Below are 56,456 nucleotides of genomic sequence, written 5' to 3' on the forward strand. Positions count from 1 at the left end.
TGCGATATGATGCAGCGACGATCCCGCTCCTGTTACGGGACCTTCTGCACCGGCCCGATGTTGCCCCGGTCGTGGCGCGGTGCTGTGGTGAAACAGGGCCAGAACTTGCGTATGGCCGCCAAACCCCTCGGCTATCCGGAAGAAGGTTATAGCGCTGTCATGGTCACCGCTCAGACGCTGCAGGCCGACCACCTGTTCATAGAACTGCACCATAGCGGCCATATCTGCGCAGCGAATGGCAATCTCGCCCAGCGCGCGGGGGTGAAATCCACGGTCATCAGTCATGTCGGCAGCCTAGAACGCTCGGGTTTCGTCATCAAGAACCGGTTGCGTTCCGTCTGGCCGATGGTCAAGGATCATCTGGTGGATTTTCTGTTTTTGCAGCGGTTTGGTCAGGTAGTAGTCCAATCCAGCCGATAAAATACCCTGATCATCTCCGCTCATTGCATGTGCGGTCAGGGCTACGATCGGGACGTGCTGATTGGTTTCAACCTCGCGGCGGCGGATTTCACCTGTGGCCTGTTTACCATCCATTCCGGGCATCGAGATATCCATGAATATCAAATCCGGGTCGAATTCCAGATGGGCGGCGACCGCCTCAAGCCCGTTGCCCGCAAAGCGAAGATCAATGTTCAGATCCTTGACCATCTTGCGAAGGATCAGCTGGTTGGTCTTGTTGTCCTCAGCAGCCAGAACCCGCATGAGCCTTTGATCCTCGGCAATCGGTCTGACCTGCGCAACCGTTGGGTTTTGCGTGTCGGAACCATTCGATATCCAATCCGCTGATCGTCCCAGAGCGGTCAGACGTGCATATAATTCTGAACGAGGGATCGGCTTTTGCAACACTCCGTCAATGAGCTGGCAGGCCGGATGAGCATGAATCACGCCGGGATTGGCCGACATGACCACGACAGAGGTATCCGTCCACCCCCGGCCCTTTATCGTGGCCGCCAAATCCAGCCCGTCCATGTCCGGCAGATCGTGATCGCACAGCACCAGATCTACGGTGTCATCAAGCGTAGCCAGCGCCTCGGTTCCGGTGGTACATTCGGTAACCTTGGCACCCAGACGACCAAGTTGCTTTGACAGGATCGCTCGATTGACAGCCAGATCTTCAACCACGACCACATGGCGCAGACATCCTTCCAGATTCGGGGGGGCGGGTTGCGGACCTTCGACCGTCGGCAGCGTTATCCGAAATCCAAAACAGGACCCCTGGCCCGGCTCGCTTTCGACCCAGATGGCACCGTCCATCAATTTGATCAGTCGTTTGGTGATGGCCAGGCCCAACCCGGTCCCTTCAAACTGTCGGTTTTGTTCATCCTCGACCTGATTGAATTCACCAAAGATATGCGCCGCTTTATCCTCGGCAATACCGATACCGGTATCTTCTATGGCAACATGAATATCACAGGCCTGGGCCTCCGCGCGAGGGACCCCCGTGACGCGGATCAAGACATGCCCTTCCGCCGTGAACTTGACCGCGTTTCCAACCAGATTGGTCAAGACCTGACGCACCCGGCCCGGATCGCCCACGAACAGGGTTGGCAAAAACAGGTCATAGTCGACTAAAAGGCTTAATCCCTTGTCACGAACACTGGGCTGCAGCAGCATCGCCACCTCAAGGATACAGCGTTCGAAATCGAACTGTTCGGGGTGCAAGACCAGCTTATCCGCCTCAATCTTCGAGTAATCCAGAACATCGTTGATGATCACCAGCAAGGCTTCACCGGAATTGCGGATCGTGTTGAGATAGAGCCGTTGTTCTTCATCCAGCGCGGTTTCGGTCATCAACTCGGTCATGCCAACAATACCGTTCATGGGCGTGCGGATTTCATGGCTCATATTGGCCAGGAATGCAGATTTCGCGCGGTTTGCAGCCTCGGCCCGTTCGCGCGCCGCGGTCAGTTCGGCCTGATGCCGGACCGAGGCGGTTATATCAAGCGCAAGGCTGACCACATCGCCACCGCCACCGCGTTGATCAATCAGCTTGATATAGAGCCCGTTCCACAGCTTGACGATTTCTGACGGCGGGTTGGACAACTTCCAACGGGCCAGCATCCTGGCGCGCCAATCATCCTGCGCCTCGTCGACGGTATCAATCAGACCCTCCTGCGTGAGGGTTTCCAGAATTCTGCCATAGCTGATACCGGGCGCTACTTCATCCAGCCCCTCAAACAGGCTGAAATATGAGGCATTTGCCCCGATCAACCGGCTCTCTTCGTCGAAGAATGCAAACCCGTCTGGGAAGGTCTGGATCGAATGCCATAGCCGCCGTTCGGCCACTTCGATCTTAGCATTGGCCAATGTCAGGTCCGATTTAACTTTTTCATTTTCATCGCGCACCGTCTCAACCTCGGCCCGCGTTTCACCAATGCGTTTAGTCAGAGCCATCGCGTGCAGGCCCAATTTCCGGTTGGCCGCTGATAGCTCGGCCTGTTTCATCTCCAGCAGACGTTCAGCGGCAAGCCGTGCGCGTCTTTCCTGTGCCAGTTTGGTTGCAAGACTCATCAAAGGTGATCCCGGTACAATCTGCCCACAGCATCCTGACAGAGCGTGAAAAAGTGTTTAAGCCGTGCCTGTTGCCACAGACCAATGGCAGGCTCAGAGGCCGCAAACGTCCAAAACTGCCTGCCTCGCCGGTACCTGCCTTTTCCTACTCAACGCAAAATCTGCGGTATCTGAATGCGCTACAGGCGCTCAGATCAAAGAAATTGTGTGGGATTACACGACAAACCTGACGCAGCAAAGCCGGTTCAAACGGTGCTTTACCAAGACTGATGCTGGTGGTTGGGGCCACAATCAGCGTTGTGGTCGAATGACCTAACGTCGACCTTCACGCAGCCAACCCGCCAGAAGGAAACCACCGGCCAGCAAAAGCACCAGCCAGGGCGGTAGAACACCAGCCTGTGTTACAGAGCTGGTCTGGTAGGCATCGCGCGGGGTCAGCCCGATCCAGCCCCGCCCCGCCGCAGGCCGCCCAGCGCGGACATTGCGGATCGAAGGCAAACCGTCCTCGACCCGGATCACACCGCCGCGCAATTCGGCCAGAACCGGCTCAAGGATCTGATCAGTAGCAATCGTGCGCTCAAATTCTTTGGGGGCCGCAGGGCCCAACCCAATTACCGCCGAATGTTCACCCTCTTTCAGACGATAGAGGCCAATCTCGGGGCCGAAGATCTGAGCTTCGAACCGCCCTGGAGAAACTTCGTTCAGCGTCACCTCAAGTGTCTCGCCATTGGGCTGCGTGATGGTAACTGTTCCGACGTCATCCCCCAGGGTTTGACGGATGACGCGCATGATTTGACCATTTGCTTCGGCCCACAGAGCCTCTTCCTCAAGCTCGGGTTCTTTCATCATCCAATGTGCCAATCGCCGCAGCAGTTCAAGCTGCGGACCACCGCCGTCGAAGCCACGGCTCCAGAGCCAGGCGTGGTCAGAGGCCAGCATTGCCACGCGCCCCTCTCCGACCCGGTCTAGCACCAGCAGCGGCCGGTCATCGACGCCGGTCATCAGCGTTTCACCTGATCGGAACAGGACATCAACCTGGCGCAACCATGCTCCCCAATGCTCGGAATCGCCCAGATCCGTCGTCACCGGGTGCCGGTGCCCCATATCTGTAACTGTGGGGACAAAGCGTTCTTCGATGACCCGCGCGGTGGGTTGGGCCGGAAGAATCGGCGCCAGCGGCGAGCGGAAGATACTGTCGGCACTGGCAAAATCAGGGCCAGCCGCAATCAGAACCGCACCACCATCATTGATGTAATTGGTGACATTCTCCAGATAGACCGCAGGCAGAATACCGCGCCGCTTATAGCGATCAAAGATGATCAGATCGAAATCGTTGATCTTTTCCAGAAACAGTTCTCGAGTCGGAAAAGCGATCAAAGACAACTCGTCCACAGGCACACCATCCTGCTTTTCAGGCGGTCGCAGGATCGTGAAATGCACCAGATCGACCGAGCTGTCGGATTTCAGAAGGTTCCGCCAGGTCCGTCCACCGGGATGCGGTTCACCCGAAACCAGCAGCACCCGCAGACGGTCGCGCACACCATTCATCTGAATCAGTGCGGTGTTGTTGCGGTCGGTCAACTCTCCTTCGACGCCTGGTACGGTAAACTGGATGACATTCCGCCCGCCATGGGACAGCTTGACCGGTAGCTCGACATCGACACCGATTGGAATGGTGAAATGCTCTGGCGCATTGCCATCAACCGAAATTTCCAAAGGCGCATTCGCAGCCGCAACAGGAACTGCGCCGCTATCCTCAACCCGCAACGTCAGCGTGACCGGTTCTCCGATAATGGCAAAAGCCGGTGCATTGCGGACGATCAGACGGCGGTCCCAGTCGCTGGCCCGCCCAGTCTGCAACAAGTGCATCGGTGCAGGCAGGTCAGGGGCCTGATCAACGTCATGCACGATCCCATCCGAAACCACGAGGATCCCCGCAATGCGCGCACGGGGTTCCTCGGCCAGGACTTTGTTCAGCGCAGCCATGACCTGTGTGCCCTCATCCCCATCGCTGTCAGCCACCCGGATCCGGCGCAGCTCGGTATTGTCGCGCGTGTCGATCTCGGCCGCCAGTTCGGCAGCGGCCTGTGCTGTCTGTTCCGGGCGATCGGACAGGGTCTGGCTGGCGCTTTCATCCTCGATCATCACCACGATGTCGGTCAGCGGAGTGCGATCTTCGACCTGATAAACAGGCCCCGCCATGGCCGCGATCACGACCAGGGCGGCCAACCCGCGCAAGGCCCAGCCAGACAGGCCCCGCCACAGGGCTAGAACAACGCCTGATATGGCAATCGCGGCAACGACCATCAGAACGGGCCACGGAATCAGAGGGTCAAATATAACGGTTCCGGTCATTGTCCCAACCTGTCCAGCAGCGCAGGCACATGGACCTGATCCGATTTGTAATTCCCGGTCAGCACATGCATCACCAGATTGACGCCAAACCGATTGGCCAATTCCCGCTGCCGCTCACCGGCATATCCGCGCCCGACCGGCAACAGGGCCTGCCCGTTTCGGTCGACGGCCCAGGCTCCGGCCCAGTCATTCCCGCCGATCACTACCGGGGTCACATTGTCGTTGAGGTTGCGGAACGGCATGCCGTCGATTTGTTCCGCATCCGGCGGGGCGGCTTCGACCCAAATCTCGGTACCGGCATATCGGCCCGGGAAATCCTGCAGCAAATAGAAGGCCCGCGTCAGAACATGGTCATCTGGAACAGGCTCTAACGAAGGGATATTCAGCGGGGCGGCCAGTTGTTGTAGCTTGCGGCCATTCGGGCTGGCTGCACCGAAACGCGCCACATCCGCGTCGCGTGTGTCGAACAGGATCATGCCGCCCGAGCGCAGATAGGCATTCAGCTTGGCATAGGCTTCGTCCGAGGGTTGTGGCTGTTCCGGCGTGATCGGCCAGTACAGCAGCGGGAAAAACGCCAGCTCGTCCCGTTCCAGATCAACGCCGATGGGCTCTGCCGGTTCGACCGAAGTGCGGAAGAACAAAGTTTGCACCAAGCCACGCATCCCGGCGCCCGCGATATCGTCAACCTGCGCGTTTCCGGTCATGACATGAGCCAGTACCAGCTCTTGCGTTGCCATCAGGGCAAAATCGGTTTCCTCGGGCGTCTGAGCCTGAAGGTCAGGTGCAATCAGCAACGCACCCAGCGCCATCGCCGCGGCCCGGGCCAGCCCAAGTCGCCCCGACAACAGAAGTGACGCAATAACGTCCACCGTCAGCAAGATCAGCGCGAGGCTAAGCAAAATGCCCCCGATCGGCGTTTCGGCGCTGATTTCCTGCCCTTTGATGGGCACATCGGATGGCCAGACAGCGGGCATCAGAACCGAGTCCGCGTCCAGCACATTCAGCGCCAGTTTTTGCTTGCCGCTTTCATACAGGCCCGGCTGCAGGTCCGGCCCGATTGCGCCGGCGGCAAGATCAACCCCATCGACGCCTGCCAGATTATCTGCATCCGACAAGCCTCCAAATCCGTCCATGACCTGCAGCGGTTCCCAGGTCGTGCCCTGCAACTGCGACTCCTCTCGGGATTTCGCAGCCGAGGCGACGGCCAGCCGATCCAGCATCTCGACAAACAGGCCCGAGAGGGGAAGGCTCGACCATTCGGCATCAGCGGTGACATGGAACAGCACCACCTGCCCCAGCCCCAAGGCCTTGCGCGTGACCAGAGGCGTGCCATCCGAGAGCGATGCAATCACCCGATCGGCCAAATTTGGGTCTGGTTGCGCCATGACCTGTGTGGTCACGGAAACATCCGGTGGCACGCGCAACCCGTAGAAGGGTGAGGTTTCGGGGAACGGGGCCAGACCTTTGGCCTCACCCCAGCTCATCGCGCCGCCGACCGAACGGCCACCGCTGCGCAGGCGCACCGGCAGCAAGGTATCCTCGACATCCCGCCCCAGATCGCTGGCGGCCATGCGCGGCCCGGCAAAGCGCAACAGCAGCCCGCCCTGTTCGACCCATTCGGTCACCCCCAGTTGTTCCGCTTCGGCCAATTTCGCCACATCCGCCAGAACAATCACATCCGGATTGGCGGGCAACACATCCATCAGGCCGCCCTCGACAAAATCCGCGGTCGGGACCAAAACCTGTGTCAGATAATGCAGCGGCGACAACAGCTCTAACCCTTCACGGTTCAAACTGCCCGCAAGCAAGGCCACCTCACGCCTGCGCAGGCTGTCATCGGTCAGCGTTACGGCACCCGCCGACCGCTGACCCTGAATCTCGAACCGGGTGATTCTGGCCCGTAGTTCCGAGGGCAGCGCCAGCTCCACCTGAGCAAGCGTTTCGCCTTCAGCAAAGACGATATTGGCGGATTGCAGAACCCGCATTGCGCCCGCCGGATCGCGCCCCTGTGCCAAAATGGTCAGGATGTTTTCCGGACCAGCAGTGGCGCGTTGGGCCGTCAGTTGAATGACACCATCCTGATAGGCGGCGGGCAGAATCGCATAAACAGGCGAGCCTGACTGGTACACGGTTACTTCCCCGCGCGATTGCAACGCAGCCAGAACCGTTTCCCGACCCGCAAATTCCAGACCGTCGCTGAACCAATATGTATCAAAACCACCATCAAGCTGATCCAGCATATCGAGCACCTGATCCATCTGCAGCTGAGTTGGTTGCCAGGGCATCGGAGTCACCCCCGGAAGCCGACCCCGCCACGCTTCGGCGGCCTGAAAGACAGGGGCTTCTGGCTCCGTCAAGTTGAGCAAGGCCACCGTGCGTCCGGCGCGTCCGGCCTCGGTCAGCTGCGTATCAAGCTGGTCCTGAAGCGATGGCCAGCCGCTTGCACCTGCCCAGCTGGCATCCAGCACCAACAACAGCGGCCCCGAACCCACCTGATCCCGCGAGGGATTCAAAACCGGCCCGGCCAGACCGATAATGATCGCCGCCGCCGCCAGCATTCGCAACAGCAGCAGCCACCATGGTGTCCGATCCGAAACACTCTCGTCGTCCTTCAGCCCCAGCAGCAGCGTTACGGCCGGAAACATTCGCCGGATCGGCGCAGGCGGCACAGCGCGCAGGACCAGCCACAGGATGGGCAGGGTCAACAATCCCAGCAACACCCAAGGCGCGGTAAAGCCTATCCCAGCCAAAACCGTCATACTCTGCCCCCGTCCAAAGCGCTATACAGCCATAACAGAGCCGCCTGTGCGCTGTCGCCAGTGTGGTGCAGCCCCAGTTGCCATCCCGTCACCCGACACAAGCGCATCAAGGCATCCTTTCGTTCGGCAAGGCGCGCAAGATACCGGTCACGAAGATCAGAAGCCTTTAGCGTTTCATGCCGGGCCGAGCCGCCCACGCTTTCGAAAATGGTGCGTCCACGATAGGGGAAATTCTCTTCACCGGGATCCAGCACCTGCAGGACCACCCCGCGCACGCCACGATCCGCAGCTTTGGACAGGGCCAGTTCAACCTCTTCCATCGGGCCAAGAAAATCGGAGATGAACACCGCCCGCGCATGGGGGATCATGGCGCGGTGTTCGGGTGGCGCATAGTCGGCTTGATCATCCTCGGACCAGGCCTGCGCAAGCCGGATGATCTGGGCATTGCCGCGCCGGGGCGGCAGGGTTGTGCCCGTCAGGCCCACACGCTCACCACCGCGCGCCAACAGGATCGAGGTTGCCAGCCCCAGCAAGCGCGCGCGATCCGCCTTGGTGGGCAGCGAAGCGTCCGAGGCAAAGCGCATCGACGCGCCCTGATCCACCCACAGCATCACCGATTGGGCAATCTGCCATTCGCGTTCGCGCACAAATTGTTGATCGCCACGGGCCGAGCGGCGGTGGTCGATCATCCGGCGGCTGTCGCCAACCTGTGCCGGGCGGTATTGCCAGAAATCATCGCCCATCCCGGACCGACGGCGCCCGTGGTCACCCAGCAGGACTGTTCCGGCCAGATGCTCTGCCCGCGCCAAAAGGGGCGGCAGCCGGGATGCCTCGGCCTCGGATCTTTCACGAAGGGTCAGCCCGGCATTCACGCCGCAGCCTCGGTTCGGATCAACCCAAGTGCAGTCGAGTCAATCAGATCGGCCAGACTGTCACCGCGCGCCCGTGCCGCAAAGTTCAGCGCCATACGATGGCTGAGGACCGGGCGGGCCATCTCAAGAACATCTTCGGCGTTGGGGGCCAGTCGCCCCTGCAACATGGCGTTGGCACGCACCGTCATCATCAACGCCTGCGCCGCGCGGGGGCCAGGGCCCCAGGCCACGGTTTCGGCCACACGATCGGACACGCCTGCTTCGCCGGGGCGGAATGCGCGGACCAGATCCAAAATCAGTTCGACCACAGACTCGCCGACCGGCATCCGGCGCAACAGAAGTTGCGCCGCCAGCAATTCCTCTTTGGTGAAAATCTGATGAGCGTCGTCTTCTTCGACACCGGTCGTGGCCAGAAGGATATCCCGCTCGGTCTGACGATCCGGGTATTCGACGTCAATCTGCACCAAAAAGCGGTCCAACTGCGCCTCGGGCAGCGGATAGGTGCCTTCTTGTTCAATCGGGTTCTGCGTGGCCAGCACGTGAAACGGCTCATCCAGCGCACGATCCTCGCCCGCAACGGTGACGGTGCGTTCCTGCATCGCTTGCAGCAAAGCCGACTGTGTACGCGGGCTGGCGCGGTTGATCTCATCCGCCATCAGCAATTCACAGAAGATCGGGCCGGGAATGAACCGGAAGTGGCGACTGCCATCCTCGGCCGTATCCAGAACCTCGGACCCCAGAATATCAGCCGGCATCAGATCCGGCGTGAACTGGATACGGTTGCCATGCAGGCCCATCACGGTCGACAAAGTCTCAACCAGCCGGGTCTTGCCCAGCCCGGGCAAGCCGATCAGCAACGCGTGCCCGCCGCATAACAGCGCTGCCAGCGTCAGGTCCACGACCCGCTCTTGCCCGATAAAGCGTCGGGTGATCGAGGCCTTGGCCTCTTGCAGTTTAGTTTCCAGCGCTTCGATCTCGGATACGAGGTCGGCAGGTTCGCTCATGACTTTCCCTTCCGTGGACGAGTATGGTTGAAGTGTATCGCGCGAAAAGGAAATGGCAAAAGTAATGAGCGGACAAATCCCTGTGACACCTTCTCCTGATGGCATTGCGGCATCAGTCAAAGCCGCGAAAACACGGGATTTACCCCCTGTTCACCTGTGGAATCCCCCGTTTTGTGGCGATCTGGACATCAGGATCGCAAAAGATGGTTGTTGGAGTTATTTAGGCTCGCCCATCAACAGGTTCGAGCTTGTGAAGCTTTTTTCCTCAATTCTTAAGAAAGAAGAAGGCAAATATTACCTGGTGACCCCGGTCGAAAAGGTGGGAATCACGGTTGAGGATGTCCCGTTCGTCGCTGTCGACTTTGATGCCACAGGCTCAGGCGCGGCGCAGATTTTGACTTTCAGCACCCATGTGGGTGACACGGCCAAGGCCGGACCGGATCACCCGATCCGTGTTGAGTTTGATCCGAAGACCCAGGAACCCTCGCCCTATATCCTGATCCGCGCAAATCTAGAGGCGCGCATTGACCGCAAAAGCTTTTACCGACTGGTCGAGATCGGCACCGATCATGAAGACTGGTTCGGGGTATGGTCAGGCGGTCAGTTCTTTCCGCTGATCCGCTCAGCCGATCTGGGCTGAGCGCGGCCTGCGATCCTGCGCCAGAACAACGGCGACCGCCACGATGCCCGCGCCCAGCGCGCGGGTTGAATTCCATTCATCCCCCAGCACAATCATGATCAGCATCACGTAAAATGGCGCGATGTTCATATGGAATGAGGCCAGCGCCACGCCCAGCTTGCCAACCGAAGCAACGAACAGGATCTGGCTCAGCCCCAGCGAAATCAGCGCATAGATCCCCAACATCCCGATCTGCTGTCCGTCAATGGCAACCTCGGGGATCACCTCCATGCCCAGCAGCCCAGCGGCAAAGCACAAGATCACGGCCATGGCAAAACCACCGATCAACGTGATCGTCGCGCGCCCGGTCTGGCTGAGTTCGGGAAAATCGCGCGCTGTGGTCATGCTTCCCCAACTGAAAAAGACGACCGACACGACCGCGCATAAGGCCCCAAGGCCCAGCTGCGCCGGGGCGACGGCGCTGGTGGCGATCAGCCCGCCGATAATTGAAACCAGAACGCCCAGGCCAAAATTCCAGCTCAGCCGACGTGTGCCCGCCTTAAGCTCCAGCAGGGTTGCGATTAGTGGCGCGCAAGAGGCGATGATGACGACGGTTACCGGATCGGTCAGCTTTTGCGCCAGGATCAGCAGGAACATCGGGCAGCCAAAGCCAAACGCTCCGACGATCATGGCCCATCCCCATCTGGCCCTTAGAATACGGCTGGGACCGTCCAGCATCAGCCAGATCGGCAGCAGCACCAGAACCGCCAGACCCAGACGTGCCGCAAGCAAGCCCACTGGCGACCAGCTTTGCAACAAGACCTCCGCCGCCGGAAAGCCTGCGGCCCATGCCAGCATCGAGGCAACCGCCAACCCGTTGCCAGACAACGCGGAGTTGCGGTCGGCAGACATAGAAATAGCGGTCCCGCGCACGGGGTCAGGGCTCAGTGCCATGGGTCATACCTCTGGTCAAAGCGGCGCCAGAAATGATTCGCCGCATTGTCCCGAACGTCACTGAATTAAACTGGGTGATCTGGCCGATTTTCGACAATCTGTCGTTTTCAGTCCCTTTCGCTGAAATCACCCGACCGATATGGTCCGGCGAACAGACACGCAAAGGCCATCCATGCCCAAATTCGCTGCAAATATCTCATTGCTCTTTACCGAACTGCCCTATCTCGACAGGTTTCAAGCTGCCGCGCAGGCCGGGTTCAAGGCTGTTGAGGTTCTGTTTCCCTATGATCTGGCTACCAAGGAAACCTGCCGTGCTCTGCTGGCTAACGGGCTCGACCTGGTGCTGATCAACGCGCCACCACCCAACTACACCGGCGGCACTCCCGGATATGCCGCCATTCCGGGCGGTGAGGCGCGGTTCCAGTCCGACATCCGCCGTGTTCTACGCTATGCTCAGGCGCTACGGCCCGAAAAAATCCACATCATGTCCGGATATTCCTCGGGCGCGGATGCTATGGATTGCTTTGTTCAAAACCTGCAATGGGCAGCAGACCACGCGCCCCAACAGCCGTTCACGATCGAACCGCTCAACCCGGTGTCACAGCCTGAATATTTCCTGAACTCTTACGATCTGGCCGCCGAGGTTTTGGATCGCGTGAACCGGCCCAATGTCGGCCTGCAATATGACAGCTTCCACGCCCAGATGATCCATGGCAACGGGCTGCAAGTCTGGAAGGATTACCAAGACCGCATCGTACACGCCCAGATCGGAGCGGCCCCGGATCGCGCAGAGCCCGGTCGAGGTGAGATGAATTTTGCCGAGTTGTTCCGAGCGATTGATGACAGCGGCTACACCGGCTGGGTCAGTGCCGAATATCAGCCCTCGATCCAACGTACCGCCGAGACGCTCGGCTGGATGCACCTTTGATTGTCCGCTCGCACTGGTATTACCCGGAAAAATGGCGCAGATCATTGCCACCTCACACCAAGGATGTCCGGATGATCCCTGCCCGCTATGCCCGCGCCCTGTTCAGCCTGATCATGTCAGGCATGATGTCCTGCATCGTCACCGGTATCGCCACGGCCAAGGCCGTCGGCTTCGGTCCCGCGACGCTGGGCGACTGGATGGGCTCATGGGTTTTCTCCTGGCCCATCGCGTTCACAGTTATCCTACTGCTGGGCCCCAGCGTGCAACGGATGGTCAACCGCATGGTCAGACCACAGGGCTGACCCGCCGCGAAGAGGGCCCGCAGGGCTTGATGAACGGCGGCGCTAGTGCGCCTCGGCCCAATTCGCGCCCTGTCCCGCATCAACGTTGAGTTTCACATCCAGTTTCACTGCTGGGTCCGAAGCCCCCTCCATCACGTCGCGCGCCGCGTCGATCAGCGGGTCAACGGCGTCCTCGGCCACTTCGAACAGCAATTCGTCATGCACTTGCAGCAACATTTTCGCCGGCAACCCATGGATCGCATCCGGCATCCGCACCATGGCGCGTCGGATCACGTCGGCCGCGGTGCCTTGAATCGGAGCGTTGATCGCTGCCCGACGCGAAAATCCCGCATGCGGCCCCTTGGCATTGATTTCGGGCGTATGGATTTTGCGCCCGAATAGGGTCTGCACATAGCCATTCTCTTTGGCAAAGGCGACGGTGTCGTCCATATAGGTCCGAATGCCGGGGAAGCGTTCGAAATAGCGGTCGATGAAGCCCTGCGCCTCGGCCCGTGGAATACGCAGGTTGCGCGCCAGACCAAAACCCGAGATGCCATAGATCACACCGAAGTTGATCGCCTTGGCCTGACGGCGAATATCCGGCGTCATCTCATCCAGCGGCACGTCGAACATTTCGGACGCAGTCATGGCGTGAATGTCCAGCCCATCGGTAAACGCCTGCTTCAAGGCCGGAATATCGGCAATATGCGCCAGAATGCGCAGCTCGATCTGGCTATAATCCAGGCTGACCAGCACATTTCCCGGCTCGGCAATGAACGCCTCGCGGATACGGCGGCCTTCTTCGGTGCGCACAGGGATGTTCTGCAGGTTCGGATCGGTCGAGGCCAAACGACCGGTGTTCGCCCCGGTGATCGAATAGGATGTATGTACCCGGCCCGTATCGGGGTTGATATGGGTCTGCAGCGCGTCCGTATAGGTCGATTTCAGTTTCGATAGCTGCCGCCAATCCAGCACCCGACGCGGCAATTCATGCTCGGTCGCCAGATCCTCAAGGATATCGGCCCCGGTTGAATATTTACCGGTCTTGCCCTTCTTGCCGCCTTCCAGACTCATCTTGTCGAACAGAATCTCGCCCAGCTGAGCGGGCGAGCCGACATTGAAGCTTTCACCAGCCAATTCGTGGATTTCAGCCTCTAACCCGGCCATTTTCTGGGCAAACGCGTTGGACATGCGGCTGAGGACATCGCGGTCAACCTTGATGCCATGCATCTCCATTTCGGCCAGAACCGGCACCAGAGGGCGCTCCAGCGTTTCATAGACGGTCGTTACCTGAACCTGATGCAGCTGAGGTTTGAACAGTCTCCACAGACGCAGCGTTATATCGGCGTCCTCGGCCGCATAGGCGGTCGCTTCATCAATCGGAACCTTGTCGAATGTGATCGCCGATTTGCCGGATCCCAACAGCGGTTTGATCGGAATCGGCGTGTGGTTCAGATAACGCTCGGACAGGGTGTCCATGCCATGCCCATGCTCGCCGCCATGCATCGCATAGGACATCAACATCGTGTCATCAATCGGCGCCACATCCACGCCATAGCGGGTAAAAATCTTGGCATCGTATTTCATGTTTTGCCCGATCTTGAGGATCGACGGGTCCTCTAACATCGGTTTTATCAGTGTTAGAGCCTGTTCAATCGGCATTTGCCCCTCGGCCAGAGCGTCCGAGCCGAACAGATCGTCGGTGGCGCTTTGACGATGGATCAATGGGATATAGCAGGCCTCGCCCGCCTCAATGCAGAGCGAAATGCCGACCAGATCTGCGATCATCTCGTTCAGCCCAGTGGTCTCGGTGTCCACTGCAACCCAGCCACGCTCATATGCCTGGTCTATCCATTTCTGCAAAGCCCCCGCGTCGCGGACGCATTCATACTTCGACGCGTCGAATGGAATGTCTTCAGCCTCGGCCACATCTGCAACGGGCGCAGGCGCGTCTGCAATCACCGGTGCCTCGGCCCCCAGCTTGTCCGCTATGCGCTTGGTGAGGGTGCGGAACTCCATCTCAGCAAGAAAGCCCAGCAGAGTGTCCGGTTCAGGGTCTTGCACCTCAAGATCGTCTAAGGTGAAATCCAGCGGCGTATTCTCATCCAACTGCACCAGTCTTTTCGACAGCTCAATCTGGGCGCGTTTGTCGATCAGGGTCTGGCGGCGTTTGGGTTGTTTGATCTCTTCGGCGCGGTCCAGCAGGGTTTCCAGATCCCCAAATTCATTGATCAAAAGCGCCGCCGTCTTGATCCCAATGCCCGGGGCCCCCGGCACATTGTCCACGCTGTCCCCGGCCAGCGCCTGCACGTCCACCACACGTTCCGGCCCGACGCCGAATTTCTCGAACACACCATCGCGGTCGATGCGCTTGTTCTTCATCGCATCCAGCATTTCGACCCCATCGCCGACCAGCTGCATCAGGTCCTTGTCGGAACTGACGATCGTGACGCGACCACCGGCCTCACGCGCCTGTATGGCAAGGGTGGCAATGATGTCGTCGGCCTCATAGCCCTCAAGCTCTTTGCAGGCGATATTGAAGGCGCGGGTCGCCTCGCGGGTCAGCGGCATCTGAGGGCGCAGATCCTCGGGCATGGCCTCGCGATTGGCCTTGTAAAGGTCATACATATCGTTGCGGAACGTATGAGAGCCCTTGTCAAAGATCACCGCCACATGGGTCGGCGCGTCTGGCCCAGTGTTCCCCTCGACATATTTCTGCAGCATGTTACAGAACCCAGACACGGCCCCAATCGGCAACCCATCGGACTTCCGCGTCAGCGGCGGCAGCGCGTGATAGGCCCTGAAGATAAAGGCCGATCCGTCAATAAGATGAAGGTGACACCCTTTTCCGAAATTGCTCATGCGCGCGCTCCCTGTCGGTCAGGGATGGTTCTGCCACAGGGGCGCACGGGTGACCAGTACAGAAGGTGAACTATCCGCCGAACAGGCCGCCAAATACATCCGAAAAGCTGTTGAGCAGCGCCATGATGACCAGCACACCGAGGAAAGCGAAAAACGCAAAAGCAAAGAACTGAAACAGGATTGCGCCGATGCCGATTGCGATACCCGCAATGGCCGGGCGCAGTTTTTCGTGGCGCAGAATGCCTATGGCCGACAGGATGACGGCCAATCCTCCCAAAAGGGCTATGCCGATCTGCAGAAAGTCGTCCAGATCACGGACCCGGGCCACCGGCTCGGGTTGGTCCAGCCCGGCGGCCGAGCGCAGGGTGGATTTTCCAAGCTCGGCTGCAAGCTCTCCCAAAGACACGCCAGTCGATTGTTGCGGTGCGAATGGCCCGGCCCAGAACAGGAACAGGGCGCCCAACAGGGCCATCGCGGAAACACTAAAACCAATCCATCCGAAGACCGGTTGGTTGGTATTTTGGATACTGGCGTCCATCAACACACTTCCTCCATTGAGCCGGCGCAAAGCTATCGTCAGAACACGACATTAGTTGGGCAAGTTAGACTTTGCCGGATTGGTTTATCAAGCGGGACAAATTGATCGAGTAAGGCAATGGCACCCAAGTGCCGAAGTCTTCATTCGCAGCCCACAGCACCTCACCGGCCCAGACATTGCAGGTTCACAGCGCGTTGAAACGCCCTCTGGCCTTAAAACTGATTTCGGTCGAAAAAACCCGGCACCCCGGAGGCCTGTAGATCGGCCCGCAGACCAGGGCGATTTCGATCGTATCATTGCCCTGCGCCCGATTTCCCGATCCGGTTAGAAGCATTCCGATAGCGGCGGCCAGAAAATAGCCAACAGCTCCAATGATCAGGCAGAGGTCAAACCTGCCCGCGGCTTTGCACATTCAGGCGCTGGCATGGTGCCCCTTCAAGACATACTTGCAGTCGCAATAGGGGCACTCGACCCAGCCGGTGTCTTCGGGGATCTGTAACCAGACACGTGGGTGGCCCAATGCACCTTCGCCGCCATCACAGGCGACACGAGAGGTTTCGACGATCTTGGTTTCCGGCGCTTCGATTGTCACGGCTGGCGATCCTTCACTGGTTGTCGGCCTCGCGGGCATGCATTAGGTGCGTTTATGAGCGATGAGCAAACCGGGGGCAAGAGCCACATGGACAATGCGGCAATCAGGATCGAAGGGCTGCGCAAGACCTATCGCGGCAGCAAGGGCCAGCCTGAAAAGCAGGCGCTGAAGGGCATCGACCTGACAATCCCGCGCGGTTCAGTCTTTGGATTGCTGGGGCCGAACGGGGCTGGGAAATCGACCCTGATCAACATTCTGGCCGGTTTGGTGGTGAAATCTGCAGGCCATGTGTCGATCTGGGGTCATGACCAAGACCGCAACCCGCGCCAATCTCGCGCTGCCATCGGCGTTATGCCGCAAGAGCTGAACCTGGACCCGTTCTTTACCCCGCGCGGTGCTTTGGAGGTTCAGGCTGGCCTATATGGTGTACCAAAGGCGCAGCGGCGCAGTGATGAAATCCTCGAACTGGTTGGCCTCAGCGACAAGGCCGAGGCCTATGCCCGCACCCTGTCCGGCGGGATGCGGCGCCGGTTGCTGTTGGCCAAGGCTTTGGTGCATAACCCCAAAGTGCTGGTTCTGGACGAACCCACAGCGGGCGTGGATATCGAGCTGCGCCAAATGCTCTGGGCCAACGTGCGCAAGCTGAACCAGCAGGGCATGACCATCATCCTGACGACGCATTACCTGGAAGAAGCACAGGAGATGTGCGACCAGATCGCCATCATCAATCATGGCGAAAAGATCGCACAGGACAGCACGGCAGACCTGCTGAGCCGCATGGATGGCCGGACGATGGTAATTATTCCGGATGGCCCCGTCACTGAACTGCCTGCGGCCGAGGGAGTCGAGGCCACACTGCGCGACGATGGCAGCCTGGTGCTGCGCTATCGCAGTGCCCAGACCAGTGCCGAACAGGTTCTGGAATCCGTCAGGGCCGTGGGCATCCGTATCCGGGACGTTCGCACCGAAGAAGCGGATCTTGAGGATGTGTTCCTGGCTCTGACCTCGACCCGGGCGGGCGATGTCCCGGCAGCTGATCTTGATCAGCCGCGCCGGGGATTGCACCGGGTTAAGCTTTAGGCGCGGTCGATCCGCGCGTGATAGCAGTTATTCGACGCGGATCTGATGTGGATATAGGCGACATCCGCGCGGGCAAAGATACCCCCGGCAGCGTTTTGCAATTCCGCCTGCGGCGTAATGATCCCGGTGCCGTAAACAATCCTGTCGTCCGATCCGTACCCTTTAATCAGATAATTGGGTGAGGCGGTCAGCGCCTCGGGCAGGTTGGTGAGATCCTCATAGCGCTGACAATGCTCTACACAAAGGTAAATCGGCCCGGTTTCAGCAAAAGGTTGTGTCGCTGGAAAGGGCCGGTGGGCCAGCACCAGCATTTCCTTTCCCCTGGGAATATAGGTCAGGCAATGACGGCAGGGGTTTCCTTCCCCGTTCGATATCGCCCGTTCGGGCGGGTTGCCATAACCATCAGGCGCGCCTTGGCGATAGGCCTGAACCTGCGCGGTGGGGAGGGCAGATATTTTGTGCATGTTAGGTCTCCTTCTTTGTACAAAAGATGCCTGACCCGGCGAGGGGAACCGACCCGTTTCCTGCGCAAACGCTTCTTTGAGACAGCGCGACATATACGCGCCGTGGCTTGACAGCACGGGCTACAATCCGATCTGAACGGGGCGCAATTCAGTTTCGGAACGCCCATGTCCAAACCTACCCCTCCTGCCCGCCCAGGAATTCCTCCGAGGTTTCCCGCCACCGCTGAACAGATCATGTCGCAGGTGAGCGCATTCTACGCCCGCGTCCGGCAGGACGAGGCACTGGCGCCGGTCTTTGCAAACCATGTCAGCGACTGGCCCCCGCACGAGAACAAGATCGCCGCGTTCTGGCGCAACGCCATTCTGCATGAGCGTTGTTATGACGGAAATCCGCAGCGTATTCACATCGAAAGGCCCGATATCAGGCCCGAATTGTTCGATCATTGGCTGGACCTGTTCGAGGAGGTGGCCCATAGCACCCTGCCCGCAGAAACCGCGCTGCCCTGGGTGGCGCTGGCCCGGCGCATCGGCGTAGGGATGAAAGTGGGTGTACAATCCGCGCGCCAGCCAAAGGACGCGCCACCGATCCTGCGATGATCTCAGATCATGGCCAGTTGCCATGTTAGCGGTAAAATAAGGGCTATCAGACTCTGAAAAATGGGTTTATGCAACGGATGAACCCACCATTCCGCTGCCCAAGGCCAGACCGATGAGCACTCAAAACACCACCCTCAGGGGCCTTGGCTATGCGTTTCTGGGCTTTGCTGTCTTTGCCAGCCACGATGCGCTGATCAAGGTGCTGGGCGGAACCTATTCGGTGATGCAAATCATCTTTTTCGCCACGCTGTTTTCCTTTGTGCCGATGGCCGTGACAATCCTGACAGACCGCTCTACCGGCAACTTCCTTCCGCACCATCCCTGGCTGGTCCTGCTGCGGTCGGGGTTGATGGTCACAGGCATGTCCTGCGCATTTTATTCCTTTTCGGTCCTGCCTTTGGCCGAGGTATATTCACTCCTGTTCTCTTTCCCGCTGATCGTCACGGTCCTGTCGATCCCCATATTGGGCGAGGTGGTCCGCGCCCAGCGTTGGGCCGCGGTTGGCGTGGGCCTGATCGGCGTGTTGATCGTTCTGCGCCCGGGTACCACGGACATCACGCTAGGCCATCTGGCGGCGCTGACGGCCGCGTTCTGCAGCGCTTTCGCGTCAGTTTTGGTCCGTAAGATCGGCAATGAGGAACGCTCGGCCGTTCTGATCCTTTATCCGATGCTGCTGGCCATAGTGGTCATGAGCATCGCGCAACCGGCCGTTTATCAGCCTCCGTCCCTGTTGCATCTGGCCATGATGGCACTGGTCGGAGTCTTTTCTGTCATTGCCCAACACCTGATTATTCTGGCTTATCGTGCCGCGCCAGCGGGGGTCATCGCCCCCAGCCAATACAGCCAGATCATCTGGGCCACGATCTTTGGCATGGCGTTTTTCGGCGAAAAGCCAGACGGCTGGGTTGCCGTCGGCGCCAGCATCATCATCGCATCTGGTGTCTTCGTCGTCTGGCGCGAGAGCCGGTCGAACACCACCTCAGCCAACACCCCGGTTCTGCGGGTTCGCTCACCGCGTTCGGATACAGGGGCGACGCGACCAGGAGAATGACAAACGGCGCGCCAGAAGCGCGCCGTAACAACTTTTCCGTCTGGATTAGAGCCTTAGTAAACCACAACCGAGCGGATGCTTTCGCCCTTATGCATCAGGTCGAACCCATGGTTGATGTCGTCCAGTCCCATGGTGTGGGTGATCATCGGGTCGATCTCGATCTTACCTTCCATGTACCAATCGACGATCTTGGGCACATCCGTGCGGCCACGGGCGCCGCCAAAGGCCGTACCGCGCCAGGAACGACCGGTGACCAGCTGGAACGGGCGGGTCGAGATCTCGGCCCCAGCAGGTGCCACGCCGATGATGATCGATTCACCCCAGCCCTTATGTGCAGATTCCAGCGCCGTGCGCATCACGCCGACATTGCCCGTTGCGTCAAAGGTGTAATCTGCGCCGCCCTTGGTCAGATTGACCAGATAAGGCACCAGATCGCCTTCGACCTCGGACGGGTTCACGAAATCGGTCATACCGAACCGGGTGGCCATTTCCACCTTGGAGGGGTTCAGGTCGACGCCGACGATCTGGTCGGCCCCTGCCAGTCGCAGGCCCTGGATCACGTTCAGGCCGATGCCACCCAGACCAAAGACAATGGCGCGGCTGCCGATCTCGACCTTGGCGGTGTTGATCACCGCGCCGATGCCGGTGGTCACGCCGCAACCGATATAGCAGATCTTGTCGAAAGGCGCGTCCGGGCGCACTTTGGCAAGCGCGATTTCCGGCAGGACCGTGTGGTTGGCAAAGGTCGAGCAGCCCATGTAATGCAGGATCGGATCACCATCCAGCGTCGAGAACCGCGAGGTGCCATCGGGCATCAACCCTTGGCCCTGCGTCGAACGGATCGCCTGACACAGGTTGGTTTTGGGATGCAGGCAGTATTCACATTCGCGACACTCGGGGGTGTAAAGCGGGATCACGTGATCGCCCGGCTTCAGGCTGGTCACGCCCGGGCCGACCTCGACCACCACACCTGCGCCTTCATGGCCCAGAATGGCGGGGAACAGGCCTTCGGGGTCTGCACCCGACAGGGTGAATTCGTCGGTGTGGCAAATGCCGGTCGCCTTGATCTCGACCAGAACCTCGCCCGCCTTGGGGCCTTCGAGGTTCACATCCATCACTTCCAAAGGTTTGCCGGCCTGCACGGCGACGGCGGCACGGGTGCGCATGATGTACTTCTCCCAGTCAAATTTGGCCTGACCCTGCGTTAAATGCAGGATTTTTTCAACTGCGCTTTGATGGCAGCAATGCTAAATATTTGATATTACAGAAACGACATTGCCAGAAAAAGGAGCGCCAATGCGCCGTTTGACCCCTGTTTTGATTTTGCTGGTCGCATGTACGGAGTCGCCCGCTCCTGAGGACGCGCCACTGCCACTTGAACCCACCCCGGTAGATTTGGCCTTTTGCAAAGGAGAGCCAATTGCCGATGCGATTGGCAAGCCTGTATCGACCATTCAGTCGCAATTACCCGAACGGTCGCGCGTTTTAGGCCCCGATGACATCGCCACACAGGATTATCGCATCGACCGGCTGAACGTCTTTGTAAACGGCTCGGGGATCATACAGAGCCTGACCTGCGGTTAAGCCTGGCAGAAGCTCAAAACCCCAATGTTAGGGCCTATCTTCCGCGATATATCACCCAATCCGGCAAATAACCTACAAGGCGGATCAGCCATGAAAACGGCGCTGGGAAGTCTGTGCGGAATCTGTGGCGGGACATTGCCCGAACCACATGCTGGGCCGCGCCCTGAGGCGTCATCAGCATCGGCATCCGGAAACTGTTCTTTTCGGTCAGGCGAGTCTTGATGAAGCCGGGATTTACGATCCGAACCGTGACGCCCGAACCCGCCAGATCATGCCGCATGGTTTCTGCCAGTGAAATCAAAGCCGCCTTGCTGGCACCATACCCGACTGCAGATGGCAGGCCATGATAGCCGGACAGCGACCCGATCAGCGTGATCTCCCCCTGCCCGGCCTTAACAAACCCAGGAAGTATTTCGCCCAGAACCCGCAAAGCGCCCTGAAAATTCACATCGGACATCCGAAGAGCGGCCTCGGTGTTCCACTCAGTGCTGCGCATCGGGTCATAAGCTCCGGCATTATAGATAAGGCCATCCACTTTTCCGGCAGCGGAAGCGGCACGTCGAACAGAGTCTAAATCAGCGACATCGCAACGAATGGCTTTTGAATTTGGCAGAATGCTGCAGATTTCATCCAGGCGTTTCGCGTTTCGCGCCGACAGGATCACCCGGGCGCCGCGATTGCTTAGAGCTTGCGCCAAAGCACGACCCAAACCTTCGCTTGCGCCAACTATCCAATAAGTTTTCCCGTCAAAGCTGTTCATGCCGACCATTTCTGAATTGTGTTATTTCAATACGGTTACACGGCCAGTTTGGATCACCTTCGGTTGCTCGCGGTGAGGCCGTTAAATTGCAGCCGCACCCGAAATACCCCTGTCTTGAATGATCCAATCCTGCTCCTACTGCGTATTCATTATCAAAACGTCACGTAACGAGGCTATCATGTTCGACGAAACCCAAAGGGGCAGGAAAAAAATCGCCATAGTTGGCGCAGGCATTTCAGGCCTTTCAGCGGCTTATTATCTTTCCGAAAACAATGACGTGACACTCTTTGAGGCTGAACCCAGGCTTGGCGGGCATGCCCGCACGGTCGTGGCGGGCAAAAATGACGATCAACCCGTCGATACCGGTTTTATCGTCTTCAACTATGCCACCTACCCTTACCTGACACGGTTGTTCGATACGCTGAACGTGCCTGTCGAAAAATCCGAGATGAGCTTTGGTGCGACCATCGACAATGGGCGCATCGAATACGGGCTGAACAACCTGCGCACTCTTACGGCGCAGAAACGCAATCTTGCGCGGCCGGCCTATTACAAGATGATCGCCGACATCCTGCGTTTTGGCAGAGAGGCCCCGGACGCAGCCAAGGACGATGACACAACGATCGGAGAGCTGGTTGATCAGCTGCGGTTGGGGCACTGGTTTCGGCACAATTACCTGATGCCCATGTGCGGAGCGATCTGGTCGACCCCAGTTGAATTTGTGGATCAATTCCCGGCGCGGTCGCTGGTGCAGTTCTTTCGCAATCACGCTCTGCTGGCCAATGGCCGCGCCAATCAGCACCAATGGTACACCGTCAAGGGCGGCAGCATTGAATATGTCCGCCGGATTGACGCCACCCTGCGTGCCCGCGGGGCCGAAATACGTCTGGCCAGCCCCGTTCAGAGGGTTCAGCGCAATGAGATAGGCGTGACCGTTCACAGCCAAGGCCAGTCGGATCAGTATGATGAGATCATTCTGGCCACCCACTCGGATCAATCCCTTGCCATTCTGGGCCAGGATGCCACCCCAGCCGAAGCAGCCGCGCTTGGCGCGATCCAGTATCAGCCCAACACGGCCATCCTGCATTGCGATCCGTCGCAGATGCCCAAACGCCGGGCCTGCTGGTCCAGCTGGACCTATCGCTCGCAGGCCGGGAATGTCGGGGTGACCTATTGGATGAACAGGCTGCAGAATATTCCCGACAGTGACCCGCTGTTTGTGACGCTGAACGCCTCATCCGAGATCGCCGCCGACAAGATCTATGATAAGGTCGAATTCGCCCATCCGGTTTTTGACAAGGCCGCACTTTGGGCACAGGGGCAAATCCGCGAGATGCAAGGACAGAACCGCACCTGGTTTGCGGGCGCCTATAACCGGCACGGGTTTCACGAAGACGGGATTGCCAGCGCGATGCATGTCGTCGAGCGGATCACCGGCACCCCGCAAACCATCGGAGCAGACAATGGCACCCCCGAACAGATCGCGGCCATCCCTGTTGCGGCCGCTCTCTAAGCTGATGTGCCCGGCCATTCTGGCGCTGGCGATGATGCTGCCCTGCGGCTTGGCGGCGTCGCCTTTGGCTGACCGGCTGGGCGATCCACAGGTTCTTGGCAGCTCTACGTTCCGGTTCCTGGGTTTGCCGGTTTACGATGCCAGGCTTTATACGCCCGGCGGCGCACCGTTTGACTGGAATCAAGAGTTCGGACTGAAACTGACATACCGCAAATCCATCGCGCAGAAGGCTCTGATCAAGTCGACGCTTGACGAAATGGTGCGACAGGGCAACCCGCCTCCAACCGCCGATCAGTTGCAGGCCTGTTTTCAGGCCGTCAGCAAAGGCGACAGCTATCTGGCAATCCCGGAGGGGCCGGACAAGATCGGGTTCTGGCGCAATGGCAGCAGAACCTGCACCTTGTCGAGCCCGGGTATCACGCGCTCATTCATGTCGATCTTTCTTGGCAGCAACACCAGATCGGCCAACTTTACCCGGCAGTTGAAGGGTCAGTGATGCTGTATCCCCGGGTCAGTCTCTATGCGTTGATGCTCGCTGCTGCAGGCATCCCGCTTTACATTCACCTGCCGCGTTTTGCGGCGGTCAATCTGGGCATTGGCCTTGGGGTGATCGGCGCCGTCCTGTTGCTGATCCGTTTGGTTGACCTTGTGCAGGATCCCCTGATTGGCTGGGCGATTGACCGGTGGCCTGGTGGCCAGCTTTTGTTTGCTGCCCTCGCCGCACTTGGGCTGGCGGTTGGCTTCCCGCTGCTGTTCACTCTGTCTGAGGGCGCGTCCGTTGCCAGTTTGGTGGCCATCCTTATCCTGCTGTTTTCAGCCTACAGCCTGGGAACCATCCTGCTCTATGGCCGCAGCGCCACGTTGGCCAAAACGCCCACCCCGTCCGAGCTGATGACACTCGCCGCCTATCGCGAGGGCGGGCAGCTAACCGGCGTGATACTTGCCGCAAGTGCCCCCGCGCTGTTTGTCGCCTTTGGCGCGCAGGCGCAGGGCTATCCTGCGTTCGGGCTGTTTTTGGGCCTCATCGCCATTCTGACCTTTGTCCTGACGGCCCCGATCTGGCGACGCGCGCCGATAACCGGACAAGCCCTGACCTTTTCCGGGCTCGGCGATGCCGGTGCGCTGCGCCTGCTGGTTCTTGCGCTGATCAACAGCTTGCCGGTCGCCATCACCTCGACTCTGTTTCTGTTTTTTGTCGAAGACCGGCTGCAACTGCCAGGCATGGCAGGACCGCTGTTGATCTTGTTCTTCCTCAGCGCGGGGGCAAGCGTGCCCCTTTGGGCGCGGCTCAGCAATCGGATTGGCCCGAAACAGACCCTAATGATCGCCATGCCGCTGTCGATTGCGGCCTTTGTCAGCGCCGCGACGCTGTCAACCGGCAGTCTAGCCGGGTTCGCCCTGATCTGCATTGCATCGGGCGCCGCACTTGGGGCGGATATGGTGGTGCTGCCGGCCATGTTCTCGGTCGCTCTGACACGCGCAGGTCTGAACGCATCCGCCGCATTCGGCATCTGGTCCTTCGCGGGCAAGCTGGGGCTGGCCCTGGCGGCCTTCTTCACCCTGCCATTGCTGGAACGCAGCGGATTCACTCCGGGACAGGCAAATTCAGCCGAGGCGCTGCAAACGCTCAACCTCGCCTATGCCATTTTGCCCTGCATCCTGAAACTCGGCGCGTTTGGAATGGTCCTGACGCTGCCAACTGAGGTCTCAGCCAAATGAAACTACTTGCCATTGCCCTGCTCATCATCTTCGCCCTGTCCATCGCAAAAGGGCGCTATCTCAGCTTTCGGGCCCAATCGCCTGAGGATTACAGCGGCACCGGCCCCGCGTTTAAGATGACGGAAAACCTGAACGGGGAGATCCTGTCCGAAGGGCTGATCTATGGCCCCGACGGTAAGATGTCGAACAGCTTTGTCGCCCGTATGGTCGGGGAATGGGACGGCAACACAGGCACTCTGACCGAGAATTTCACCTATTCCAACGGCAAGAAGATGGCCCGCAAATGGTATCTGACTCTGGGCACAGGAAACACATTCATCGCGACAGCAGATGACATCGTGGGCGAAGGGCGCGGCACGGTCTCGGGCTCGACCGTAAAGCTGACCTACAAGATCATCCTGCCCGAGGACGCAGGGGGACACACGCTGGACGTAACCGACTGGATGTACCTGACGGAAAGTGGCGTGATCATGAACCGGTCCGAGATGCGAATGTTCGGCATCAAAGTCGCCGAGCTGATAGCCACCATGCGCCCGGCGCCCTCCACCAAATCGACCTATCTGGACCGGGCGAATGGCCATGACACCGCCGCTGAAACACGGGTGCTGCAATGAAACCACGTCGTCTTGTCATCGCGGGCCTTGCTGTTCTGGGGCTGACCGTTCTGGCTGCCTGCTCCGCGAAACCCCGAACCCCCAAGACCTTTTTGTCCGATCGGCAGTTGAACCTGGAAGAGTTCTTTGAGGGTCAGACTGTGGCCTATGGTCAATTTCAGGATGTTCTGGGCAATGTGCCACGCCGGTTCACTGTTGATATCAATGGTACATGGGATGGCGAGACGCTGACCCTGATCGAGGATTTCGTTTATGACGACGGCGCAACCGAGCAGCGCGTCTGGACCCTGACCAAAACCGGCGAGGATACCTGGACCGGCACAGCCCCCGGCGTGCTGGGCACCGCCAGCGGGATCGAGCGTGGCGATACCTTCAACTGGACCTACAAGATCGACCTGCCCGTCAAGGATGGGACCATGCGGGTCGATTTCGATGACTGGATGTGGCTGCTGAGCGATGACCGGCTGCTGAACCGGGCCTATGTCTCGCGCTATGGCATCCGGCTGGGTGAAGTCATTTTGTTCTTTGAAAAGAAATAGTCAGACAGAAAAAGGGCGGACCCGAAGGCCCGCCCTTAGATCAATATGGTTCAGATCAGCTTAGAAGTTGAACTGAGCACCAAAGTCGGCACGGATCTTGCCGTCGTCATCGCCGTCTTTGATCTCGCCAACTGCACCACGCAGCGATACACCGCCGCCCAGGTCATAGATGGCGCCAACACCGATGTTGCGGGTGTCGTCGTCAGCCGAACCGTCACCGTAAACCAGCTGCAGCGTGGTTGCCGCACCCAGATCATAGGCGACCGAGAAACCATAAGCGGTGCCGTCTTCGGCGTCGTTGTTGACGTCATCGTCAGCCACGAACAGGGTGCCGTAGAAATCGCCCAGTTCTGCACCCAGGGTCAGAACAGTCAGGCTTTCCTTGTCAACGCCTGCGCCTTCATCAGTTTCACCATATGCCAGCGAGGCGGTGAAGTTGTTGAAGGTGTAAGTTGCGCTTACGTCCCAGCGATCACGGTCGTCAGTGATGCCTGCGCCCAGGAATTTCGTGTCCTGGTCATAGGATGCCGAGAATGCCAGATCGCCAACGGTGTAGCGGAAGAACACAGCATTCGCGCCCGTGCCGGTTGAGCTGTATTCTAGGAAGGAATAGTTCACGCCCGAATACTGACCCAGGAATTCTTCCAGGCCCGGCTCGGTACCGAAGTAGTCATCCAGGTTGTCGAACGAACCCGAAACGTTACCGGCGTCAACACGCAGGCCGCCATAGATAACCGAGAAACGGGCGCCATTCAGGCCAGCTTCGTTCTGCTCGCCGGTGCTTGAATCGTCATCCGCCTGCAAACGAACACGGCCCTGGAATTCAACGCCGCCATCTGTTTCGGCACTGGCGTCGATGTTCAGACGAAAACGCGACACCAAAATGGTATCGTCGGTCGAGGCGTTGTTCGAATTGACCGCACCAGACGCGGTCGTTGTGGTGGTGGTTGCTGAACGGTCTTCTTCATAGCCCAGACCAAAGCGGCCATAGCCGCTGAATTTGACTTCCGCGGCAGCAACACTGGCGGTTGCAATCAGCGCGGTCGATGCGATGAGTACGTTTTTCATGGTTAATCCATAAGTTTTGAGAGGAGTAGTGCCACCGAAGCGGCGGCTAAATTCGTCGAATAATTTCAACATGGGCACAATAGCGAGACGGGATTTTCCACGCCCTCTGCCTGCAACGGTGTTGCCACTTTGCACCGGGCAAAAAGGCCGCAGGGCGTAGATATTCAAGCTTTTCGAGCACTTTGTTCGCTCATTGGAAACGTTACAAAAATTTGAACGCAAAAAAGCCAGACCACCTCTTTAAACCGGGAATTATTGACAGGTCGCATGATTCAGGGATTCTCGGTCCCTACCCCTGTTGTGACTGCAGCCCAATTTCAGGTGAGTCGCAATCTGAGAGTCCGCATTCCGGGAATTGCCACGCCCAAGAGCACGCCCAGTCACACAGCATAATGCCCAGCCGCGCTTCGGGTCGGATGCGATCCTGCTACGGCACCATATGCTAGTTGCTGTTATAGAAAAATGACAGGCTGCGGCTGACACCGCCAGGGGGCAACGGGAAAGGTGACGCCGCACGAACCTGCGCCTTGGCAGCGCGGTCGACTTCGGGGGATCCAGAGCTGTCGACCACATCGACAAAGGCCAAGGTGCCATCCGGGTTGATCTGAAAAAAGACTTGAGCGAAACCGCGTGCCGAAACATAGACCAAAGGCGCCCGGTTCAGATGCATGAGCACACGGCCAGCATAGTTGGTTTTGGTGGAATTGCCTGGCCCCCTTCCCCCTGAACCTGCACTGGTGTTGCCGCGTGTGAACGGGTCAATTCCCGCGCGTTTGTACTGCGACAGCGGGGATTCGACTTCTTTCTCTGGGAACCGCAGATCACTGAAATCGTTGGAGCCCGGCAAGACGCCCTGCGGTTTGGAACTAGGTCGTTGATCCGGTAGCTTCGGACGCACCGAAGAGGTCAGTGCCGTCGCTGTCTCTTCCTCCGCCTCAGGTTCGGGTTCGGGCTCGACAAGTGGGATATCGACGTCGGGAATGTCAGCTATCAGCGGTATGTCGGGAACCGACGATGGCTCGGGCGTGGGAACTTCAGCCGGGGCCGGGTCAACCGCTGCCTGTTCTTCGGCTTGCACCGGGCTGGCCTCGGGCACTCCTTCGGGTGTTTCGGCCTGCTCACTGGGTTCGGCCTGAGGCGTGGAATCTTCGTCCTGGCTGGCGGCTTCATTTGCGTCCGAAGGTGTCTCAGACGTGGTTTCCGACGGCTCAACCGTTTCCGTCACAACCGGGCGCACGATTTCGGACTTGCCCAGATCGGGTGAAGGGACCTGCTGAGGGTTATCAGAGGCGACCAATGCTTCGCTGACCGGCACTTCTTCGGGTTCCGGTTCGGGCGCCAGCGGCTCTTCCGGTTCCAGTTCGGATTCGGGGGCAGGCTCGGGCTCAACCGGGTCCGCAACGACATCGGCAATCTCTTCGAACTCATTGCCCAGCGCGATGGCATCGGCCGGGCCTGCAGGTTCCGTGGTTTCAGTCAGACGGGGCGCCGTCACGCTCAACCCGACTAAGTGAATTAACAGGGACACCAGGACCGCAATAGCCGCAATGACAACCGAGCGTCTGATCATTCCAGCGCCTTTTCGGTCACTACAAAGACTGAGGTTGCCCCCAGCCGCCGCAAAGTGCCGGTCACCTCGATCAGGCGGTGGCCCGGTGCTTCACGGTCGGGCACGATGCGCACCGGCGCGGGTTCGCGACCGGCCATATAGGCTTCGGGGGTCATCGGGCGGCCCCGAAAGCTGAGCAATCCGTTCTTGTGCAGAACCAATGCGTCGGGAGGCTCACTGCCATCCAGTTCTGACGTATCCACAAGTTGCAGATCCGGATCCAGCGGCGGCGCTATCGTTCCGGTGATCAAAAAGAAGATCAGCATCAGAAACACGACATTGATCAAAGCAATGGTCGAATCGCGTTTGCGGCGGGGTCGAATATTGCGGATCATCGCCTCACTCCAGCACCAGAACGCTCAACCCGTCACGGCCACGCAACCGTACCAGCAGATTGACCAGCCTTTGCGAGGTTGTATCGGGGTCGAGGCTGACCAGGACCTGACCGGTGTTCACCTGTTCGACCACGTCGTCCAATGTGACCGGCACACCGTTCAGGATCAGGCGCTCTGATCCCAGCTGCAGAAACACCCGCTGACCCGTAACTTCGTCGGTCGAGGCGCCGCCGGTCGCACTGCTCAATTCGATCTCGGCATATTTCGAGAAGGTCGAAGTCAGCATGAAGAAAAGCAACAAAAGGAAAATGATGTCGATGAGCGGCGTCATCGACATTGGCCGTCGCACAAATGGTGCCCGATTACGCATGATCTGCTGTCGTTGGGACAGCGGCCATTTGGGCAGAGTCTGACGATCCCTGCCCCGGAACAAGAACGGTCCTCAAGGCCTTGTCGGCGAAAACCCGTTCGCGCGCAGTGCGACTTTCGAACCAGGACAGGACCATCGAGGTCGGCATCGCCACGGCCAGACCAACCGCTGTGGTGACCAGCGCCACCCAGATACCGCCCGCAAGCAGCGAGGGATCAACGGATGATCCGGCAGTCTGCAGGCTCTGGAACGCTTCGATCATGCCAAGGACGGTGCCGAACAGGCCCAGCAGAGGCGCCAGCTGTGCCACGGTGTCCAGCAGGCGAAAGCCGCGTTCAAGGCCCGCCAAGGCCAACCCGGCCTCGGCATCCAGCCTTTGGTCCAGCCCGGGCATGATGGGCGCATCCATGGCAGTGCTGACTAGCGGCGCAAGATAACTGCGGCTTTCCGCCAGCTTGGCCCTTGCGGCCTGCGTGTCACCTGCATCCCAGGCCGCAAGCGCCTGGGACAGGATCTTGTGCCGACCGACACCGGAAACGGTGAACTGCCAAAGCTTGTACAGCGTGACGGCCAGCGTCACGATCGACATGGCGATCAGGACCGCAACCACCGGCCCGCCAAGGGCAACAATTTCACGCAAAGCATCAAGCGGGCTCATCTGAGAAACTCCACATCTGTTCGGTTGTTTAGCGTAAGGGCTTCGTCGCAAAGATCGCTTTCGGCGCCTTCGACCGTACATGTATTGGATCCGTTGATCAGAATCCGGCCAACATCGCCGCAGCTCATGTCCGCGATGCTGAACTGCCGCACCCGCAGACGTCCCGCAGGAATATCGCGGAAATTATACAGCGACAGGCTGACAACATTGCCCTCAGCGTTGAAGATCACGGTTTCATAATTGGCGGCCTCAATCTCGGCACCGGTCTGATTTTGCAACAGAAATGACAATCGGCAGTTGCCATCGACCTGTTGCAAATTGTTCAGTTCCATCAACAGCCCAGCGCTTGGGTCCTCGGCGGATTGCGCAGGGGACATGGTTGGAATGCCAAGACAAAGGATCGCTAGTTTCGCCAGGCGGAAAGACGTCACAGGTTTTCTCCCGGTAATTCAATGAAGACATCGAAGGCCGGCGTTTCGGTGCTGGCGCGTTATTCTTTTATCCAAGAGCTATGGCCCGCGAAAGGGCTCGCGACGCATTTGTGACCAACCGGCATATTTACGGCCATCCGGTCAGGCCACTGGTTTCCGGCCGGATTAACCTGAACCCCTGAGGCCTTGTACCTGGTGCCAATTAACCTCGGACCGACCGAAATTGCGTCTGAGTGGTGCGACCACACCGGGCTGGTTCCGATTTGACAACAAAACCATTCATTTGGGAGGCTTGACCGCAATATCATAGCAATTCGGCCTGACATCTGCCACACTTGTTACCAAATTGGTCTGATACCACGTCAATCTTTTGGATTCGGCGCGATATTGACGCGAAAGAGGCATGCAACGATGTGCCGAAGAAGTACCAGGGGGCAAGCGCTGATCAATGACGACTGTCATCGGGAAATCCACACGCCTTTCAACTATTCTGCAAAACGCCGATCTACATGACTTCAGCGCGCGGTTTCTCGAAGAAGGGATAGACGACGTAATATTGGACGAATTGACAGACCCGGAACTTCGAGATCTGGGTTTGACTGTCGGTCAAAGGAAACGTTTTCGGCAAACACAGGCACAACTGAAGCTTCAGGAAGCGTCCGACAGACCCGCAATGTCCCGCGTTGCCGAACGGCGACAGCTGACGCTTGTATTCTGCGATCTGGTCGGGTCCACGCAATTAGCACAGCGGCATGATCCGGAAGAGCTGATGCAGATCATGAATCTGTATCTGGACACCGCCATCGGCACGATGAAACAACACGGATGCCACCTGGCTTATAAGCAGGGCGATGGCATCATGATGTATTTCGGATATCCGAAAGCCACTGAAGATGATACCGAGCGCGCGGTGCGTGCAGTTTTGGAAACCATCGAAGCGGTTCAGAATCTGGAAAACAAGTTCGGTGAAAACCTGGACCTGCGCGCGGGAATCGCAACCGGAGTTGTCGTTGTCGGGGTTGTTTCCTCTGCCAGCCTGGGAACACAGGATTTCATTGTTGGCGAAACGGCCAACCTTGCCTCACGCCTTCAGGGATTGGCCAATCCCGGTGAAGTTGTCGTCTCGTCCGAGACATGGCGCCTGACAAAAGGGGCCTTTAACTTTGAACCGCGCGGCAATCACGAATTGAAGGGATTTGATGGTGAGCGCTCGGTCTTCCGCGTTATTGACGAAAAGATCGCCGCCAGCCGGTTCGACGCACGCACCGGCAAGTCGACGGTCAAATTGGTTGCCCGCGAAGACGACCTGACCGGCCTGACAGGGCTTTGGGATCATGTGCTGCGCGGATCGGGTCAGGTTGCGCTGGTTGGTGGCCCGGCCGGTATCGGGAAATCGCGGCTGATCAATTCCCTCAGCAAAACGCTGGGACAAAGGCCTATGACCCTGCAATGTGTCCCGCATCTTGCCAGTTTGCCCCTGCACCCGCTGCGTGCCGAGCTTCGGCGGTTTGCAGGGGATGAGACTGATACCGACAAGGTAACCGAGTCGATCAGGGAATACGCGAAAAACGCCTCTCGTTTGACCGAAGAAGATGCTGCGCTGCTATTGGATTTGGCCGGGTTTGAAACTGACGCTCCGGTCGAACCCGATCCGATCAAGAAAGCCCGCAAATCTTTGGATTTGCTGATCCGCTGTGCCGGGAGCATCTGCGATGAACGCGGGTCATTGCTGTTGGTATTCGAAGATGTGCACTGGGCGGACGCAACCACGCTGGATGCCTTGGACGCGCTGATCGACGCCTTGGATCAGTTGCCCATCCTTGTGGTTCTGACGCACCGCCCTGAATACGAGCCTCCGGAACATTTTGAAGGCCGCGCGTCAATCGTCGAATTGACACCTCTTTCGGTTCTCGAAGCGTCTGAACTGGTGCGCCGTGTTGCCGTACCGCGCAGCCTGCCGGTCACTTTGGTCAGACAGATTGTCGAAAAAGCCGATGGTGTACCGCTTTATATCGAGGAAATGACCAAGGCGGTTCTGGATCAACTGCCGCAGGACGTGCCCATCGACGCCGGGGTAATGGGAACCCTCAGTATCCCCGCAACTCTTCATGACTCGCTGATGTCGCGGCTGGACCGGATGGAAAATGCGCGACCTGTAGCGCAGTTGGGATCCGTGATTGGCCGCAGCTTCACGTCGGCGATGATCCATGCGGTAGCGCCCAAGGAAACGGATGTGGAATCGGCATTGATCCAACTGATCGGTGCAGGTCTGGTATCCATCACCAGCGAAGCCGGGGCGCCGACTTACACGTTCCACCATGCGCTGGTGCAGGACACAGCGTACCAGTCGCTTTTACTTGAAGACAGGGAACAGATTCACCTGAAAATCGCCAAAGAATTGCTGGCCGGTCACAAGGCTTTTGGTAACCCGACACCGGATACCGTGGCGCATCACTGCGATCTAGGCGGTCTTAAGGGCGAGGCTGTTACCCACTGGGTTCTGGCGGGTGAACAGGCCCTCAGCCGCCTTGCGAACCTACCGGCGATTGCCGCTTTTCAGGCCGCATTGCGCAATATCGAAACGATGCCCGGCGGTCCCGAACGAGATGGAGTAGAGCTTGGCGTCCAGATGAATGTGTTGCCTGCGTTCATGGCGATACACGGTTGGTCATCCACACAGGTTGGGCAGACCGCAGCCCGTGCGATGCATCTTGCACAGGCGCTGGGTGCGGGCGAAACCCTGTTTGCCGCGACCTTCTGCCGATGGACGCATTTCTTTGTGTCGGGCCAGATGAACCGCGCACTTGAGATGGCGCAGGCCCTTGACGGCATGGCCAGCCTTGCACCGGATCCGGTTACAAACGTCCTTGCTGCTCGGGCGCTCAGCTATACTCATTATTTCCGCGGCGAGTTTGCCGATTGCGAAAGACAGCTTGAACGGGGCCTTGCCCTGATCACGCCCGAGCTTGACATGGCCATGATGCCGATGACCCAGTCCTCGACCAGCGCGTCGTTCTTTGCCATTCAGGGCTGTCTTCTGTGGCAGCTTGGCAAATTCGACGAGGCCGAAGAGGCCCGCTTGAAGTCGATCGAAATCAGCAAGCCGTTCGAACACGCCCCCAACCTTGTTTACATTATGGGCGCGTCGTCGATGTTCCTTCCGTATGCGGGCGAATGGGACTTGCTGGACGATACGATGAACGAAGCGCGTCGGATCGCGGACGAAGAAGGGTTCCTGTATCTTCACGCAATGCAGGATATCTATCTGGGTCTGGCTCAGGCGGGCAAAGGTGACGTGATCGGGGGGGCTGCTCGTGTCGGGACCTATATGGACCTTGTGTCCCAGGCTGGCGGCAACTTTACCTTCCCGCAAAACCAGATTGTCCTGTCGGAGCTGTTGATCGATCAGGGTCATATCGAGGATGCCCTGAACCGGCTTGAACATGTTTGCACGCCCGGGTGGGAGCGTGGAGAGATGCTGAACAAGCCGGAATATCACCGTGTGCGCGCCAAAGCATTGGCCGCCCGTGGCGACCTTGACCAAGCTGTCACTGAGGCAAATCAAGCCCTGCAGCTTGCACATGACATCGGGGCAGTTGTTCAAGAGAAACGCGCTCTGGATTGCCTGAACAAATTTGCTAAAACGTTATGAAATTAGATAGCTGCCAGATTTAACCGCGCAGTGCCATCCAGAAGGGGGAGACGATGACCGAAGCACTTGAATTGGACCAGCAGCAGTGGGACGCTGTGAACAAGGCCGTCCACGATGAAGCGTTGCGCGCGCGTATTGCTGCCAGTTTTCTGCCGCTCTACGGCCCGCTACCGGCTGATACCCAATCGGTTCCTCTGAACAAGCTTGAACTGGTTCCCGAAGCGACCGGCCCAAAGATGCGCTTTGGCGTGAATGATTTTGATACGACGCGGCTGTCGACAGTGTCCGTGAACGTCCATGTCAAAGGCGCACAGCTTGCAGATCCCGAACTGGCCGCCGCGCTGATCATGTTCCGCCGGGCGGCTGCCATTGTCGCACGGGTCGAGGATGAGATCATTTTTAACGGTCAGGCCGGCACCGGTGAAGGCCCCCAACCCACGCCCGGCGCACCCGTCACGCTGCCCCCGGTTTATACCGTAAGCGGTGGTGGAAAATACGAAGGCCTGCTGGAAGCGGGGGGGGCACAACCCATTTCCGGCGGTTCCAAGAAAAAGCCTACCGGCCCCGAGGTTTTCGAGGCCGTGGTTGCGGGTATCAGTCAACTGGAATCCCTGGGTCATCTTGGACCCTATGCCTGTGTGATGGGTAACGGCCTGTTCCAGGCGGTCACGACACCGATGGAAAACTCAATGGTCTTGCCCCGCGACAGCATTCTGCCATTTCTGGACGGGCCGCTGCTGCGGTCTGGCGCATTTCCGGTGAACAAGGCCGTGCTGGTGTCTTTGCAGGGCGCACCGGTTGAGATTGTTGTGCCTTCTGACATTGCTGTCAAATATCTGCAGACCTCGGCAGATGGCGATCATATCTTCCGCGTTCAGCAGAAATTCCGCCTCAGGATCAAAGAAGCTCAGGCTATCTCGACCATCACGTGCTGACCGGCGCGATGGGTATGCGGGAATTCAGCGACGGCGGGGTCACCCTGCGCTGGTCCGAGGCCGCCTTTCAGGCAGCCACCGGGGTACAGCGGGTTCTGGTTGAGGCCGGGCCTGCGATATCTCCGCATGACACGCTGCGCCTGTTCTATCGCGAAGGGGGCGGACCTGAACGGGCTGTCCGTGGGTGGCCACTGGGTCAGGATCCACAAACGGGGTTGCAACAATTTGCAGCGGCCCTTCCGGTTCCCGCTGTGGGAAAACAGATGACCTGGCGGCCGGTTCTGACCTCGGGCGGGCGCGATTATGACCCCGGAAACGCGGTCGCGCCGAAACCAGAAGATCGCGCGCCAAAACACGAGACATCCAGCCCGGTGCTGGATCATATCGCCCATTTTGAGGTGCCGTTTTCGGGCAACTTCAACCCATCGGGTGAAACTCCCGATGGCATATGGCTGCATTTTGCGATCAAAGAAGGCGGCACCGTGACCGGCCCGAACCTGAACGGAACGATCGAGCCGGTGGGCGGAGACTGGATGCGCGTGCGCCCTGATGGCGTGGGTATTCTGCATGCCAAGGCGCTGATCAACCCGACAACCGGCGGTGCCCCGGTCATGTTCGACGATACCGGGATCTGCGATTTCGGTGAGGATGGCTATGCCGCTCTTGCCAAGGGCAAGCTGCCACCCAGCGCGCCGGTTCGGCTGGCACCCCGGTATCTGACCTCGAATCCGCGTTATACGTGGATCAACCGTCTGCAGGGTTTCGGAATCGGAGAGGCCAGCCTGTCCGACATCACCCTGCGGTTTGACGTCTATTCCGCGAAAGGAACATCCGATGGCTGAAAAGGTGGTCATATTAGGCGGGGGCGTCGGCGGGATGAGCGCCGCGCATGAGCTGATCGAACGGGGTTTCGAAGTCGAAGTCTACGAGCGCCAGCTTATCGCCGGCGGCAAGGCCCGCAGCATTCCGGTGCTTGAAGGCGAAGACGATCACGGTTCGAAAGAGGAACATATCAGAGCGCTGAAAGACTGGATCGGGATGCACGGCTATGACCTGCCACCCGGTGTCAAACGCCCCTGGTTGCCCGGTGAACATGGGTTCCGGTTCTTCCCTAACTTCTACCGGCACATCACCAATACGATGTCGCGCACGCCCTATTATGACAAGGGCACCTGCTACGACAATCTGGTTCCGACAACCCAGGTATTGGTCAGCCAGTTCGACCACCCCGGTATCATCGTACCCGAGCGGTTTCCACAATCGCTAAAAGAGGTCGCCAATGCGCTCAAGACCTTTGCCTATACAATCTCGCCGCGCAACGAAATCGACTTTGAGGATATCGAACATTTCATTGGTTGCATGTGGCGCATTGCGACCTCGTGCAAAGAGCGCCGGTTCGATGAGTATGAACGTATCGGCTGGTGGGAATTCATCGGCGCCGCGGAGCGGTCCGAAGCCTATCAGAAGTTTCTGGCAATCGGCCTGACCCGGTCACTGGTGGCGGCCAAAGCGACAACCGCAAGCACCAAGACCGTCGGCGATGTCGCCATTCAACTGCAGCTTGGGATCGCAACACCCGAGGCGACCAGCAACAGGCTGCTGAACGGGCCGACCAACTTGGTCTGGATTCAGCCTTGGTTGGAATATCTGAAAAGCCGGGGTGTGGTGTACCATTTCGATTCCAAGGTCACCGGGATTGAATGCCGAAACGGCCGAATTGCCAGCGCCACCGTTGAACAGGACGGCACGCAAAAGCAGGTCACCGGCGACTGGTTCATCAGCGCCCTGCCCATTGAACGCATTGCACCTTTGGTGACGCCGGCCATGACAAAGGTAGATCCGGGTCTGGCCAAGCTGCCATTGCTTGCCGAAGACGTGCAGTGGATGAATGGCATCCAGTTTTACCTGACCAAGGATGTTGAACTGGCCCATGGCCATGTGATCTTTATCGACAGCCCTTGGGCGCTGACGGCTGTTTCGCAAAAACAATTCTGGTCCCAGATAGATTTTGAAAACTGGGCCGACGGTAAGACCAAGGGATTGCTCTCGGTCGATATTTCCGAATGGGACAAGCCGGGCACAAACGGAAAAACCGCGCGCGACAGCTCTCGTGAAGAAATCGCCAAAGAGGTCTGGGAACAGCTCAAACGCAGCCTGAACGTTGATGGCAACATCGTCCTCAGGGATGAAGAACTGCACTATTGGTTCCTGGATCCCGACATCGTTGAGGACCCCGATCATCCTGCCCGAGAAAGCAATGTCGAACCGCTGTTGGTAAACCGCATTAACAGCTGGCGGCTGCGGCCCGAAGCGGCGACGCTGATTCCGAACTTTATGCTTGCGTCCGACTACGTCCGGACCAACACCGACCTGGCCACCATGGAAGGCGCAAATGAGGCTGCCCGAAGAGCCGTCAATGCCATCCTGCGGCGCAGTGGTTCTGAGGCGCAGCCCTGTGAAATCTGGGATCTGCATGAGCCCGACATCCTGCAACCCCTGCGGGCCTATGACTATGCCCGATATCAGGCGGGTGAGCCCTGGGATGAACGCTTTGCCATAGCTGTCGAGGCCGCTTTGCGCATGGGACAAGACGCCACCGGCACCAAACGTGGTGGGCAAGGACCGCTGGCCGCGATTGGTCCGCTGACGGCCGAATACTCCAAGCCCGGCGGAATTGTCGAAGACCCTGCGATCTCGGACGCGTTGCGCATGGTCGCGGCACCTCCAGAGCTTTATAATCTGATGGCCGCGCATCTACCGGGCCGGGACACACCGATCCCCGGCGCGGACTTTGCTGAAGATCTGGCGATCGGCATTGTCGAGGCGACCACACCGCCAACCGACATGTCCGGTCGCAAAGTCATCATCACACAGAAGGGCTGACAGGTGACTGTTCCCAAGGCGCAGCCGGCATCCGCGGCCACGCAAGGTTTCCTTGAGCAGCTGACGCGTTATGGCGATCAGGCGCGCAAGGTACTGTTGGACAAAATGCCAGCGGGTGAGCCGCAAGCCTATCTCTATGGGCCTATGCGGGACTATATCGAAACCTCGGGCAAAGGGCTTAGACCTGCCCTTCTTTTGGCCACGTGTGAAGCATTCGGCGGAAAAGCCGAGGATGCCGAAATTGCTGCTGCGGTCATCGAATTGCTGCACAATGCATTTCTGGTTCATGACGATATCGAAGACCTCAGCGATTTCCGACGGGGTCGGGAATGTATGCACAAACGTCTTGGTGTGCCCTTGGCGATCAATATCGGCGACGGCATGCAATCTCTGGCGCTAAGCCTGCTGCGCCGGAACCTCGGCCCTCTGGGCCCGATGACCGGCGCGCGTGTGGTGGACGAATTTGATCACCTGCTGAAAGAGTCGATCGAGGGCCAAGCCCTTGAATTGGGATGGATAAAAGACAATCGCCTTGACCTCAGCCCGTCCGACTATCTGACCATGTGTCTGAAGAAAACCTGCTGGTACAGCTTCATTCACCCGATGCGTATAGGTGCCCTGATCGCGCGCCCGGACGATGTCGCCTCCGGGGCGCTGAATCTGGATGACTTCAACGCGTTCGGCTTTTTTCTGGGGGCCGCCTTTCAGATCCAGGATGACGTTCTGAATCTTGTGGGAAGCCAGGGTAAATACGGCAAAGAGATCGGTGGGGATATCTACGAAGGCAAACGCACGCTGATGCTGGGACGTCTTGGGGCGCAGGCGGATCGGCAGGAACAGTCCCGACTGTCAGAGTTTCTAGAAAAGCCAAGAACGGCCCGTTCGGAGCAAGAGGTCGAATGGGTATTGGCGCGGATGAACCACTATTCTTGCATTGAATATGCTCAGGCCGCAGCAAATGACCTGCTTGCGGCGGCCCGTCGGGAATTCGATGTTGTATTTGCAAATACCAACGCGGCGCCGCGCGCGTTTCTTGGTCAGTTCATGGATTATCTGGTGGCGCGTCAGGTCTAACACTCGCCCTTTTTTTTGTAGATATTCAATATCTTAAATTTCGAAATCCCGTGAATCCACCGCCGAATCCAATACGCATTCCTTTCAAGTTTGTCATTTACTAAACGCTGTAGGCTGTGCACATTGAGCTATGCCTTATTTCGAGCGAAAACCATTTGTCAGCGCTCTCCGCACGGCCACCAAGGCCGTTCCGGAGCAGGATACACTTCCGATATCTCAGATCGCACGGGGCATTCTGAATGCGGAAAACAGCACCACACAACAGCTGGACGGACCCTTTCACTGCCGCAAGCCCTGCAGGCCCGGTGAGACAGGAACCATTCTCTTGTCCTTTGCTGCACCTGCCGGAGCAGACGTTGTCGACTTGCAGTTCGAACCGGGCGACATGATCAGCCGCGACGGCAACGTGTTGCCAACCGACAAGATGAGCATCCAACCTTCCGCAGTCCGTATTCCCCCGGGACAGGCCGTCGACGTTGCCGTAAGCCTCACCATTCATGATCTGGCAGAACCCGGCCAGTATCAGGGGCGCGTATACACCAAAGGCAGCGAAAACACCGCCATCGTTGTCACCTTTGAGGTTGTGGCTGACTAAAGTGATCCTGCCCCGAAGGTAGGGTGCAGTATTGCCCGTGGTCGGAGTTTTCTATTTCGATTGCACATATGCAGAAAAATAGCTTCGAAAAATATTTCGATTTGTAATCATCTGCCTCATACGAAGCTGGCACCGGGCGAGGCTAAACATGCGCCTCATAGATAGCTTAACTATTCCTGCCATTGGGCTGTTAGGTGCCACAGCCAACGTGAATGCCGAGCAAGAACAAACATCTTTTTAAATCGGGTGAGATGGGTCGCCTTGGCACAAAAATCGACTAAAAGATTACCGGGCAAACGATATAAACTGTTGAGCAACATCGACGCGCGAAGCGAAATGACCAGCCAGAATTGTCCCCCGTCTCTCGCATACAGAATCGAAGGCGGTCAGGCATCGCGCTTTGCTTCAGCCAACTCACGCAACCAAAAAAATGACGATGCCCTGAACCCAAATTGCGCGCACTCGGAATTGCCGCGATTGTCCGATTTGAGAACGCGCTTCTGCTCGATACTCAACCGCTCAAATCATCTACGGCTTGGCGCACAGCAGCGATCATCTGCGGCGCCAAACCGTTGTGACCCAGTCTCTCAATCTCCTCAAATTGAAGCTTTCCAGCTTGGGCAAAGGCACGGGCAGGTTCAATCGGGCATATTAGGTCATCCGCTCCATGGATCAAACGATGTGGGAGTACGGAGATTCTATTTGGATCTCCGGGGCCGGTAGCAGGTAGGAAGAAATTATTAAGCCAGTACCAAAGGTACACGCGGGTACGATTTATGTCGCTTTGGGTGACGGCTGCCGGAAGCCGCACAGTGCCGGGTTGCGGTCCATGAAACGCATCTTCAAGCGCCATCACACGGCGGGCTGCCTCACGTGCTTGCGCGTCATTGTCTTCCATACGGGCAAACCATGCTATGGCAGGATGGAGCTGTTCTGTCTCATCGAGAGGATCGAGAAACAGGCCGCGCGCACGCTGCCCGGCTTCGAAACGCTTTGCCCTATCGCGCAACATCCACTGGTCCATTGAAGGGCGGCAGATATGCGTGCTGCGCACGATCAATGCGCGTACCCGATCAGGATGAGCGGATGCGTAGGCCAATGCCAGTGCGCCACCCCATGAACCACCCAGCACTATCCAATCTTCATATCCCAGGGCCATCCGGATAGCCTCGGCATCGCGTAGGGTGTGCTGGGTCGTGTTTGCAGTGACCCGACCAGCTCTGCCCGACAACCCTGTTCCGCGTTGGTCAAGAAGAACCACCCGATGGCGGTCGGCGTCGAAATAGGCTGTGTGCTGCGGGTTGAGACCCGACCCTGGCCCCCCATGGAAAATGAGCGCGGGCGTATCGCCATGCCCCCAAATCTGTACGTTCAAGCCGTCTATTGGGACAGGTTTAAAAGTGTTCATCGGTAGGACTGCGACCTCCTTTATCATAATCTCGCGACTGTCTTACTGGTGATGCTCTTCAACGAAGTTCGACGCGAAAGCCAATACGCCACGATGGCCAATACCCCGCAGATTACAAAGGTGAGCTGCATCCCGTTGGCAATCGCTTCAGCAGATGCTGCCTCGACGGTGCGGGCCCCGATCCCAAAGGAAAAGACCGTCCCCATGACAGAGGCGCCGAAAATAAGGCCCAGATTGCGCGACAAGCCAAGCAGCCCTGAAACTGTCCCCCGCTGATCTGCCCGAACCCCCACCATGATCATGGTGTTGTTGGCGGCCTGAAACAACTGGTATCCCGGTGTCAGGATGCTGATAGCGCCAATGTAACCAATGACACCGAATGCGACTGGCAGGACCGCAAGCGCAAAGGTCCCGGTGGTCAGAGCAATGAGCCCAAGCGACAGAACACGCGCCGCCCCCCATGCATCCACAAGGCGACCCGATGGGACGCCGAGGAAGATCGATATGATTGGTCCGACCGACATGACAAGCCCCACTTTCGCCGCGCTCAGCCCAAGAGACTGCCCCAGAAAGAAGGGGCCTATCAGCAAAGTGGTCAACATCACATTTGCCACCAGAAAATTTGCCGCAAGGCCGGGGATTGCGCCGCTCTTTCGCAGTGCAGTTAGTCCGACCAGAGGTGTTATCCCAGAGGCAACACTTGCGGGCAAAAGCCGAACGGCCAAAACGGCCGTAGTCAGGCTCATCGGCACCAGGACAAAGAACACTCCTTGCCACCCGAGTTTTCCAATCAGCACCCCACCCAACGAAGGTCCCAGTGCGGTTCCGACCGCCGACATCGTGCCCAACAGGCCCATGGCTTGCCCGACACGCTCTGTTTCAAAAATATCGCGAACGAGTGCGACGGTCAGCACCATGAGGAATGCAGCACCAATTCCCTGAAGAGACCGCGCGGCACTCAACACCTTAAGGTTGGGCGCCAAGCCGCAAAACGCAGAGGCCAGCGCGAAAAGTATAAGCCCGAAGATCAGCATCTGCTGTCGTCCAAAGCGGTCCCCAAGTCGTCCAGCCAGCACAGAGAACAGCGTCAGTGTCGCGAGATATGCGATCACCACCCATTGCACTTGATGTACCGGCGCCTTCAGGTCCTGGGCGATTGCAGGCAAGGCAATATTGGCAATGCTGGTGCCCAATGAGGCCAGCAGCATGGACAGGGAGAAACACAACAAAGCGCCGGGTCTCGTTGTCTTCAATGCATTTGATTTGATGTGCACCACTATTTTCCTCTTGTCGGAATCGCTACAGAAGGTGACGTTACGAATTCAAGTCGACTTGAGGTCAAGCATGAAACTTTTGGATATAGGCGAGGTGTCGAAAAAGACCGGCACCCCAACTTCAACGCTGCGTTACTATGATGAGCTTGGCCTGATCTCGTCTGTTGCGCGGCACGGGCTTCGTCGGCAGTTCACGCCGGATGTCTTATTGCAACTAGCCCTGATCACGATGGGCAAATCTGCGGGGTTTTCACTTGAGGAAATCTCGGGGATGTTCGGCCTTGATGGAACTCCGAATATCCCCCGGCAAGAGTTTCACATTCGTGCGGATGCGCTGGATCGGCAAATCCGCGAGCTGACGGCGCTGCGCGATACCCTGCGACATGTGGCGGATTGCCCGGCGCCATCGCATTTGGAATGCCCAACATTCAGACGGCTCATCGACCTCGCCCATCACCGGGGCACGAAGAAAGCCAGTGGCAGGTAGCGGCAAGCCAACTACGAATTTTTGGTATACCGCTGAGGGGTATGGTCGGCCCGCACGATTGGATGCAATGCCGATATGTAAGTGTCCGAAATACACTAATTCAGATCGAAGTGAGCGGCCAAACTGTCAATTATCATGTCAAGAACTTGGGCGCGGTCCGTTCCCCCAGGATCAGTGCAAACAGGATCGTCCTGCTCTTCGATCAAAATCGCTTCACCGGCGGGCTTACATAATCCAAGCGCGGTGAAATGCGTTGCGGGCGCGATCGTCATCACCGCGGCCTGAGGAACCAGCGCCTCAAAATTGCTTCCCAGGGCGCTCGTGTCTGTTGCATTCAGCCTGTCGGCCCCGTCACCCAATCCAATCAGAAAAAGCGAGGCTGTCACGTCCCGCACATCCTTATGCGCAAGATCCCAAGTTAGTCCCGGATCAATGGCTGCGACGGCACTGACCCGTGGATCCTTGTAAGATGCCTCATATTTTTCCTGATCGATTGCGGTTACATCGACGCCCTCTGCCGTCAGCTTTGCGCAAAATTGTGACCCTGCCCCTGCGGCCTCGCAATAATCGAAAAATCCGTCACGATTGCCCTGGACGCCCGCAAGCGAAAGGGCTGTCCAGCCACCATAAGAGAAGCCCGTGGCGTAGATCCGTGAAGTGTCGATGAGGGGGGCGAAAACCGGGTCTTGCAGCGCGTGATCCAACGCGGTGGACATGTCCTGGGCGCGGGTCCAATGATTAAATGCGGTATCGAAATCCAAATCTAAGGTCGTGCTGCCTGGATGGTTTACTGCCACTACGATTGCACCTTGCGAGACCAACCCCGCACTAAGCCACGCCATTCGTGCATAATTGCCGCCCCATCCGTGTGAGAGAAGAACAACCGGATGTTGCCCTGGCACCGGCCTGGCGTTTTCGACTACTGCTGTTCCATAGAACACTGCATTTTCTGCAAACATAGTCTGGCGCTGACCTGCCGCAGGGAACATGACAGCCATTTGCATGTCCTGATCATGATGAGGTGCGGCAATCGTCAATTCGACGAGGCCGACATCTTGTGCAGCAATTTCCGTGCCCGCCGAAAGGGTCATGACGAGGGTAAGAAGAGGAAGTTTCATGGCGCGCCTTTTTTGTAGGGTGGCATTAGTGTCGGCCTACATTCAGACGCTGTCGGGATTTCATACGACCTGAATCCGGTTTAAGGTCGCGCAGATCAGGATTTAGGTCCTATGACAGACGAAAACGGACCCCCCTGATGCCAGTTCTACCAATCCCAATGATTACTGCCCTGCTGCTTTCGGGCTTTCTTTTACATCGCTTTCTGACCCGCAAAACCCATCCCACGCTTTTGGTCCTCATCGGATGCTGCGCAGCACAAAGTGCGGTTATCGCGCTTGTGCAATATTATGGCTTTACGGGTCTCAGGGTCGTTCAGCCCATTCTTGCGACTGTAATTGCCGCATCCGCGTGGCTGTCCTTTCGTCAGGCCTCGGTGGGTTATCTGCGCAGACAGGACTTGTATTTGCATGCGGTAGGTCCGGCCCTTGCGATAAGTTTTCTGGCAACCCAACCCGAAGCGCTGGACGTGTTGATCCCCTTTCTCTTTGCGGCATACGGTATCGCCATCGCGTTTATGCTCTTGCGCGGCGAAGATTGTTTGCCCCATAGCCGCTTAGAAAACGGGCGCATGATTGTTTGGGTTTGGCGTGTTCTGGCCATCGCTTTGATCGCCTCAGCAGGCAGCGACATATTCATTGCAGTCCGCCTTGCATCAGGAGACACCGAGGTCTTGCTCTGGCTGCCAAGCCTGTTTTCCGCAATCACATTGCTCATATTAGGGGCGCTCAGCCTATCGCATGCAATCGAAAGCCAGAGCATTGGTTCTGACACGCGCGATGCGTATTCCAAGCAAGATAAAACCCGTGACACCGCTATTGTCGAAAAGCTCGACGCCTATATGGAAACACATAAGCCATATCTCGATCCCGATCTCACACTGGCCCGGTTGGCCCGAAAATTGCAGGTTCCAGAAAAGCAGCTTTCAAGCGCAATCAACAAAGGCAAAAGCGAGAATGTGTCTCGCTACATCAATAGGCATCGGATTTCTCACGCTTGCGCCGTAATGAAGACTGGAAAATCGGTGACCGAGGCGATGCTGGCCAGCGGGTTTAACACCAAGTCGAACTTCAACCGCGAGTTCTTAAGGGTGATCGGCGTCAATCCGCGTCGCTGGTTGAGGTCTCTTGTGGAAGTGCCCGATGAAAGGGTCAAAACCTAAGACGTTCCGGTGCACCAAGCATCCTTGCCACAGCTACCGAACCTTGATTTAGGACATCGGCGTCAGAGCCGTGAAAGCCGTCAAACAGTGAGAATCCGATCTCTATTCTGTTTTCTGTCAGCTTGATTATATTACTATCAGGAAAAACTGATGCTATGGTAATCCGAATTGAATTGGGTATTGCGCCGTGCCTGCTTGCAGAACCGGTTTGGACACGTGTAGCAAGACGTTGAAAGAATGAAATTGAAAAAACGCGACAAAGAAATGGCAGCAAACCTGACGCAGGACCCACATTCCGTTCGTTCGGGTGACAGAGAGAAAGTTCTTGAAGTTGCCATCGGCCGCGAGGTTCGTGCCTTTCGCAAACAGCAGAACATAACGGTCGCAGAGCTGGCCCAGTTGACCGGCCTGTCGATTGGCATGCTGTCCAAGATCGAAAACGGAAATACGTCGCCGTCATTGACGACTCTGCAATCGCTGGCGGATGCGCTTTCGGTTCCTTTGACAAGCTTTTTCCGACAGTTTGAAGAACGCCGCGAGGCGGTTCATACAAAAGCAGGAGAAGGCGTCGAACTGGAGCGTGAAGGAACACGTGCGAACCATCAGTATAACCTGTTGGGACATATTGGTGCCAACGGATCCGGCGTGATCGTAGAACCGTATCTGATTACCCTGACCGCTGAATCAGATGTGTTCCCAACTTTCCAACATGGCGGGATCGAAACGATTTACATGCTGGACGGTGAGGTGGATTACCGCCACGGGGACCAGATTTACCCGCTAAAACCCGGCGATACCCTGTTCTTTGATGCAGATGCTCCGCATGGGCCCGAACGGCTTGTCAGTCTGCCGGCGCGGTATATATCAGTTATCAGCTATCCGCAGACAAACTGATCGGTTTGCGCAATAAGAAATCTGTGGGTCTGTCATAGCCTTCGCGACTGCCCGTGCTTACGATCGTGAACCCCAGCCTCGAAAATACGCGATGGTTCTCGGTAAGTTCCACGCGTGTTTCCAGTTCCAGCGCAGGTAAGCCAAGCTCTGCTGCACGGCGTGCAGCATGATGCACTAGCCTGCGGCCGATACCCTGACCCCGCAATCCATCCTTCACCGCAAGCTTTCCAAGGTACAAACTGTCGGGCTTGGGCGTCAGAAACATACACGCGAAAAGTGGCCGCCCAACGGCCCAGATTTCGCCGCCACCCTGACAATGCGCCTGCATTCCTTCCACGTTCAGACTATGGATAGAAGACGGAGGGTCGATCCGGGCATCCATGTACTGAAATGACGCGCGAAGCAGCGCAAGCACGTCATACAAAGCAAAATCGTCACTCGAGATGAGCCAAGGCGCTTCGACCGGATCAATCATATGAGTTGAGAAATTTCGCAAGTCTCGCTTACTTAGACAAAGGTGGTTCCGTTTCCAAATCCGGCCAGATCCCCGGAGACGTGGGCAACCCGTCGTCAAACTGGCTGAGATAGTCCAACATCATGGGGCGGTTATCGATGAACCCTTTATAGGTTGCCAGCTCGACCGGCAGGTCCCGGATGACCCGATGCAGACGACGGCCCCATTTGGGAACGGTCATCAGGTCCTGAAAACTACACAGGTAGCAGCGGATCGGGAATACCAGGGCGTTGGATCGCGGTAGACGGAAAAAGGTTTGCAACTCGACCCGCAGATACTGTTTGTGCGCTATGTTTTCAGGTGTCAGCGTCGTCTTCTGGATACCCCATTTGTGATAGTTTTCCGGGCTGGTATCCAGCAGCGGATTCACTGTCATAGTCCAATTCAGACGCCGTGCCGGGGCACCCTGTTGAATGTTCAGCAGGAATTTCAGGGCGCGTTGGAAAATGCCCATTTCATGGGCTTTGGGAACCGGCGCGTGCCATTCGAAAAAGTTCATTCCGATGTCAAAATCCAGGCTCCAATCCGCTTGGGTCGTCACCATTCCCGCGTCCATCCACAGCATCTCGTCACGCTGATCCAGCACGGCGAAATCACCCTGTGCCTGACGGGTGATGTATTCCATCGGCCCGTACGGAAGCGTGGTTTCGTCCATGAAGGTAAAGCTGTGATCAATGCCCATCGGTTTGTTGACCCAGCGCCACTGGTTCCCATTGCGATGCAGTTCGAACAGATCGGGATAGTCTTCGGATTTGCTGACCATGATCAGCTCCAGCAAGTCCCAACCGGCCAAAGTCATATGCGGCAGTGACTGGCAGCGCAGCGGGTCCTGATCCAATACCATGGCGCGGTCTTTCATCTCGGACACATAGTGTTCGTCGACGTCAAACCGCATCTCGTAGACCGATCCTTTGGGCCCGCCGCGATGCTGTTCCATGTTGACCGAATACATATAGCTGTCTTCGTGAAACGGAAACGGAAAGCGTTTGATCGCCCAGTCCGAGTTGTGAAACGTATAGTCGTCGCGGAAGGATTCTTCGTTGAATTGAATGGTCATGTTGGGCCTCCTCTCAACGGTCCAGCACGAGGGACTTGCCCTCGAAACGCGATACACAGGGCATGATTTTCTTGCCCGCAGCCTTTTCTTCGCCGGTCAGCCAGTGATCGCGGTGAACGAAATTACCTTCATGGTCGAGCACAACGGTTTCGCACTGACCGCAGGCCCCACCGCGGCACAGATATGGTGCGTCCACGCCTTCACGTTCGATGGCCTCCAGCAGGCTTTCGTTTTCACCCACATGAATGACCTTATCCGATGCCGCCAAGCGCACCTCGAACGGTTTGCCGGGCTGAGGCGCCAGGAACTCTTCGTAGTGCACGCAATCTTCGGGCCAGCCTTCGGCGGCAGCCGTGTTTCGGACCCAGTCGATCATGCCCTTTGGACCACACACATACACATGCGTTCCCAGGGGTTGCCCGCTGAGTAGATTTTTCAGATCAATCGCCTGGCTCTGATCGTCATAGTACAGATGGGTTTCGTTCGGATGTCTGTCTGTCAGTTGCTCAGCATAAGATGCCAAGGCAGTGTTTCGGCACGCGTAATGCAACTCCCAATGCCCGTGCAGCAATTCCAACTGTTTAATCTGTGCCAGAAACGGGGTGATCCCGATGCCACCGGCCAGAAACAGATGCTTGCGGGCGCGCAAGTCCAGTGAAAACAAGTTGACCGGATAGCTGATGGTCATCTCGTCGCCCAGCTTGACCTGGCGGTGCATGAACAGCGACCCCCCCCTGCCCTCATCATCGCGTCGAACTGAAATTGTATAAGATGACTGATCAAACGGATCTGACATCAACGAATAGGGGTTAAGCCGTGTAATGGCACCATCCTGCATTTCGACCACAGTATGTGCCCCGCCCGAAAAGGTTGGTAATGGCGCGCCGTCGATACGTTCGAACCGGAACCGCGTCACCAATTCGTTCAGCGGAGTGATCTCGGTCACCTTGACCTGAATTTTCTCAGCACCGCTCATTCGTAAATCCCCTTCGACTCGGGCACATTACCATGATCCTCGGCGTCGATACGGACGCCCTGATAGGCGGCAAGACGGCGGGAGTAGTGATCGCGCACAAACAGGTTTAGGCCGCAATGTGAACAGACAAACGGGTCAATCTCGACGTCTTCGGTGATGCCTTTGCAATGCACGCATTGCATCCGACGGGCGACCGATCCGCGATGTTCGGTCTGGATCGCCGTGTGTGGCAGACCCACAGCCATCACTTCATTCATGGCCTGCCCCATCATGCCTTCGGTGCCGGTCAGGTAGACCTGCAATCCCATATGCGCGTCCTCCAGAACCCTGCGAATGCGCGGCAGAGACGCCTCGAAAGACGGGCCTTCATAGAACTGAACAGGGTTCAATGCCCTTAGCTTTTCCGCGAAATCGGTGCCTTTCGGGATATAGATCAGATGGGTTTTGGCCATCAGGTCAGGTGTTGCGATGTCGAGAATGGCTTCGGCCCCTTCGGCCTCGGCTATCATGAGATGATGTTCGCCCTGGCGAACCTCTAGCGCGCCCCAGACCGGGCGGCTTGCGATTGACTTGGGAAATTCGAACTTTGACATTGTGCCCTCAATAGGAAAAGGGCGCCACGGTGTGTCCGTCGCGCCCCCTGAAACTCAGCCCTTTGCGGTTCTGATCGATTTGTCCTGATCGTAGAACGGCATCTCTTCCGCAGTTGCCGTTATTTCTGTCCCATCGCCGTTGCGCACCGTCAGCTTGGTGCCGGGTGATGCACATGCGACCGGCATCCGCGCGATACCCACATTGTGACCATTGATATCAGAATACATGCCGAAGGTGACAACGCCGACTTTCTCGCCGTTTTGCAGCAGATCCGCGCCTTCATCCGCCGGCGTCGTGCCGTTCAGTTTGACGCCATAGATCTTAAACCGCTCTTTGCCTTGCGATGCATAGTGGTTCTCGGCACCGATAAAGCCGGTTTTTCCAGGTGAGACAGTGAAATCCAGGCCCAGTTCCCACAGTGTATCGCCGCAGGTATCGCCATCGAACGGATAGGTTTCGGAATTGTCGCCGGGGTAAAACAGCAGGTAGCTTTCGGTGCGCAACAGGTCGAGCGTCGAGAACTGGACCGGGACGATGCCCATATCCTTGCCATCAGCCAGAATGCTGTCCCACAAATGCACGGCGTGCTTGGCCTGACAGAAGATCTCATACCCGCGCTCGCCGGTATAGCCGGTCCGCGAAATCATCACCGGGCAGCCATATAGCTTGGTCTGCATGATGCCGAAATAGGCCAGATCGCGAATTCCGGGGATGTGCTTAGCCAGGAAGTCTACAGCCACCGGACCCTGCAGCGACATGTCATGCATGTCATCATCGAAGATGACCGAACAATTCTTACCCGCCGCCACGGATGTCAGCTGCTCCATTCCGGTGCCTGTGCCATGCACCACCAGCCACGTGTTGACCGACAGGCGATAGATGATGCAATCATCAACAAACTTGCCTTCGGCATTCAGGATCGAGGCATATGTCGACCGCCCCGGCATGATCTTTTCGACGTTCCGCGTGGTGACACGATCAATGACATAGGCGGCATCCTCACCAACCACGTGAACCTTTTTCAAGCCGGAAACATCCATAAGACCAGCTTTGGTTCGAATTGCTTCGTAGTCAGCTTTGGCGCGTTCAGGGCTTTGGTCATAGAACCAAGCAGTCCCCATCCCGTTCCAGTCTTCAAGCTCGCCGCCGATCTGGGCGTGGCGCTGCGCAAGGGCCGACGTTCTCCAAAGAATGGCCATGGTTCGGTTCTCCCGTTGATCGTTTTTGTTGCCCATATTGAGGCCGATGTTGGGTTGAAAATCAACACTTGTGTGCAGAATTTTTTCCTGTTGGGAATATTTGCCTGCAATTTTTGCACCCTAAGAACATTCGAGAATATTGATATTTCTTTTCTTTATCTGTGGCTTAGTGCGTTTTTGGACGTGTGGGGACATACATCAAGCACAGACCTTAAAGATGTTTGCCCCACATATCTATTGACAGGTCGCCAATGAGATTGTCCCCTTAGTATACAATTATTCCCAGCAGGAAATGCTTCGCAGAAAGACCTCCTGCTGCAACAACAGGGAGACTACGAAGTGGATGGCAATCTAAATGCACTTACGACGGTCTTTACCGAGTTTTATTACTGGGTAACGGTCGTCTTCATGTTCCTCATCCATGTGGGCTTTTGCATGTACGAAGTCGGTGCCAGTCGGGCCCGTAACCATATGCACACATTGATGAAAAACATCATGATTATCCCGCTGGTGACGGTCACGTTCTTCTTCTTTGGATGGTGGATCTACTGGGCGTTCCCGAACTTTCCGTTCTGGGGCGGTCTCGACACCGAAGCAGGTGCCGCAAATCTACCGTGGGCGAACACAATGGCAACCAATTTGGACGACAGAATCACAGGGGTCTTCTGGGCCGCATTCCTTCTGTTCTCGTGGACAGCCGCCTCGATCGTTTCTGGTTCAGTGATCGAACGGATCAGGTCATCGGCTTTGTGGGTCCATGCAGTCATGATCGGGTCCGTCTGGTGGATCATCGACGCTGCTTGGGGCTGGCACTATGGTGGCTGGATGGTGCGTATATTGGGGTATCACGATGCTTATGCGTCAGGCGTTATCCATGCAATCGCAGGTGGTTACGCACTTGGTGTGATCATGGTACTGGGTCCACGACTTGGCAAGTTTGCCAAGGATGGAACGCCGCGGGATATTCCTCCGCATAATCCATGGTTGCTGACCATCGGAATTTTCCTGATCTATACCGGGTTCTGGGGTTTCTATGCCGCCTGTAACGTTCCGGTAATCTCGCCCGAGGTTATCGACGGTCAGATCGTTGGCGCCACCTGGACTGCAACCAACATCTATCTGGCCCCGACCACGCTGTCGGCGATTACGTTCAACTTCCTGATGTCGCTGTCGGGTGGGTTGATGGCAGCCTATGTCGTCTCGAAGGGAGATGCCTTCTGGACCTTCTCGGGCGGTCTGGCCGGTATCATCACCGCGTCTGCTGGAAACGATTTGTATCACCCGATCCAAGCGATGATCATTGCCGCAATCGGCGTCGTGATCGTCTATAATCTGCACTACTGGGTAGAGCGTCGGTTCAAGCTGGACGATGCCGTTGGTGCTGTAGCCGTGCATGGCTATGCAGGTGTCGTCGGGCTGGTCATCGCGGGCTTTGTCCTGTGGGGCGTGCCTTCGTCACCATATGAAGGTTATGCAACCATCAACCCGATCGGTCAGATCACGGGTGCGGTCATCATGTTCTTTGTCCTTGGGTTCCTGCCAGGCTGGGCTCTGGCGAAAATGCAATCCGCTGCCGGCGTACTGCGCATCCCGGAAGAAGTTGAACTTCAGGGTCTCGATTACGCTGAACACCATGCCTATGAGGACGCCAAAGCTGCCATTATCGAAGCCGATAAAGAAGAACTGGCCGCCCGTGGCGTAGCAGTGAAATGAGGGAGTAAGATATGTCTACGAATGGTTATACAAACTGGGCCGTGGATCTGGCCGAAGTCGGGCCGGTCTATCCCTTCCAAGGTTACGAAGTTCTAATGGTCATCATTGGTGTCGTCTTCTGGGTTGGCTGGCATCGCATCCAATTCGTCCGCGAAGCTGAGCACCTGGAAAAGGCGCGCCACACCGGTGACGAAGAAAAGGTGAAAGCACAGTTGGAGCGATATTGATCCAGCCTTGAATGCATGCAATGGGCGCGAAAAACACAGGTCGCGCCCATTGCCTCTTAGGAAAAAAACTTTCCTATGATTATTGATGTCCCACTGATTTGTTGGTACCGTCGAATCATAATGAAACACATAAGGAGATCTGCCAGCCATGTGCGGAATTGTTGGATTATTCCTCAAAGACCAGTCTCTTGCGCCCCAACTGGGCAATATGCTGACAGACATGCTGATCACGATGACAGATCGTGGCCCCGATAGTGCCGGTATTGCAATCTACGGCTCTGAGTCCGATGGCAAAACCAAGATTACAGTTCAGTCCCCCAACCCCGAAACGGACTTCGTCGATCTGGCTGATGAGCTAGGCAAAAGTCTTGGCGTGACGGTTGGTCAGGCAGACAATGATACACATGCCGTCTTGGAAATTCCCGCCCGTCAGTTCGAAGCCGCGCGCGCCGCGCTGGCTGAAATCCGGCCGACGGTTCGTATCATGAGTCGTGGCGAAAGCCTCGAAATCTACAAGGAAGTTGGCCTGCCCAAGGATGTTGCAGACCGCTTCAGCCTCAGCGGCATGAGCGGCACTCATGGCATTGGACACACACGCATGGCGACGGAATCCGCCGTGACAACAATGGGCGCACATCCGTTCAACACGGGGTCCGATCAATGTCTGGTTCACAACGGGTCGCTGTCCAACCACAACTCGTTGCGCCGCAAGTTGCGCCGCGAAGGCGTTACCATCCAGACAGAGAACGACACCGAAGTTGGTGCCGCATACCTGACCTGGAAAATGATGAATGGCGCCACTTTAGGGGAAGCTCTGGAATCCAGCATTGATGATCTGGACGGGTTTTTCACCTTTGTAGTAGGGACCAAAGACGGGTTTGGCGTCGTACGTGACCCAATCGCTTGCAAGCCTGCAGTGATGGCAGAAACAGATCAATATGTTGCCTTTGGCAGCGAATACCGCGCCTTGGTGAACCTGCCAGGAATCGAAGACGCCCGAGTTTGGGAACCTGAACCGGCCACCGTATATTTCTGGTCGCACAACGACAGTCCCACAACCCACGAAAAGGCCGCCTGAAATGCAGACCTATGATTTAGAGGCAGACGGACTGCGTGGATTGAACTCGTCCCTGCAGGCGCAAAACGCCGAGACCAACCAAACCAGCTGGGAAATTGTAAATCCAAAAGGCAGCCATGCGATTGCTGTCGGACTGGACGCGCCGATCGAAGTGACGGTCAAGGGGTCTACCGGATACTATTGTGCCGGCATGAACCAACAGGCGACCATCAAGGTTCAGGGCTCAGTTGGTCCGGGTGTGGCTGAGAATATGATGTCCGGCCAAGTCATCGTCGATGGCGACGCCAGCCAGTATGCCGGGGCCACAGGCCATGGTGGGTTGCTGGTCATCAAGGGTAACGCAAGCTCGCGCTGCGGTATTTCGATGAAAGGTATCGACATCGTGGTGCATGGCAATATCGGCCACATGTCCGCCTTCATGGCACAGGCAGGAAATCTGGTCGTCTGCGGAGATGCGGGCGATGCGCTGGGGGATTCACTCTACGAGGCACGGCTGTTCGTGCGTGGTTCGGTCAAAAGCCTCGGTGCTGATTGCATCGAGAAAGAAATGCGCCCTGAGCATCTGGATATTCTGAGGGATCTGCTGGACCGCGCTGGCAGCGACGCCAAGCCGGAAGAGTTCAAACGCTATGGCTCGGCTCGTCAGCTTTACAATTTCGACATCGACAATTCCGCAGCTTACTGAGGAAGAAGGGTATGAAAGATATGGACGATCAGATCCCCCGCACCCTGCCGATTCAGTCGGCGACATTTACCAATCCGATCAATGCTGAGATCCGTCGCGCCGCTGCGACAGGTATCTATGACATTCGTGGCGGTGGCGCCAAACGGAAAGTTCCTCATTTCGACGATCTACTCTTTCTGGGTGCGTCGGTGTCGCGCTATCCGTTGGAAGGCTATCGGGAACGTTGCGATACCTCAGTAACGTTGGGCACGCGCTTTGCCAAAAAGCCGATCGAGCTGGATATCCCGATCACCATTGCGGGTATGAGCTTTGGCGCGTTGTCCGGTCCGGCGAAAGAAGCTCTGGGCCGCGGCGCATCCGCAGCGGGCACGTCAACCACCACCGGTGATGGCGGCATGACGCCCGAGGAACGTGGCCACTCAACCAAGCTGGTGTATCAATACCTGCCCTCACGCTATGGCATGAATCCCAACGATCTGCGTAAGGCTGATGCGATTGAGATTGTGGTTGGCCAAGGCGCCAAACCCGGCGGGGGCGGCATGTTGTTGGGTCAAAAGATCAGTGACCGTGTGGCCGAGATGCGGACCCTGCCCAAAGGCATTGACCAACGGTCCGCTTGCCGCCATCCAGACTGGACAGGGCCGGACGACCTTGAGATCAAGATCCTCGAACTTCGGGAAATCACTGATTGGCAAGTGCCTATCTATGTGAAAGTTGGCGCCACGCGCCCCTACTACGACACTGCATTGGCAGTGAAAGCCGGGGCGGACGTTGTCGTCATGGATGGCATGCAGGGCGGCACCGCTGCGACGCAGGACGTATTCATTGAACATGTCGGGTTGCCAACACTGTCATGCATCCGCCCTGCCGTTCAGGCATTGCAGGATCTGGGCGTACATCGTGAGGTTCAGTTGGTCATCTCAGGCGGCATTCGCACCGGGGCCGATGTGGCCAAGGCATTGGCACTGGGTGCAGATGCAGTTGCTATTGGCACGGCTGCTCTGGTGGCCCTTGGGGACAACGATCCCAAATGGGAATCCGAATACCAGAAGCTGGGCACAACCACTGGCGCTTATGACGATTGGCACGAAGGTCAGGACCCGGCAGGGATCACCACGCAAGACCCCGACCTGGCTGCGCGTCTTGACCCGGTTGCTGCGGGTCGCAGGCTGCGCAACTACTTGAAGGTGATGGCGCTTGAGGCCCAAACCATCGCGCGTGCATGTGGCCACAATCACCTGCACAATCTCGAACCTGAAGACCTGTGTGCCCTGACAATGGAGGCGGCCGCCATGGCGCGTGTCCCCTTGGCGGGCACCAGTTGGTACCCGGGCAAGGAAGGGTTCTGAACCGATGCTGCGCGGCTCCCTGATGGGGGCCGCGTTTTTGCTTTGAAAAACTAGAATTCAACAGGGAAAGGAAAGCAATCGTGACGACAGATCTCGCAGCTTTCGCAAAAGAAAAAGGCGTCAAATACTTCATGATCTCGTTCACCGACCTGTTCGGTGGACAGAGGGCTAAACTGGTTCCTGCGCAGGCGATTGCCGACATGCAGCAAGATGGTGCAGGCTTTGCCGGGTTTGCCACCTGGCTGGATATGACACCGGCTCATCCTGACATGCTGGCAGTTCCAGACCCATCATCGGTCATTCAGCTGCCCTGGAAGCCCGAAGTGGCTTGGGTTGCTGGCAACTGCGTTATGGAAGGCAGCGATGTCGCGCAAGCCCCTCGTAACGTATTGCGCCGCCTGATCGACGAAGCTGCAAGCGAAGGAATGCATGTCAAAACCGGTATCGAAGCCGAGTTCTTCCTGATGACGCCGGACGGAGAACAGATTAGCGATCCTTTCGATACAGCTGAAAAGCCTTGCTATGACCAACAGGCCGTGATGCGCCGGTATGATGTCGTGCGTGAAATCTGTGACTACATGCTGGAACTGGGCTGGGGACCTTATCAGAACGACCACGAGGACGCCAACGGCCAGTTCGAGATGAATTGGGAATTTGACGACGTTCTGCGCACTGCTGATAAACACTCTTTCTTCAAGTTCATGACCAAATCGGTTGCTGAAAAACATGGGCTGCGTGCGACATTCATGCCGAAACCGGTGGAAGGCCTGACCGGTAATGGCTGTCATGCGCATATCTCGGTCTGGGATGCGCCAGGCGATGCGGCCAAGACCAACGTGTTTGCAGGCGAGGGCGACGGCCCGACCGGTGAGGTTGGTCTGGGAGAGCGTGGCAAGCACTTCCTCGGTGGCATCATG

The 56,456-nt window shown here is 57.5% G+C and carries 55 protein-coding genes (2 of these 55 cut by a window edge); 27 read left to right on the forward strand and 28 right to left on the reverse strand.

The features are described from left to right. The 6 genes from AC2FJV_RS14870 to AC2FJV_RS14895 all read right to left on the reverse strand — a co-directional run. Window positions 1–285, reverse strand: partial view of a VOC family protein gene (locus tag AC2FJV_RS14870; RefSeq protein WP_142638563.1) — the 5' portion only. Its footprint begins 177 nt before the window's first position; only the first 285 of its 462 coding nucleotides appear in the window; the start codon lies at window positions 283–285; the stop codon falls past the left edge of the window. Window positions 286–294: 9 nt separating this feature from the next. Next, complete coding sequence (locus AC2FJV_RS14875) at window positions 295–2,511, reverse strand: response regulator (protein WP_496714006.1); 2,217 nt, start codon at window positions 2,509–2,511, stop codon at window positions 295–297. Between the two features lie 312 nt (window positions 2,512–2,823). Beyond that, window positions 2,824–4,866 (reverse strand): hypothetical protein, encoded by a 2,043-nt coding sequence (locus AC2FJV_RS14880; protein ID WP_271951829.1) that lies wholly within the window; start codon window positions 4,864–4,866, stop codon window positions 2,824–2,826. Further along, complete coding sequence (locus AC2FJV_RS14885; protein WP_496714007.1) at window positions 4,863–7,625, reverse strand: DUF4159 domain-containing protein; 2,763 nt, start codon at window positions 7,623–7,625, stop codon at window positions 4,863–4,865. Before AC2FJV_RS14885 ends, AC2FJV_RS14880 begins: the two co-directional genes overlap by 4 nt. Then, window positions 7,622–8,497 carry a DUF58 domain-containing protein gene (locus AC2FJV_RS14890; RefSeq protein WP_271951826.1) on the reverse strand — a complete coding sequence of 292 codons (876 nt, stop codon included), beginning with the start codon at window positions 8,495–8,497 and terminating at the stop codon, window positions 7,622–7,624. The genes AC2FJV_RS14885 and AC2FJV_RS14890 overlap by 4 nt, the downstream gene beginning before the upstream one ends. Beyond that, on the reverse strand, window positions 8,494–9,501 hold the full coding sequence (locus AC2FJV_RS14895; protein ID WP_271951824.1) for an AAA family ATPase: 1,008 nt from the start codon (window positions 9,499–9,501) through the stop codon (window positions 8,494–8,496). Before AC2FJV_RS14895 ends, AC2FJV_RS14890 begins: the two co-directional genes overlap by 4 nt. A gap of 64 nt (window positions 9,502–9,565) precedes the next feature. On the opposite strand from AC2FJV_RS14895, the gene AC2FJV_RS14900 reads away from it, so the two are divergent. Beyond that, complete coding sequence (locus AC2FJV_RS14900; RefSeq protein ID WP_271951822.1) at window positions 9,566–10,141, forward strand: DUF1285 domain-containing protein; 576 nt, start codon at window positions 9,566–9,568, stop codon at window positions 10,139–10,141. On the opposite strand, the gene AC2FJV_RS14905 is transcribed toward AC2FJV_RS14900, so the two are convergent. Further along, the gene (locus AC2FJV_RS14905; RefSeq protein WP_246097260.1) at window positions 10,124–11,074 is read right to left on the reverse strand and encodes a DMT family transporter; all 951 of its coding nucleotides are present in this window, start codon (window positions 11,072–11,074) and stop codon (window positions 10,124–10,126) included. The genes AC2FJV_RS14900 and AC2FJV_RS14905 overlap by 18 nt on opposite strands. Window positions 11,075–11,246: 172 nt before the next feature. Here AC2FJV_RS14905 and AC2FJV_RS14910 point away from each other — a divergent pair, with 172 nt between their 5' ends. Both AC2FJV_RS14910 and AC2FJV_RS14915 read left to right on the forward strand, forming a co-directional pair. After that, window positions 11,247–12,002, forward strand: coding sequence for a hydroxypyruvate isomerase family protein (locus tag AC2FJV_RS14910; protein WP_496694338.1), 756 nt, complete (start codon window positions 11,247–11,249; stop codon window positions 12,000–12,002). A 71-nt stretch (window positions 12,003–12,073) separates the two neighbouring features. Then, window positions 12,074–12,304 (forward strand): DUF2798 domain-containing protein, encoded by a 231-nt coding sequence (locus tag AC2FJV_RS14915; RefSeq protein ID WP_142638700.1) that lies wholly within the window; start codon window positions 12,074–12,076, stop codon window positions 12,302–12,304. Between the two features lie 42 nt (window positions 12,305–12,346). On the opposite strand, the gene polA is transcribed toward AC2FJV_RS14915, so the two are convergent. The 4 genes from polA to AC2FJV_RS14935 form a co-directional block, all read right to left on the reverse strand. Next, window positions 12,347–15,145, reverse strand: coding sequence for a DNA polymerase I (gene polA, locus AC2FJV_RS14920; RefSeq protein WP_496714008.1), 2,799 nt, complete (start codon window positions 15,143–15,145; stop codon window positions 12,347–12,349). Window positions 15,146–15,215: 70 nt separating this feature from the next. Further along, the gene (locus tag AC2FJV_RS14925) at window positions 15,216–15,683 is read right to left on the reverse strand and encodes a hypothetical protein (RefSeq protein ID WP_496690282.1); all 468 of its coding nucleotides are present in this window, start codon (window positions 15,681–15,683) and stop codon (window positions 15,216–15,218) included. A 184-nt stretch (window positions 15,684–15,867) separates the two neighbouring features. Continuing rightward, window positions 15,868–16,095, reverse strand: coding sequence for a hypothetical protein (locus tag AC2FJV_RS14930; protein WP_496714009.1), 228 nt, complete (start codon window positions 16,093–16,095; stop codon window positions 15,868–15,870). Continuing rightward, window positions 16,096–16,275, reverse strand: a complete 180-nt coding sequence (locus AC2FJV_RS14935) for a zinc-finger domain-containing protein (protein ID WP_496714010.1) — start codon at window positions 16,273–16,275, stop codon at window positions 16,096–16,098. Between the two features lie 87 nt (window positions 16,276–16,362). Between AC2FJV_RS14935 and AC2FJV_RS14940 the strand changes: the two genes are divergently transcribed. Then, window positions 16,363–17,355: an ABC transporter ATP-binding protein gene (locus AC2FJV_RS14940; protein ID WP_496703582.1), complete on the forward strand. Its 993-nt coding sequence runs from the start codon at window positions 16,363–16,365 to the stop codon at window positions 17,353–17,355. Here the strand turns inward: AC2FJV_RS14940 and AC2FJV_RS14945 are convergent. After that, a complete protein-coding gene (locus AC2FJV_RS14945; protein ID WP_281995733.1) occupies window positions 17,352–17,819 on the reverse strand; it encodes a DUF1203 domain-containing protein in 468 nt (155 codons plus the stop codon). The two genes, AC2FJV_RS14940 and AC2FJV_RS14945, sit on opposite strands and share 4 nt — an antisense overlap. A 234-nt stretch (window positions 17,820–18,053) precedes the next feature. Between AC2FJV_RS14945 and AC2FJV_RS14950 the strand changes: the two genes are divergently transcribed. Both AC2FJV_RS14950 and AC2FJV_RS14955 read left to right on the forward strand, forming a co-directional pair. Further along, a complete protein-coding gene (locus AC2FJV_RS14950) occupies window positions 18,054–18,416 on the forward strand; it encodes a group III truncated hemoglobin (protein ID WP_246097259.1) in 363 nt (120 codons plus the stop codon). Window positions 18,417–18,528: 112 nt separating this feature from the next. Beyond that, window positions 18,529–19,467, forward strand: coding sequence for a DMT family transporter (locus AC2FJV_RS14955; protein ID WP_496690284.1), 939 nt, complete (start codon window positions 18,529–18,531; stop codon window positions 19,465–19,467). A 53-nt stretch (window positions 19,468–19,520) separates the two neighbouring features. Here AC2FJV_RS14955 and AC2FJV_RS14960 read toward each other — a convergent pair whose 3' ends face one another. Then, window positions 19,521–20,633, reverse strand: coding sequence for an S-(hydroxymethyl)glutathione dehydrogenase/class III alcohol dehydrogenase (locus tag AC2FJV_RS14960; RefSeq protein ID WP_142638535.1), 1,113 nt, complete (start codon window positions 20,631–20,633; stop codon window positions 19,521–19,523). Window positions 20,634–20,763: 130 nt separating this feature from the next. On the opposite strand from AC2FJV_RS14960, the gene AC2FJV_RS14965 reads away from it, so the two are divergent. Next, complete coding sequence (locus tag AC2FJV_RS14965; protein WP_142638533.1) at window positions 20,764–21,051, forward strand: I78 family peptidase inhibitor; 288 nt, start codon at window positions 20,764–20,766, stop codon at window positions 21,049–21,051. A gap of 34 nt (window positions 21,052–21,085) precedes the next feature. Here AC2FJV_RS14965 and AC2FJV_RS14970 read toward each other — a convergent pair whose 3' ends face one another. Continuing rightward, complete coding sequence (locus AC2FJV_RS14970) at window positions 21,086–21,811, reverse strand: SDR family NAD(P)-dependent oxidoreductase (protein WP_142638532.1); 726 nt, start codon at window positions 21,809–21,811, stop codon at window positions 21,086–21,088. Between the two features lie 178 nt (window positions 21,812–21,989). Between AC2FJV_RS14970 and AC2FJV_RS14975 the strand changes: the two genes are divergently transcribed. The 5 genes from AC2FJV_RS14975 to AC2FJV_RS14995 are packed head-to-tail and all read left to right on the forward strand — an operon-like array spanning window position 21,990 to window position 26,196. Continuing rightward, window positions 21,990–23,324, forward strand: coding sequence for an NAD(P)/FAD-dependent oxidoreductase (locus tag AC2FJV_RS14975; protein WP_496714011.1), 1,335 nt, complete (start codon window positions 21,990–21,992; stop codon window positions 23,322–23,324). Beyond that, on the forward strand, window positions 23,308–23,820 hold the full coding sequence (locus tag AC2FJV_RS14980; protein WP_496714012.1) for a hypothetical protein: 513 nt from the start codon (window positions 23,308–23,310) through the stop codon (window positions 23,818–23,820). The genes AC2FJV_RS14975 and AC2FJV_RS14980 overlap by 17 nt, the downstream gene beginning before the upstream one ends. Then, on the forward strand, window positions 23,820–25,043 hold the full coding sequence (locus AC2FJV_RS14985) for an MFS transporter (RefSeq protein WP_496690287.1): 1,224 nt from the start codon (window positions 23,820–23,822) through the stop codon (window positions 25,041–25,043). Before AC2FJV_RS14980 ends, AC2FJV_RS14985 begins: the two co-directional genes overlap by 1 nt. Next, window positions 25,040–25,657, forward strand: a complete 618-nt coding sequence (locus AC2FJV_RS14990; protein ID WP_496714013.1) for a DUF3833 family protein — start codon at window positions 25,040–25,042, stop codon at window positions 25,655–25,657. Before AC2FJV_RS14985 ends, AC2FJV_RS14990 begins: the two co-directional genes overlap by 4 nt. Beyond that, window positions 25,654–26,196 (forward strand): DUF3833 domain-containing protein, encoded by a 543-nt coding sequence (locus AC2FJV_RS14995; RefSeq protein WP_142638524.1) that lies wholly within the window; start codon window positions 25,654–25,656, stop codon window positions 26,194–26,196. Before AC2FJV_RS14990 ends, AC2FJV_RS14995 begins: the two co-directional genes overlap by 4 nt. Before the next feature lie 60 nt (window positions 26,197–26,256). Here AC2FJV_RS14995 and AC2FJV_RS15000 read toward each other — a convergent pair whose 3' ends face one another. From AC2FJV_RS15000 to AC2FJV_RS15025, 6 genes are all read right to left on the reverse strand, one after another. Next, complete coding sequence (locus tag AC2FJV_RS15000; protein WP_142638522.1) at window positions 26,257–27,264, reverse strand: porin; 1,008 nt, start codon at window positions 27,262–27,264, stop codon at window positions 26,257–26,259. Between the two features lie 442 nt (window positions 27,265–27,706). Beyond that, the gene (locus AC2FJV_RS15005; RefSeq protein ID WP_496714014.1) at window positions 27,707–28,834 is read right to left on the reverse strand and encodes an energy transducer TonB family protein; all 1,128 of its coding nucleotides are present in this window, start codon (window positions 28,832–28,834) and stop codon (window positions 27,707–27,709) included. Then, window positions 28,831–29,208, reverse strand: coding sequence for an ExbD/TolR family protein (locus AC2FJV_RS15010; RefSeq protein ID WP_496714015.1), 378 nt, complete (start codon window positions 29,206–29,208; stop codon window positions 28,831–28,833). Before AC2FJV_RS15010 ends, AC2FJV_RS15005 begins: the two co-directional genes overlap by 4 nt. Window positions 29,209–29,212: 4 nt before the next feature. After that, window positions 29,213–29,578 carry a biopolymer transporter ExbD gene (locus tag AC2FJV_RS15015; protein WP_271951790.1) on the reverse strand — a complete coding sequence of 122 codons (366 nt, stop codon included), beginning with the start codon at window positions 29,576–29,578 and terminating at the stop codon, window positions 29,213–29,215. After that, window positions 29,571–30,236, reverse strand: coding sequence for a MotA/TolQ/ExbB proton channel family protein (locus tag AC2FJV_RS15020; RefSeq protein WP_496714016.1), 666 nt, complete (start codon window positions 30,234–30,236; stop codon window positions 29,571–29,573). The genes AC2FJV_RS15015 and AC2FJV_RS15020 overlap by 8 nt, the downstream gene beginning before the upstream one ends. Then, the gene (locus AC2FJV_RS15025; RefSeq protein WP_282027674.1) at window positions 30,233–30,667 is read right to left on the reverse strand and encodes a hypothetical protein; all 435 of its coding nucleotides are present in this window, start codon (window positions 30,665–30,667) and stop codon (window positions 30,233–30,235) included. Before AC2FJV_RS15025 ends, AC2FJV_RS15020 begins: the two co-directional genes overlap by 4 nt. Window positions 30,668–31,115: 448 nt before the next feature. Between AC2FJV_RS15025 and AC2FJV_RS15030 the strand changes: the two genes are divergently transcribed. From AC2FJV_RS15030 to AC2FJV_RS15055, 6 genes are all read left to right on the forward strand, one after another. Further along, window positions 31,116–34,319 carry an adenylate/guanylate cyclase domain-containing protein gene (locus tag AC2FJV_RS15030; RefSeq protein WP_496714017.1) on the forward strand — a complete coding sequence of 1,068 codons (3,204 nt, stop codon included), beginning with the start codon at window positions 31,116–31,118 and terminating at the stop codon, window positions 34,317–34,319. A 53-nt stretch (window positions 34,320–34,372) separates the two neighbouring features. Then, window positions 34,373–35,254, forward strand: coding sequence for an encapsulin (locus AC2FJV_RS15035; protein ID WP_496714018.1), 882 nt, complete (start codon window positions 34,373–34,375; stop codon window positions 35,252–35,254). Between the two features lie 14 nt (window positions 35,255–35,268). Continuing rightward, complete coding sequence (locus AC2FJV_RS15040) at window positions 35,269–36,096, forward strand: DUF3237 domain-containing protein (RefSeq protein WP_496694289.1); 828 nt, start codon at window positions 35,269–35,271, stop codon at window positions 36,094–36,096. Beyond that, window positions 36,089–38,137 carry a hydroxysqualene dehydroxylase gene (locus AC2FJV_RS15045; protein WP_496694288.1) on the forward strand — a complete coding sequence of 683 codons (2,049 nt, stop codon included), beginning with the start codon at window positions 36,089–36,091 and terminating at the stop codon, window positions 38,135–38,137. Before AC2FJV_RS15040 ends, AC2FJV_RS15045 begins: the two co-directional genes overlap by 8 nt. 3 nt (window positions 38,138–38,140) lie before the next feature. Next, window positions 38,141–39,211, forward strand: coding sequence for a polyprenyl synthetase family protein (locus AC2FJV_RS15050; RefSeq protein WP_496714019.1), 1,071 nt, complete (start codon window positions 38,141–38,143; stop codon window positions 39,209–39,211). A 130-nt stretch (window positions 39,212–39,341) separates the two neighbouring features. Next, on the forward strand, window positions 39,342–39,806 hold the full coding sequence (locus AC2FJV_RS15055) for a hypothetical protein (protein ID WP_142638504.1): 465 nt from the start codon (window positions 39,342–39,344) through the stop codon (window positions 39,804–39,806). Between the two features lie 511 nt (window positions 39,807–40,317). Here the strand turns inward: AC2FJV_RS15055 and AC2FJV_RS15060 are convergent. Next, a complete protein-coding gene (locus AC2FJV_RS15060; RefSeq protein ID WP_496694287.1) occupies window positions 40,318–41,214 on the reverse strand; it encodes an alpha/beta fold hydrolase in 897 nt (298 codons plus the stop codon). A 23-nt stretch (window positions 41,215–41,237) separates the two neighbouring features. Further along, entirely contained in the window at window positions 41,238–42,488 is a 1,251-nt protein-coding gene (locus AC2FJV_RS15065; protein WP_496714020.1) for an MFS transporter, read from the reverse strand. A 70-nt stretch (window positions 42,489–42,558) separates the two neighbouring features. Between AC2FJV_RS15065 and AC2FJV_RS15070 the strand changes: the two genes are divergently transcribed. Then, entirely contained in the window at window positions 42,559–42,975 is a 417-nt protein-coding gene (locus AC2FJV_RS15070; protein ID WP_142638500.1) for a helix-turn-helix domain-containing protein, read from the forward strand. Between the two features lie 95 nt (window positions 42,976–43,070). Here the strand turns inward: AC2FJV_RS15070 and AC2FJV_RS15075 are convergent, their stop codons facing one another. Continuing rightward, the gene (locus AC2FJV_RS15075; protein WP_496694285.1) at window positions 43,071–44,093 is read right to left on the reverse strand and encodes an alpha/beta hydrolase family protein; all 1,023 of its coding nucleotides are present in this window, start codon (window positions 44,091–44,093) and stop codon (window positions 43,071–43,073) included. A 137-nt stretch (window positions 44,094–44,230) separates the two neighbouring features. On the opposite strand from AC2FJV_RS15075, the gene AC2FJV_RS15080 reads away from it, so the two are divergent. Together AC2FJV_RS15080 and AC2FJV_RS15085 are read left to right on the forward strand one after the other, a co-directional pair. Then, on the forward strand, window positions 44,231–45,253 hold the full coding sequence (locus tag AC2FJV_RS15080; protein WP_496694284.1) for a helix-turn-helix domain-containing protein: 1,023 nt from the start codon (window positions 44,231–44,233) through the stop codon (window positions 45,251–45,253). Window positions 45,254–45,490: 237 nt separating this feature from the next. Continuing rightward, window positions 45,491–46,147: a helix-turn-helix domain-containing protein gene (locus AC2FJV_RS15085; protein ID WP_185956716.1), complete on the forward strand. Its 657-nt coding sequence runs from the start codon at window positions 45,491–45,493 to the stop codon at window positions 46,145–46,147. Here AC2FJV_RS15085 and AC2FJV_RS15090 read toward each other — a convergent pair. The 5 genes from AC2FJV_RS15090 to AC2FJV_RS15110 are packed head-to-tail and all read right to left on the reverse strand — an operon-like array spanning window position 46,125 to window position 50,487. Continuing rightward, a complete protein-coding gene (locus AC2FJV_RS15090) occupies window positions 46,125–46,622 on the reverse strand; it encodes a GNAT family N-acetyltransferase (RefSeq protein WP_496714021.1) in 498 nt (165 codons plus the stop codon). The genes AC2FJV_RS15085 and AC2FJV_RS15090 overlap by 23 nt on opposite strands. Before the next feature lie 28 nt (window positions 46,623–46,650). Then, window positions 46,651–47,718, reverse strand: coding sequence for a heme-dependent oxidative N-demethylase family protein (locus tag AC2FJV_RS15095; protein WP_281973361.1), 1,068 nt, complete (start codon window positions 47,716–47,718; stop codon window positions 46,651–46,653). Between the two features lie 13 nt (window positions 47,719–47,731). After that, complete coding sequence (locus AC2FJV_RS15100; protein ID WP_281973362.1) at window positions 47,732–48,694, reverse strand: PDR/VanB family oxidoreductase; 963 nt, start codon at window positions 48,692–48,694, stop codon at window positions 47,732–47,734. Beyond that, complete coding sequence (locus AC2FJV_RS15105; protein WP_281973363.1) at window positions 48,691–49,287, reverse strand: dimethylamine monooxygenase subunit DmmA family protein; 597 nt, start codon at window positions 49,285–49,287, stop codon at window positions 48,691–48,693. Before AC2FJV_RS15105 ends, AC2FJV_RS15100 begins: the two co-directional genes overlap by 4 nt. A gap of 54 nt (window positions 49,288–49,341) precedes the next feature. Next, entirely contained in the window at window positions 49,342–50,487 is a 1,146-nt protein-coding gene (locus tag AC2FJV_RS15110; RefSeq protein ID WP_142638484.1) for an aminomethyl transferase family protein, read from the reverse strand. Between the two features lie 339 nt (window positions 50,488–50,826). Between AC2FJV_RS15110 and AC2FJV_RS15115 the strand changes: the two genes are divergently transcribed. The 6 genes from AC2FJV_RS15115 to glnT form a co-directional block, all read left to right on the forward strand. Beyond that, window positions 50,827–52,200 carry an ammonium transporter gene (locus tag AC2FJV_RS15115; RefSeq protein WP_142638482.1) on the forward strand — a complete coding sequence of 458 codons (1,374 nt, stop codon included), beginning with the start codon at window positions 50,827–50,829 and terminating at the stop codon, window positions 52,198–52,200. A gap of 11 nt (window positions 52,201–52,211) precedes the next feature. Next, window positions 52,212–52,427, forward strand: coding sequence for a hypothetical protein (locus tag AC2FJV_RS15120; RefSeq protein WP_142638480.1), 216 nt, complete (start codon window positions 52,212–52,214; stop codon window positions 52,425–52,427). Window positions 52,428–52,575: 148 nt separating this feature from the next. Beyond that, window positions 52,576–53,505, forward strand: coding sequence for a class II glutamine amidotransferase (locus tag AC2FJV_RS15125; RefSeq protein WP_142638478.1), 930 nt, complete (start codon window positions 52,576–52,578; stop codon window positions 53,503–53,505). Window position 53,506: 1 nt separating this feature from the next. After that, window positions 53,507–54,190, forward strand: coding sequence for a GltB/FmdC/FwdC-like GXGXG domain-containing protein (locus AC2FJV_RS15130; RefSeq protein WP_142638476.1), 684 nt, complete (start codon window positions 53,507–53,509; stop codon window positions 54,188–54,190). Window positions 54,191–54,210: 20 nt separating this feature from the next. Continuing rightward, window positions 54,211–55,539, forward strand: coding sequence for an FMN-binding glutamate synthase family protein (locus tag AC2FJV_RS15135; RefSeq protein ID WP_142638687.1), 1,329 nt, complete (start codon window positions 54,211–54,213; stop codon window positions 55,537–55,539). Between the two features lie 80 nt (window positions 55,540–55,619). Continuing rightward, on the forward strand, window positions 55,620–56,456 hold the 5' portion of the coding sequence (gene glnT / locus AC2FJV_RS15140) for a type III glutamate--ammonia ligase (protein ID WP_142638474.1). Its footprint extends 492 nt past the window's final position; the window shows 837 of its 1,329 coding nt (coding positions 1–837); its start codon is at window positions 55,620–55,622; the stop codon falls past the right edge of the window.

It is taken from the genome of Ruegeria sp. CDSA241 (assembly GCF_059611265.1).

What these genes read in the sequence shown, in the direction of transcription:
- AC2FJV_RS15090 (WP_496714021.1), bottom strand. Translation starts at nt 46,622, where the DNA reads ATGATTGATCCGGTCGAAGCGCCTTGGCTCATCTCGAGTGACGATTTT.
- AC2FJV_RS15105 (WP_281973363.1), bottom strand. Translation starts at nt 49,287, where the DNA reads ATGTCAAAGTTCGAATTTCCCAAGTCAATCGCAAGCCGCCCGGTCTGG.
- AC2FJV_RS14930 (WP_496714009.1), bottom strand. Translation starts at nt 16,095, where the DNA reads ATGTGCAAAGCCGCGGGCAGGTTTGACCTCTGCCTGATCATTGGAGCT.
- AC2FJV_RS15045 (WP_496694288.1), top strand. Translation starts at nt 36,089, where the DNA reads ATGGCTGAAAAGGTGGTCATATTAGGCGGGGGCGTCGGCGGGATGAGC.
- AC2FJV_RS14875 (WP_496714006.1), bottom strand. Translation starts at nt 2,511, where the DNA reads ATGAGTCTTGCAACCAAACTGGCACAGGAAAGACGCGCACGGCTTGCC.
- AC2FJV_RS15020 (WP_496714016.1), bottom strand. Translation starts at nt 30,236, where the DNA reads ATGAGCCCGCTTGATGCTTTGCGTGAAATTGTTGCCCTTGGCGGGCCG.
- AC2FJV_RS14940 (WP_496703582.1), top strand. Translation starts at nt 16,363, where the DNA reads ATGGACAATGCGGCAATCAGGATCGAAGGGCTGCGCAAGACCTATCGC.
- AC2FJV_RS14970 (WP_142638532.1), bottom strand. Translation starts at nt 21,811, where the DNA reads ATGAACAGCTTTGACGGGAAAACTTATTGGATAGTTGGCGCAAGCGAA.
- AC2FJV_RS14915 (WP_142638700.1), top strand. Translation starts at nt 12,074, where the DNA reads ATGATCCCTGCCCGCTATGCCCGCGCCCTGTTCAGCCTGATCATGTCA.
- AC2FJV_RS14985 (WP_496690287.1), top strand. Translation starts at nt 23,820, where the DNA reads ATGCTGTATCCCCGGGTCAGTCTCTATGCGTTGATGCTCGCTGCTGCA.
- AC2FJV_RS14945 (WP_281995733.1), bottom strand. Translation starts at nt 17,819, where the DNA reads ATGCACAAAATATCTGCCCTCCCCACCGCGCAGGTTCAGGCCTATCGC.
- AC2FJV_RS14995 (WP_142638524.1), top strand. Translation starts at nt 25,654, where the DNA reads ATGAAACCACGTCGTCTTGTCATCGCGGGCCTTGCTGTTCTGGGGCTG.
- AC2FJV_RS15035 (WP_496714018.1), top strand. Translation starts at nt 34,373, where the DNA reads ATGACCGAAGCACTTGAATTGGACCAGCAGCAGTGGGACGCTGTGAAC.
- AC2FJV_RS15030 (WP_496714017.1), top strand. Translation starts at nt 31,116, where the DNA reads ATGACGACTGTCATCGGGAAATCCACACGCCTTTCAACTATTCTGCAA.
- AC2FJV_RS15080 (WP_496694284.1), top strand. Translation starts at nt 44,231, where the DNA reads ATGCCAGTTCTACCAATCCCAATGATTACTGCCCTGCTGCTTTCGGGC.
- AC2FJV_RS15100 (WP_281973362.1), bottom strand. Translation starts at nt 48,694, where the DNA reads ATGAGCGGTGCTGAGAAAATTCAGGTCAAGGTGACCGAGATCACTCCG.
- AC2FJV_RS14965 (WP_142638533.1), top strand. Translation starts at nt 20,764, where the DNA reads ATGCGCCGTTTGACCCCTGTTTTGATTTTGCTGGTCGCATGTACGGAG.
- AC2FJV_RS15120 (WP_142638480.1), top strand. Translation starts at nt 52,212, where the DNA reads ATGTCTACGAATGGTTATACAAACTGGGCCGTGGATCTGGCCGAAGTC.
- AC2FJV_RS14990 (WP_496714013.1), top strand. Translation starts at nt 25,040, where the DNA reads ATGAAACTACTTGCCATTGCCCTGCTCATCATCTTCGCCCTGTCCATC.
- AC2FJV_RS14880 (WP_271951829.1), bottom strand. Translation starts at nt 4,866, where the DNA reads ATGACCGGAACCGTTATATTTGACCCTCTGATTCCGTGGCCCGTTCTG.
- AC2FJV_RS14895 (WP_271951824.1), bottom strand. Translation starts at nt 9,501, where the DNA reads ATGAGCGAACCTGCCGACCTCGTATCCGAGATCGAAGCGCTGGAAACT.
- AC2FJV_RS15095 (WP_281973361.1), bottom strand. Translation starts at nt 47,718, where the DNA reads ATGACCATTCAATTCAACGAAGAATCCTTCCGCGACGACTATACGTTT.
- AC2FJV_RS14900 (WP_271951822.1), top strand. Translation starts at nt 9,566, where the DNA reads ATGAGCGGACAAATCCCTGTGACACCTTCTCCTGATGGCATTGCGGCA.
- AC2FJV_RS14975 (WP_496714011.1), top strand. Translation starts at nt 21,990, where the DNA reads ATGTTCGACGAAACCCAAAGGGGCAGGAAAAAAATCGCCATAGTTGGC.
- AC2FJV_RS15010 (WP_496714015.1), bottom strand. Translation starts at nt 29,208, where the DNA reads ATGATCCGCAATATTCGACCCCGCCGCAAACGCGATTCGACCATTGCT.
- AC2FJV_RS14950 (WP_246097259.1), top strand. Translation starts at nt 18,054, where the DNA reads ATGTCGCAGGTGAGCGCATTCTACGCCCGCGTCCGGCAGGACGAGGCA.
- AC2FJV_RS15015 (WP_271951790.1), bottom strand. Translation starts at nt 29,578, where the DNA reads ATGCGTAATCGGGCACCATTTGTGCGACGGCCAATGTCGATGACGCCG.
- AC2FJV_RS15060 (WP_496694287.1), bottom strand. Translation starts at nt 41,214, where the DNA reads ATGAACACTTTTAAACCTGTCCCAATAGACGGCTTGAACGTACAGATT.
- AC2FJV_RS14905 (WP_246097260.1), bottom strand. Translation starts at nt 11,074, where the DNA reads ATGGCACTGAGCCCTGACCCCGTGCGCGGGACCGCTATTTCTATGTCT.
- AC2FJV_RS15075 (WP_496694285.1), bottom strand. Translation starts at nt 44,093, where the DNA reads ATGAAACTTCCTCTTCTTACCCTCGTCATGACCCTTTCGGCGGGCACG.
- AC2FJV_RS14885 (WP_496714007.1), bottom strand. Translation starts at nt 7,625, where the DNA reads ATGACGGTTTTGGCTGGGATAGGCTTTACCGCGCCTTGGGTGTTGCTG.
- AC2FJV_RS15085 (WP_185956716.1), top strand. Translation starts at nt 45,491, where the DNA reads ATGAAATTGAAAAAACGCGACAAAGAAATGGCAGCAAACCTGACGCAG.
- AC2FJV_RS15110 (WP_142638484.1), bottom strand. Translation starts at nt 50,487, where the DNA reads ATGGCCATTCTTTGGAGAACGTCGGCCCTTGCGCAGCGCCACGCCCAG.
- AC2FJV_RS15070 (WP_142638500.1), top strand. Translation starts at nt 42,559, where the DNA reads ATGAAACTTTTGGATATAGGCGAGGTGTCGAAAAAGACCGGCACCCCA.
- AC2FJV_RS15000 (WP_142638522.1), bottom strand. Translation starts at nt 27,264, where the DNA reads ATGAAAAACGTACTCATCGCATCGACCGCGCTGATTGCAACCGCCAGT.
- AC2FJV_RS14955 (WP_496690284.1), top strand. Translation starts at nt 18,529, where the DNA reads ATGAGCACTCAAAACACCACCCTCAGGGGCCTTGGCTATGCGTTTCTG.
- AC2FJV_RS15130 (WP_142638476.1), top strand. Translation starts at nt 53,507, where the DNA reads ATGCAGACCTATGATTTAGAGGCAGACGGACTGCGTGGATTGAACTCG.
- polA (WP_496714008.1), bottom strand. Translation starts at nt 15,145, where the DNA reads ATGAGCAATTTCGGAAAAGGGTGTCACCTTCATCTTATTGACGGATCG.
- AC2FJV_RS15005 (WP_496714014.1), bottom strand. Translation starts at nt 28,834, where the DNA reads ATGATCAGACGCTCGGTTGTCATTGCGGCTATTGCGGTCCTGGTGTCC.
- AC2FJV_RS15040 (WP_496694289.1), top strand. Translation starts at nt 35,269, where the DNA reads ATGCGGGAATTCAGCGACGGCGGGGTCACCCTGCGCTGGTCCGAGGCC.
- AC2FJV_RS15135 (WP_142638687.1), top strand. Translation starts at nt 54,211, where the DNA reads ATGGACGATCAGATCCCCCGCACCCTGCCGATTCAGTCGGCGACATTT.
- AC2FJV_RS14925 (WP_496690282.1), bottom strand. Translation starts at nt 15,683, where the DNA reads ATGGACGCCAGTATCCAAAATACCAACCAACCGGTCTTCGGATGGATT.
- AC2FJV_RS15055 (WP_142638504.1), top strand. Translation starts at nt 39,342, where the DNA reads ATGCCTTATTTCGAGCGAAAACCATTTGTCAGCGCTCTCCGCACGGCC.
- AC2FJV_RS14960 (WP_142638535.1), bottom strand. Translation starts at nt 20,633, where the DNA reads ATGCGCACCCGTGCCGCCGTCGCCGTGCAGGCCGGCAAACCTTTGGAA.
- AC2FJV_RS15125 (WP_142638478.1), top strand. Translation starts at nt 52,576, where the DNA reads ATGTGCGGAATTGTTGGATTATTCCTCAAAGACCAGTCTCTTGCGCCC.
- AC2FJV_RS14910 (WP_496694338.1), top strand. Translation starts at nt 11,247, where the DNA reads ATGCCCAAATTCGCTGCAAATATCTCATTGCTCTTTACCGAACTGCCC.